This window comes from Streptomyces sp. NPDC091371 (assembly GCF_040684275.1).
Classification (GTDB): Bacteria; Actinomycetota; Actinomycetes; order Streptomycetales; family Streptomycetaceae; genus Streptomyces.
This window is the reverse complement of the sequence record NZ_JBFBFP010000014.1, coordinates 57,672-115,031: the sequence shown is the minus strand read 5'-3', so window position 1 is coordinate 115,031 and position 57,360 is coordinate 57,672. Positions and strand designations below refer to the sequence as shown.

Here is a 57,360-nt window from a genome sequence, read left to right as displayed (position 1 = left end):
AGGTTGTCGACCTCGTACGAGGTGACCTGCGCCTTGCCGCGCAGCTGCCGGTCGTACGTCCGCTCGATCCCGGAGCGGCCGACCTGGTCGGAGCGCAGGTGCGGCGAGTCGGTGTCCTTGGCCTTCTGGATCTCCTCGTCGGTGACCGGGGAGAGGTAGCCGAGCACCTGCGCGGTGCGGGCCCCGCCGGGGGCCGGGTAGCGGCGGACGGCGGTGGGCTCCGCCGTGATGCCGGGGAACTCCTCCGGGCGTTCGCGGAGCTGCAGCGCCTGCTGCGTGGTGGCTTCGAGGGTGATCGGGATCGGCTGGTAGGGCGAACCGTTCCAGCAGGGCGCGGGGGTCTCGGAGTCGCAGAGGCGGACCTTCTCCATGACCTGCTTGGGCGTCATGTCCAGGACGTCGGCGAGGCGGGTCATGACCCCCTTGCCCCGGTCCTTCATCTTCATCAGGGCCGTGCGGCTGGCGGAGACGACCAGGCGGGTCTCGTTGTCGGCGAGCGGCACCCCGCGGGCGTCGAGGACCGCCCCGCGCACCGCGGGCTGGACGACCCGCTGGACGTGGTTGCTCTTCGCCTCGTCGTAGTACTCCTGGCCGTTGCGGATCTGGAGGTACCAGAGGCGGCCGCCGAGGGTGATGAACATCGAGAGGACGAGCACCTGGATCATGATGAGCCGGATCTGCACCCGGGAGGTGCGGCCGGTCTCCGGAATGTTGGTCACGCCTGCTCCTCCCTACAGCTTTTTGATCTTCACACCCTTGACGGCCTTGACGCCCTTTATGCGGCCGGCCTTGTTGGCGCGGGAGCGTGCGGTCTTCAGGCGCAGGCCGCCGCGCTGGCTGCCGATGCGCAGGCCGGTGCCGCCGGCCAGCCAGCCGGCGGAGACGTCGGCGGCCTTGTTGGCGGGGCCGCCTCCGGCCTCGACGGCCATCGGGTCGTTCTCCGCGCGCCGGGCCAGCGCCATGACGAACGGCACGGTGAACGGCGCGAGCAGCAGGTCGTAGAGGGTCGCGGTGAACAGCAGCCCGGTCAGGCCCACGTGGCGGGCGGCGGTGTCGCCGACGAGGGCGCCCACGCCCGCGTAGAGCAGGGTGGAGCCGATCGCGGCGGCCACGACGGTGAGCATGGGGCCCCAGGCGGAACGGAACCGCCCGTTGTCGGGGCGGACCAGGCCGACCATGTAGCCGATGGCGCACAGGACGAGCGCGTACCGCCCGGCGGCGTGGTCGGCGGGCGGGGCGAGGTCGGCGAGGAGGCCGGCGGCGAAGCCGATGAGGGCGCCGCTGACGTGCCCGTACACGAGTGCGAGGGCGACGACGGTGAGCAGCACCAGGTCGGGTACGGCGCCGGGCAGTTGGAGCCGGCCCAGGACGGAGACCTGGACGACGAGGGCGACCACGATGAGCGTGGCCGCGAGCAGGATCCGGTTGAAGCGCATGGGCGGTCTGCTCCTACTCGTCTTCCGGCTTGGCGGGCACGGTGGCGGACGACGACGGGGTGACCGTGACGGTGACGGTCGGGGTGGGCTTGACTTCGGGCTTGGGCGGCAGGACGGCGTCGCGAGGGTCCTCGCGCGGCGGCATGACGACGACGCCGACGATGTCCAGGCGGGAGAAGCCGACGAAGGGACGCACCCAGACGGTGCGGGTCAGGTCGCCGCGGGAGGAGTCGACCTTGACGACCTCGCCGATCGGCACGCCCGGCACGAAGGGCTTGTTGCCGCGCGAGCCGAAGGTGACGAGCCGGTCGCCGGGGTTGACCTTGGCCTTGCCGTTGAGCATCTGCACGGACAGGGCGCGGTCGCCCTGTCCGGTGGCGAAGCCGAGCTCGCCGGTCTTCTCCAGGCGGGTGCCGACGGTGAAGTCGGGGTCGTTGGCGAGGACGACGGTGGCGGTGTCGGGGCCGACGGTGGTGACGCGGCCGACGAGGCCGTCCCCGTTGAGGACGGTCATGTCGCGCTCGATGCCGTCCCTGCTGCCGGCGTCGATGGTGACGGTCCAGGAGAAGCCCTGGGCCGCTCCTATGGCGATGACCTCGGCGCCCTTGATGCCGTACTGTCCGGCGCCCGCGCGCTTGAGCATCTCGTCGAGTTCGCGGATCCGGCTGCGGGTCTGGTCGTCGCTGCCGAGCTTGGCCTTCAGCGCCGCGTTCTCCCGCTCCAGCGTGGCGATGCGGTTGTGCCGGCTCCCGGAGTCCCGTACGGCCCCTATGGCGTTGGCGACCGGGTCGACGGCCGTCGCCACGCCCTTCTCGACGGGGCCGAAGACCGCTGCGGCGGCCTGCCGGGCACCGTCGACCGGCGACTCCTCGCCTGCCCTGATGTCCACCGTGATCAGTGCGAACGCGATGGCGATCAGAAGCACCAGGAGCAGCCGGCTTTCTCGTGTGTCCCTCACGTGCGGCGGCCGTGCCTTCCTCGTCGAAATTCTCTTTTGCCTGTATATCAACGATCCGCCGCACGGGCCCGGTAGCACCCGTACGGCGGATCCTTGTGTGTCCGCATGGCCCCTCCGGCTGGGGAGGGGTGTGTGTCAGCGACGGATCAGCGACGGGGCTGGGCGTCGAGGACCTGCTGGAGGGCCTCGAACTCCTCGACGCACTTGCCGGAGCCGAGCGCCACGGAGTCGAGCGGGTCCTCGGCGATGTGGATGGGCATGCCCGTCTCACGGCGCAGCCGCTCGTCGAGGCCGCGCAGCAGGGCGCCGCCGCCGGTCAGGACGATGCCGCGGTCCATGATGTCGCCGGACAGCTCCGGCGGGCACTTGTCGAGGGTGGTCTTGACGGCGTCGACGATGGCGTTGACGGGCTCCTCGATGGCCTTGCGCACCTCGGCGGCCGAGATGACGACCGTCTTGGGCAGGCCGGAGACCAGGTCGCGGCCGCGGATCTCGGTGTGCTCGTCCTTGTCGAGGTCGTACGCCGACCCGATGGTGATCTTGATCTGCTCGGCGGTCCGCTCACCGAGGAGGAGCGAGTACTCCTTCTTGATGTGCTGGATGATCGCGTTGTCGAGCTCGTCGCCGGCCACCCGGATGGACTGCGCCGTGACGATTCCGCCGAGGGAGATGACGGCGACCTCGGTGGTGCCGCCGCCGATGTCCACGACCATGTTGCCGGTGGCCTCGTGGACGGGCAGGCCCGAGCCGATGGCGGCGGCCATGGGCTCTTCGATGATGTGCACCTGGCGGGCGCCGGCCTGCGTGGACGCCTCGATGACGGCGCGCCGCTCGACTCCCGTGATGCCGGAGGGCACGCAGACCACGACGCGCGGGCGGGCCAGGTAGCGGCGCTTGTGGATCTTGAGGATGAAGTAGCGGAGCATGCGCTCCGTGATCTCGAAGTCGGCGATCACGCCGTCCTTGAGGGGCCTTACGGCGACGATGTTGCCGGGCGTGCGCCCGATCATCTTCTTCGCCTCGGAGCCGACCGCGAGGATTCCACCGGTGTTCGTGTTGATGGCGACCACGGACGGCTCGTTCAGGACGATCCCCCGGCCCCTCACGTACACCAGCGTGTTGGCGGTCCCGAGGTCGATCGCCATGTCACGGCCGATGAACGACATGTTGTTCCCCTTGTTCCCCATGAGGAGCGTCTGGCCTTCCAGTTGATAGCGGCTGCTGTCAGGTCGGCGAGTGGGTGTGTGGGTGGAGGCCCCATCGTAGTGCCGCGAGTACGGAGACCGCGCGACGGGACCCCGGCAATCCCGCCGGATCGGAAACCCGTCCCTTAGTGGTGACGACGGGTCTTGCCCACGCGTTCCCGCTCACGCCCCGAAATACCGAAGGGCGACCGAAATTACTTCGGTCGCCCCAGGTCATGAGCGCTATTTGGCTGATGTCTCGTCAGGAAAGAGTGCTCAGAGGGAGGGGAAGAAGAGCTTCAGTTCTCGCTCCGCGGACTCCTCGGAGTCCGAGGCGTGGATCAGGTTCTCCCGGACGATGGTGCCGAAGTCCCCCCGGATGGAGCCGGGCGCGGCGGCGATCGGGTCAGTGGGTCCGGCCAGCTGGCGGACACCCTCGATCGCGCGTTCCCCTTCGACCACCAGGACGACGACCGGGCCACTGGCCATGAAGCCCATCAGGGGCTCGTAGAACGGCTTGCCCTTGTGCTCGCCGTAGTGCGCCTCGAGGGTCTCCGTGTCCAGCGTGCGCAGCTCCAGGGCGGGGATGGTCCAGCCGGCCTTCCGCTCGATGCGGCCGATGATCTCGCCGATCAGGCCGCGCCGGACGGCGTCGGGCTTGAGGATGACGAGGGTGCGCTGGGTCATGTTGGGGCTCCTTGCGGCATACGGGTGCGGTAGGACGAATCTACAGGGCCATACGGGCCCGCCGGCCCGCCGAGGCCGCCCTTCGCAGGCCGAGCCGGGCCGGCTGGCCGGACAGGGCAACGAGCAGGCAGGACAAGGTGGCCGCCCTGGCCGGCGCGGGCCGGGCAGGGCGGGTGGGGCGAGTGGGCCGGGGTGGGGGTCCGCAGGAGGGTCCCCGCAGGACGAGCGCGCAACCGCCCTCGCGCATCTCGCGGTGCCCGCAGGCGCGAGGACGAGGAGACACTCCGGAGGGCCGCCGCCCCACCCGGCGGGCCCCGCCCCGGGCAGGCGTGCCCGGCCGGGCGGGCAGCCGGGTAGGCGCGGGGGTCCGGTGGTCGGCATCTTGCGCGGACCGCAGGTCACACCGCGGGGTCCTCCGCCATGGCCGCCCAGCGGGCCTTCGCCGCGTCGACCTTCCGGCCGTAGTGCACCGAGCACCACCACAGCCCCGCGAACACCGCGCCGAGGAAGAACATCGTCGGGACGACGAACCCGCTCGCGACGAGGCCGATCTGCAGCGCCCAGCCCAGCTGGACCGCCCCGGGACGCGACAGCATCCCGCACAGCAGTACCGAGAGCAGCATCGCGACCCCGCACACCGTCCAGACCGTGGCCTGCGTCAGGTCCGGGTCCTTCATCGCGACCAGCCCCAGGAAGCCGATCACGAAGAACTCGCCGATCAGCGTGCTCGCACACAGCGTGCGCATCCTCAGCCCCTCTTCAGCAGCAGGCGGGCCTCGCCCACCGTGATCACGGAACCGGTCACCAGGACCCCGGCCCCTCCGAACTCGGCCTCTTCCTCCGCCAGGGTGATCGCCGCCTCCAGGGCGTCGTCCAGCCGCGGCTCCACCTGCACCCGGTCCCCGCCGAAGACCTCGACCGCGACGGCGGCCAGCTCGTCCGCGTCCATCGACCGGTGGCTGGAGTTCTGCGTGACCACGACCTCCGCGAAGATCGGCTCGAAGGCCTCCAGCACCCCGCGCACGTCCTTGCCCTCGCTCGCGGCCACGACCCCGATCAGCCGGCTGAAGCCGAACGACTCGGTGACCGCCTCCGCGGTGGCCGCCGCGCCCGCCGGGTTGTGCGCCGCGTCCAGGACCACCGTGGGGCTGCGCCGCACGACCTCCATGCGGCCAGGCGAGGTGACCGAGGCGAAGGCGCGCTGCACGGTCTCCAGGTCCAGGACCCGCGCGCCCTCCTGGCCGACGCCGAAGAACGCCTCGACCGCGGCCAGCGCCACCGCCGCGTTGTGCGCCATGTGCGCGCCGTACAGCGGCAGGAAGATGCCGTCGTACTCGCCGCCCATGCCGCGCAGCGTCAGCTGCTGTCCGCCGACCGCGACCTCGCGCGAGACGACTCCGAACTCCATGCCCTCGCGGGCGACGGTCGCGTCGACCTCGACGGCCTTCTTCAGCAGCGCCTGCGCCGCGTCCACCGGCTGCTGCGCCAGGATCACGGTCGCGCCCTGCTTGATGACGCCGCCCTTCTCCAGGGCGATCTCGCCGGGCGTGGTGCCGAGCCGGTCGGTGTGGTCCAGGCTGATCGGGGTGACCACCGCGACCGCCGCGTCGATGACGTTGGTCGCGTCCCAGGTGCCGCCCATGCCGACCTCGATGACGGCGGCGTCGACGGGGGCGTCCGCGAAGGCCGCGTACGCCATCCCGGTCAGCACCTCGAAGAACGACAGCCGGAACTCCTCGTTGGAGTCGACCATCTCCACGTACGGCTTGATGTCGTAGTACGTCTCGACGAACCGCTCGGCGTCGATCGGCGCGCCGTCCAGGCTGATCCGCTCGGTGATCGACTGCACGTGCGGGCTGGTGTACCGGCCGGTGCGCAGCTCGAAGGCGTTCAGCAGGCACTCGATCATGCGGGCCGTGCTGGTCTTGCCGTTGGTCCCGGTCACGTGGATGGCCGGGTACGCGCGCTGCGGCTCGCCCAGTACGTCCATCAGTGCCGCGATCCGCGTCACCGACGGTTCCAGCTTGGTCTCGCCCCAGCGGGTGGACAGCTCCTGCTCCACCTCCAGCAGCGCCTTGGCGGTCTCCGGGTCGGTCGGCCGGGCGGGTACCGCGTCGCCCTGGGGCGGTCCGGCCTGGGTGCGCAGGGTGCGGCTGCCGGCCTCGATCACCGCCATGTCGGGGTCGCGGTCGGACTCTTCCGCCACGATCTGGTCGAACTCGTCGAACGCGTCGTGGTCGTGGCTCTCGGGCTGCTGCTCACTCACACGCCCAGTCTACGGACGCCGACCCCCTGGACTTTCGACCCGGGCGTTTCGGGACCTTCGGCGGCGAGAGCGACCTGATCGTTATGCAAACCTTGCGGACAGGAGATAGGGGAACAAATGCCGCAGGCCAGCAGCAACACGACAGGATCCAGCCGCGACATAGGGATAGACCTGGGGACCGCGAACACCCTGGTCTACGCACGGGGGCACGGGATCGTCCTCAACGAGCCGTCCGTGGTCGCCGTGAAGGCGGGCACCACCACCGCCCTGGCCGTCGGGACGGAGGCCAAGGAGACCATCGGCCGCACCCCCGGCTCCATCACCGCCATCCGCCCCCTCAAGGACGGGGTGATCTGCGACTACGAGGCCGCCGAGGAGATGATCCGGCACTTCGTCCGCAAGGCCGTCCCCGGCCGCCGGCCCCGCACCCGCATGGTGGTCTGCGTGCCGTCGGGCGTCACCCAGGTCGAGCGGCGGGCCATCATCCACGCCTCCACCCGGGCCGGCGCCAGGACCGTGCACCTGATCGAGGAGCCGATGGCCGCGGCGATCGGCGCCGGGCTTCCGGTGGCCGAACCGCGCGGCTCGATGGTCGTCGACATCGGCGGCGGCACCTCCGAGGTCGCCGTCATCTCGCTCGGCGGCATCGTCACCTCCCAGTCGCTGCGCGTCGGCGGGGACCGGCTCGACGCGGCGATCATGGACTACGTACGCAAGGAGCACGCGCTCCTGATCGGCGAGCGCACCGCCGAGGACGTCAAGGTGGCCATCGGCTCGGCCTGGCCCGTGCCCGACCAGCCCGAGCTGGAGACCCGCACCTTCACCGTGCGCGGCCGCGAGAAGGTCGGCGGCATGCCGCAGACCCTGGTCCTCGGCGCTGCGGACGTGCGGGCCGCGCTCGACGAGCCGGTCGAGGCGATCATCGCGGCGGTGCGCACCACCCTGGAGGAGTGCCCCCCGGAGCTCTCCGGCGACGTGATGGAACACGGCATCGTGCTGACGGGCGGCGGCGCGCTGCTGCCCGGCCTGGACCTGCGGATGGCCTCCGCGACGGGCATCCCGGTGTTCGTCGCCGACAACCCGCTGGACTGCGTGGCCCTCGGCTCGGGCCGCTGCGTGGAGGACCTGGACACGCTGAACGGCCTGCTGGCCCCGGCGAAGGTCTAACCGCGCGGGAGCGTCGCCACGACCTCGTACGCTCCCTGTGTGCGCGTCGCCGTGAGGGTCCCGCCCAGGCTGCGCACGCGCTCGGACATGCTCGCCGTCCCCGAGCCCGCCGAGACCGGGGCCCGGCTCGGGGTGCGGGCGGGCAGCGCGTTGCGGACGGCGATCCGCAGCTGCGGGCCGTCCGCCGCGATCGACACCTCGATGGTCTCCCCGCGCGCGTGCTTGGCCGCGTTGGTCAGGCACTCCTGCACCACGCGGTAGACCGCCGCCTGCCGCAGCGGCGACAGCCCGTGCGCGTCCGGATCCATGGCGAGGCGTACGGGCGAACCCGCCCGCCCGCTCTCCTCCGCGAGCGCCGCCAGCCCGTCCACCCCCGGGGTGGAGGCCCGTTCCCCGCGCTGCACGATGATCTCGTTGAGCACCAGGTGGGCCCGGCGCGCGGTGTCCGCGAGCTCCTCAAAGTCCTTCGCGTACGCCGTCTCGCGCGAGCGCACCGACAGCACCTCGGAGCGCACCGTCAGCAGGGTCAGCTCCCGCCCGACGAAGTCGTGGACGTCGCGGGCGACCGAGGTGCGCTCCTGCTGGACGGCCTGGAGCACGGCGGACTCGGCCCGGCGCGCGGTGAGCTCCGCCACCAGGTCGTGCCGGTAGGCGGCGATGCCGACGGCCGAGGCGAGCACCCCGATGGGCACGACCAGCCCGAGGAAGGAGGTGAGGGAGCCGTGCTTGGCCTCGGGCCAGCCCGGCACGCAGAAGAACAGGCACAGCGCGAAGGCGACGTACCCGAGGGTGGCGAGGACTCCGGCCCGGCGGCCCCTGTAGCGGCCGACCGAGTACAGCGCGAACTGGATCAGGGTCAGCTCGTGCAGCCAGCCGATGAAGAGCAGCGCGGCGAGGTACGAGACCCACGGCATCCGGCGCCGCACCAGCAGCGTGGAGCAGCCGAGCGCGAGGACGACGGCGGCGGCCGGCCCGCTCAGGGAGTTGTCCGCAGCCGCCAGGCCCGGCAGGTCGAGCGCCATCAGGCCCAGGCAGCCGAGGGCGGTGAGCACGTCCATCGCGCGCGGCGATCCGGCCCAGCCCTGCGCGAGCCGGCGGCCGGAGGCCTTGACCCGGTGGAGCGCCGAGGGGGCGGGCGTGACGTGCATGCCCTCCATCATCCGTGCTCGGCACCCTCGGATCCGGTCCCCTCGGGCCGGGCATGGAGTGATTTAGGGCACTTCGGACAGGTCGGAGGTCCCCCGCCGGGGAGGCCTTGCGCTCTACCGGGGGCCGCGCGGGCGGTCGTAGCGTCGGAGGAATGAGCACCGACGACCGCCGCCCCGTCCGGACCACCCGGGGCACCGCCCTGCTCCTCCTGGCCGGCGGCCTGATCGGCACGCTGGCCTCCGGCGTCCTCACGTACGACCGCATCCGCACCCTGGAGGACCCGCTCTTCACCCCGGGGTGCAATGTCAACGCGGTCCTCAGCTGCGGTGACGTCATGACCACCTGGCAGGGCAACCTGCTGGGCTTCCCCAACATGCTGCTCGGCATCGCCGGCTTCGCCGCGCTGGCGGGGCTGGGCGTGGCGCTGGTGGCCGGGGCGGTGTTCCCGCGCTGGCTGTGGCGCGGCCTGTGGGCCGGCCTCGCGGCGGGCTTCGCCTTCACGGTGTGGCTGATCAGCCAGTGCCTGTACGCGATCGGCGCGCTGTGCCCGTGGTGCATGGTGGTGTGGGCGGTGGTGATCCCGCTGTTCTGGTACGTCACCCGCCACCTGTCGGCGCCGGACTCCCGGCTGCGGGCACTCCCCCACTGGCTGGTCCCGCTGACCGCGTACGCGGTGGTGGCGGCGCTGATCCTGACGCGGTTCGGGCCGAGGCTGCTGTGACCCAACGGGAAGGGCCCCCGCACCGGAGTGCGGGGGCCCTTCCCGTTGCGCCGTACGGAGGATCAGGCGGCCGGCAGCCCGTCCAGCTGGGCCTGCAGCCGGGCGATGTCCGCCTCGGCCTTGGCCAGGCGGCCCTTGATCTTGTCCACGACGTTGTCGGGGGCCTTGGCGATGAACGCCTCGTTCCCCAGCTTCGCCTCGGCCTGCTGCTTCTCCTTCTCGGCAGCGGCCAGGTCCTTGGAGAGGCGCTTGCGCTCGGCCTCCACGTCGATGGTGCCCGACAGGTCGAGCGCGACCGTGGCGCCGGCGACCGGGAGGGTCGCGGTGGCGCTGAAGGAGTCGCCCTCCGGCTGCAGGCGCAGCAGCTGGCGGATGGCGCCCTCGTGCGCGGCCAGCGCCGTGCCCGACAGGTCCAGGCGGGCCGGGACCTTCTGGCCGTCCTGCAGGCCCTGCTCCTTGCGGAACCGGCGGACCTCGGTGACCACGGCCTGGACCTGCTCGATCTCGGCCTCGGCGGCCTCGTCGCGGAAGCCACTGTCCTTCGGCCAGTCGGCGATGACGAGGGACTCGCCGCCGGTCAGCGTGGTCCACAGGGTCTCGGTGACGAAGGGGACCACCGGGTGCAGCAGGCGCAGCATGACGTCGAGGACCTCGCCGAGGACCCGGCCGGAGACCTTGGCCTGCTCGCCGCCCGCGAAGAAGGTCGTCTTCGAGAGCTCGACGTACCAGCTGAAGACCTCGTCCCACGCGAAGTGGTAGAGGGAGTCCGACAGCTTCGAGAACTGGTAGTCCTCGTAGTACGCGTCGACCTCGGCCACGGTCTTGTTCAGGCGCGACAGGATCCAGCGGTCGGTCGCCGACATCTGCTCGGGGGCCGGCAGCTCGCCCTCGATCGTCGCGCCGTTCATCAGCGCGAAGCGCGTGGCGTTCCAGATCTTGTTGGCGAAGTTCCGGGAGGCCTGGACCCAGTCCTCGCCGATCGGGACGTCGACGCCCGGGTTGGCGCCGCGGGCCAGGGTGAAGCGGACCGCGTCGGAGCCGTAGGCGTCCATCCAGTCCAGCGGGTTGACCGCGTTGCCGAAGGACTTCGACATCTTCTTGCCGCGCTCGTCGCGGACCATGCCGTGCAGGGCGATGGTGTGGAACGGCGGGGTGCCGTCCATCGCGTACAGGCCGAACATCATCATCCGGGCGACCCAGAAGAAGAGGATGTCGTAGCCGGTGACCAGGACGGAGTTCGGGTAGAACTTCGCGAGGCTCTCGGTCTGCTTCGGCCAGCCCAGGGTGGAGAAGGGCCACAGGCCGGAGGAGAACCAGGTGTCCAGGACGTCCGTGTCCTGGGTCCAGCCCTCGCCGGTCGGCGGCTGCTCGTCCGGTCCGACGCAGACGACCTCGCCGTTCGGGCCGTACCAGACCGGGATGCGGTGGCCCCACCACAGCTGGCGCGAGATGCACCAGTCGTGCAGGTTGTCGACCCAGTCGAAGTACCGCTTCTCCATCTCCTGCGGGTGGATCTTGACCTTGCCGTCGCGGACCGCGTCACCGGCGGCCTTCGCGAGCGGGCCGACCTTGACCCACCACTGCATCGACAGGCGCGGCTCGATGGTGGTCTTGCAGCGCGAGCAGTGGCCGACGGAGTGGGAGTACGGACGCTTCTCGGCGACGATCCGGCCCTCGGCGCGCAGCGCGCCGACGATGGCGGAACGGGCCTCCAGCCGGTCCAGGCCCTGGAAGGGGCCGTGGGCGGTGATGATGGCGTGCTCGTCCATGACGGCGAGGTTCGGCAGGCCGTGGCGCTGGCCGATCTCGAAGTCGTTCGGGTCGTGCGCCGGGGTCACCTTGACGGCGCCGGTGCCGAACTCGGGGTCGACGTGCTCGTCGGCGACGATCGGGATGCGGCGGCCGGTGAGCGGCAGCTCGATCTCGGTGCCGACCATGTGCTTGTAGCGCTCGTCCTCGGGGTGGACGGCGACGGCGGTGTCGCCGAGCATCGTCTCCGCGCGGGTGGTCGCTACGACGATGGAGTTCTCGCCCTCGCCGTAGCGGATGGAGACCAGCTCGCCGTCGTCGTCCTGGTACTCGACCTCGATGTCGGAGATCGCGGTCAGGCAGCGCGGGCACCAGTTGATGATGCGCTCGGCGCGGTAGATGAGCTCGTCGTCGTAGAGCCGCTTGAAGATCGTCTGGACCGCTTCGGACAGGCCCTCGTCCATGGTGAAGCGCTCACGGGACCAGTCGACGCCGTCGCCGAGGCGACGCATCTGCCCGCTGATCTGGCCGCCGGACTCGCCCTTCCACTGCCAGACGCGCTCGACGAACGCCTCGCGGCCCAGGTCGTGGCGGGACTTGCCCTCCTTGGCGAGCTCGCGCTCGACGACGTTCTGGGTGGCGATGCCGGCGTGGTCCATGCCGGGCTGCCACAGCGTCTCGTAGCCCTGCATGCGCTTGCGGCGGGTGAGGGCATCGATCAGCGTGTGCTCGAAGGCGTGCCCCAGGTGGAGCGAGCCCGTGACGTTCGGCGGCGGGATGACGATGGTGTACGGCGGCTTGTCGCTCTTCGCGTCGGCCTCGAAATACCCACGCTCTACCCAGCGCTCGTAGAGCTTCCCCTCTACCTCGGCCGGCGCGTACGTGGTCGGCAGTTCGGAGTTGGGGGCGCTGGGTGTCTGCGTGTTCTCGGTCACGGGGCACAGGATACGGGCGGTCCCGCCTCCGTTACGAATCCATACCGCAGTGCGGCCGCCCATTGCCGGGGACGGTGCCGGACCCGTCTGATGCGCAGCATGAACGAGAACACTCCTCAGCCCGCATCCGCCCAGCCCGCACCCACGCCCCCCAAGAGCAAGCGCGCCCTCAAGAGCGTGGGGACGGTGCTGGCGTTCGCCGCGGGCGCCATCGCCGTCAAGCTCGCCCTGGGGGCGGCGCTCGGCGGCCCCGACGACGCCGGCAAGTACCAGCTCGTCCCCCCGGCCGCCTTCCAGGGCCTGACCCTGCAGGATTCCGGGCCGCGGGTCGACGCGATCAAGCAGGGCCAGGGTGCCGAGAAGCCGGGCACGAAGAGCGTGGCCGTGGTCTACGCCGACCAGGCGGGCACCGCGCAGCTGGTGGTCAGCGGCTCGGCGGCCGCCTTCGGGGACGAGGACCCGGGCGCGGAACTCACCAAGGGCCTCATATCCATGGGCATCAAGGAAGCGGACATCACGACGCACGAGGCCGGAAAGCCCGCGGGCGGGGCGATGCGCTGCGGCACGCTCACGATGGAGGGGGCGTCGCTCCCGCTGTGCATGTGGGGCGACCACAGCTCGCTGGTGACGGTCACCGTCCCGGTCGAGAACAAGCCGCCGACCATCGACGAGCTCGCCGAACGGGCCCGTGCGCTGCGGGGCGTGATGGAGGTCCCCGCGTCGTAGTTCCGTAACGCCTGGGCCCCCGGCACCCGAACCCTTTGGATCTTCCGCAAGGATGTGAGCAGCATAAGAAGTTCCTAAAGAAGTTCCTGAGGGGGACGCAGAGATGAGCTACAACCAGCCGGGGCCGTACGGCCAGCAGCCGCAGCAGCCCGGACCGTACGGGCAGCAGCCCCCGCCGCCGCCGGGCCCCTACGGCCAGCCCGCCCCGCAGCCGGGCTACGGCTACCCCCAGCAGCCGGGCGTCCCCCAGCAGGGCTACCCCCAGCAGCCGCCGACCCCGGCGTACGGCTACCCGCAGCAGCAGGCTCCGTATGGCGGGCAGCCCCCGAAGAAGTCCAAGGCGGGCGTCATCATCGGCGTGGTCGTCGCGGTCGCGGTCGTCGCGGGTGCCGGCTGGTACTTCACGCAGGGCGGAGCCGGGTCGGTGGCCGCCGATACCAAGGGCTACAAGCTGGCCTACCCCGCCTCGGTCGACAGCTACCAGAAGGCGCCGGACGCCGCCGGTGCCCCTGCCGCCGACGCCCCGGTTACCGGTGAGGGCAAGACCAAGGCCGAGGCGCTCGGCGTGCAGAACGCGCACAACGCGACCGCCAAGTACCAGATCGGTACGGACGGGAAGGGCAAGCAGCTCGCGGCCAACGGCCTCTGGGGCGAGATCGCCGACCCTGCGAAGACGGTCGACAACTACTACGCCGGCATCGGCCAGAACAACAAGGAGACCGAGAAGCTCGGCTTCAAGTACGAGCTGGTCGGCACTCCGAAGGAGTTCACCCCAGAGGGTTTCAAGGGCGCAGTGATGAAGTGCGCCAACATCAAGATGATCAGCACCAAGCCCACCGGAAAAGCGCCCAAGGACGCCGAGATCCCCTCGTGCGCATGGGCCGACCACTCGACCTTGGTCGGCGTCAACGCCGCTGACCCGGCAGCGCTCCTGATCGGTGGCAGCAGCGGCACCCTCGACGAGGTGGCCAGGGTGACGGCGAAGCTCTACAACACCAGCCGGACCAAGGCCTGATCACGCAGGCGGCCGACGTGAGCACGAACTTCCGTGCACGCCGGCCGCCGCGGGTTCGGACTTACGCCACGTTGCACGCCCCGGCCGCGTCCGTTTCGCGCACGCCAGCGGCGGTCAGACCCCAGTAACACTGGATCCAGCGGGCCGGGTTCCAGATGTAAGAAGCGGCCGCCAGGCCACGCGAATCGAACTTGTGGCCGATTGCGAGGCAAGGAAGCCTTGAACGCGAGGAGGGGTGCCCCGGATATCCGGGGCACCCCTCCTCGTACGCGCGTCGGGCTACGCCGACTTCTCGTGCGGCCCCTGGTCCTTCGGGACGATCCGCGGGACCAGCGTCGGGTTGACGTTGGAGCGGACGACCTCCGCCGTGATGACCACGCGGGCCACGTCCTTGCGGGACGGGACCTCGTACATCACCGACATCAGGACCTCTTCCATGATGGCGCGCAGGCCGCGCGCGCCGGTCTGGCGGAGGATCGCCTGGTCCGCGATGGCTTCGAGGGCCTCGCGCTCGAAGTCCAGCTCGACACCGTCGAGTTCGAACAGCCGCTGGTACTGCTTCACCAGCGCGTTGCGCGGCTCGATGAGGATCTGGAGCAGGGCCTCGCGGTCCAGGTTGTGCACGGAGGTCAGCACGGGGAGGCGGCCGATGAACTCGGGGATCATCCCGAACTTCACCAGGTCCTCCGGCATGACCTCCTGGAACTGGTCGCTCGCCTCGATCTCGCGCTTCGAGCGGATGGTCGCCCCGAAGCCGATGCCCTTGGCGCCCGCGCGCGACTCGATGATCTTCTCCAGGCCGGCGAAGGCGCCGCCCACGATGAAGAGCACGTTCGTCGTGTCGATCTGGATGAACTCCTGGTGCGGGTGCTTGCGGCCGCCCTGCGGCGGGACGGAAGCGGTCGTGCCTTCCAGGATCTTCAGCAGCGCCTGCTGGACGCCCTCGCCGCTCACATCGCGGGTGATCGACGGGTTCTCGCTCTTGCGCGCGACCTTGTCGATCTCGTCGATGTAGATGATCCCGGTCTCGGCCTTCTTGACGTCGTAGTCGGCGGCCTGGATCAGCTTCAGCAGGATGTTCTCGACGTCCTCGCCGACGTACCCGGCCTCCGTCAGCGCCGTCGCGTCCGCGATGGCGAACGGTACGTTCAGCATGCGGGCCAGCGTCTGCGCGAGGAGGGTCTTGCCGGAGCCCGTGGGGCCCAGCAGCAGGATGTTGGACTTCGCGAGCTCGATCGCGTCGTCCCGGCCCTGCGCGCCGCCGTTCTCGCCGGCCTGGACCCGCTTGTAGTGGTTGTACACCGCGACGGAGAGCGCCTTCTTCGCCGGCTCCTGGCCGACGACGTAGCTCTCCAGGAACTCGTAGATCTCGCGAGGCTTGGGGAGTTCCTCCCAGCGGACCTCGCTCGTCTCGGCGAGCTCTTCCTCGATGATCTCGTTGCAGAGGTCGATGCACTCGTCGCAGATGTACACACCGGGTCCTGCGATGAGCTTCTTCACCTGCTTCTGGCTCTTTCCGCAGAACGAGCACTTGAGCAGATCGCCGCCGTCACCGATGCGTGCCACGAGGTGCTTCCCCTTCGCCTGGGAGACGCTTGGTTCAGCGCTCCTGGTGCCTCATATCCGACGGTACCTTGCCGGGGGCCCCGAGCGGGGCCCCCTTGACGTGGTTCACATCGCCGAATCCGGCGGCGTGTCCACGCCAATTGTCGGCAAGGATCAGTGCGAGCTCTTGCGGGTGGAAATGATCTGGTCGATCAGGCCGTACGCGAGCGCGTCCTCGGCAGTGAGGATCTTGTCGCGCTCGATGTCGTCGCGGATCTTCTCGATCGGCGTCGTCGAGTGCTTGGCCAGCATGGTCTCCAGCTGGTCGCGCATGCGCAGGATCTCGTTGGCCGCGATCTCCAGGTCGGAGAGCTGCTCACGGCCGGTGCCGCCGGACGGCTGGTGGATCAGCACGCGGGCGTTCGGCAGGGCCATGCGCTTGCCGGGGGTACCGGCGGCCAGCAGGACCGCGGCGGCGGACGCCGCCTGGCCCATGCAGACCGTCTGGATGTCCGGCTTCACGAACTGCATCGTGTCGTAGATGGCCGTCAGCGCGGTGAAGGAGCCGCCGGGGCTGTTGATGTAGATCGAGATGTCGCGGTCCGGGTCCATCGACTCCAGGCACAGCAGCTGCGCCATGACGTCGTTGGCGGAGGCGTCGTCGATCTGCACGCCGAGGAAGATCACGCGCTCCTCGAAGAGCTTCGCGTACGGGTCGTACTCGCGCACGCCCTGCGAGGTGCGCTCGACGAAGCGCGGGATGACGTAGCGGTTGTCCACCTGCGGGCCGGTGTAGAGGCCGCTCGCGGAGAAGTTGTTCTGCATCTGGGTGTTCACCATCCTGGTGGCGTTCTGCGGGCTGTCGGCTGCTCGGTACTGGCGGTGGGAGCCTGGATCAGGCCCCGGTGCCGCCGCCGCCCGGTGCGCTGGACGCGGCCGAGATGATCTCGTCGATGAGGCCGTACTCCTTGGCCTCCTCGGCGGTGAACCAGCGGTCGCGGTCGCCGTCGCGGATGATCGCCTCGACGCTCTGGCCCGAGTGGAACGCGGTGATCTCGGCCATCCGCTGCTTGGTGCGCAGCAGGTACTGGGCCTGGATCTTGATGTCCGACGCGGTGCCGCCGATGCCGGCCGAGCCCTGGTGCATCAGGATGTCGGTGTTCGGCAGGGCGAAGCGCTTGCCCTTGGCGCCGCCGGTGAGCAGGAACTGGCCCATGGAGGCCGCCATGCCCATGCCGATGGTGACGACGTCGTTCGGGATGAACTGCATGGTGTCGTAGACCGCCATGCCCGCCGTCACGGAGCCGCCCGGGCTGTTGATGTAGAGGTAGATGTCCTTCTCCGGCTCGGCGGCCAGGAGGAGGAGCTGCGCCGTGATCTTGTTGGCGATCTCGTCGTCGACCTGCTGGCCGAGGAAGATGATGCGCTCGCCGAGCAGCCGGTTGTAGACATGGTCGCCGAGGCCGCCACCGATGGACGGCTCACCCGCGGCGTAAGGCATCAGATTCGTCACGTATCCACCTGCTCGTCTCCGACGGCCATGTGCCGTCTCAGCGTCTCGTTCTGGGGCGCGGCCCGGCCGGAGCGGAAAGGTCCGCCGGCGTCCGGGGGTCCGGGTACTCCCGTGCCCTCGTATTCATGGACCCTAACGCGCAGGTAGGACAACGCCATCCCGCTTCCCGAACTGTTCGCTCGGAGCGCAAGGTAAGCGCCCGGGTCCGGGGACCCCGCGGGGCCCATGCCGAAGGGCCCGTACGCGGCTGCGTACGGGCCCTTCGGGGCACTGCGTGGGGGTGCTACCGAGCTACCGGGCCTTACTTGGCCTCGTCGCCCTCGGCGACCTCGGTCTCGCCGGTGGCGGCCTCGACGGTCTCGGCGGCCTGCTCCTCGTCCTCGTCGGACAGGTCGACGACCTCACCGTTGGTGTCGGTGACCTTGGCGGCCTCGACGACGACCGCGAGGGCCTTGCCGCGGGCGACCTCGCCGACCAGCATCGGGACCTGGCCGCCCTCGACGACCGCCTGGGCGAACTGGTCGGGGGACATGCCGGAGGAAGCGGCGCGGCGCATGAGGTGCTCGGTGAGCTCCTCCTGGTTGACGCCCAGCTTCTCCTTGTTGACCAGCGCGTCGAGGACGAACTGGGTCTTGATGCCCTTGATCGCCTGCTCGGAGGTCTCGGCGTCGAACTCCTCGACCGTCTTGCCCTGGAACTCCAGGTACTTCTCGATGGTCAGGCCCATCTGGCCGAGCTGGTGGTGCTCCAGGTTGTGCTTGCGGGTCTGGACCTCGTCCGCGAGCAGCTTCTCGGGGATCGGGACCTCGACGAGCTCCAGCAGCTTCTCCAGGACGCGCTCCTGGGCCTGCGTGGCCTGGTCGTACTGCTTCATGTTCTCGAGGCGCTTGCGGCTGTCCGCGCGCAGGTCCTCGAGGGTGTCGAACTCGCTCGCCATCTGCGCGAACTCGTCGTCCAGCTCCGGGAGCTCCTTGGCGGAGACCTTGGTGACCTTGACGGTGACCTCGGCGTCCTTGCCCTCGGCGGAGCCGCCCTTGAGCTGGGAGGTGAAGGTGGCCTCGCCACCGGCCTCCAGGCCCTTCACGGCCTCGTCGATGCCCTCGAGGAGCTCGCCCGAGCCGATGGTGTACGAGACGTCGGAGGCGACGCCGTCGGGCAGCACCTCGCCGTCGACCTTGGCCTCCAGGTCGATGGTGACGACGTCACCGTCGGCGGCGGCGCGCTCGACGTCCTTGGTGGACGCGAAGCGGCCGCGCAGCTGCTCGACCGACTTCTCGACGTCCTCGTCCGAGACCTCGACCGCGTCGACCTCGACCTCGATGCCGGAGTAGTCCGGGATCTCGATCTCGGGGCGCACGTCGACCTCGGCGGTGAAGGCCAGCAGCTCGCCGTCCTTCAGCTCCGTGATGTCGACCTCGGGCTGGCCCAGCGGGTTCAGGTCGGCCTCGTTGACCGCCTCGGTGTAGAACTTCGGGAGGGCGTCGTTGACGGCCTCCTCCAGCACCGCACCGCGGCCGAAGCGCTGGTCGATGACCCGGTTCGGGATCTTGCCCTTGCGGAAGCCCTTCACCGTGACCTGCTGGTTGATCTTCTTGTACGCCGCGTCGAGGCTGTCCTTGAGCTCCTCGAAGGGCACCTCAACAGTGAGCCGAACCCGAGTCGGGTTCAGGGTCTCCACGGCGCTCTTCACGGTTTGGTCTCCTTGTGGCTGACTGCTGGGGTCTCTGCTGTCGCTGCGATTCAGCGGTTCAGCGGATCGGGCCCGGTACATCAGACACACGGGCACGCAGCTTGCATAGTAACCGCAAGCGGCAATCAGCCCACAACGCGATCTTGCAAACGCGATCTTGTGGTCGGGGTGGCCGGATTCGAACCGACGACCTTCCGCTCCCAAAGCGGACGCGCTACCAAGCTGCGCCACACCCCGTCGGTGCGACACGTAGGGTACATGCCCGGAGACGCTCCGACACACGGGGTTTCCCGACCGCATTTCGCAGGCTTCCCGCGACGGGCCCGAATGTGGTGTGCGCGCGGCCTTCACTACCCGCTAGGATGCTGTCCGTGCCGCGGTCCCCGGACCTGCGGCGCGCGCGTTGCGGGTGTAGCTCAATGGTAGAGCACTAGTCTTCCAAACTAGCTACGCGGGTTCGATTCCCGTCACCCGCTCTGAAACACAAAGGGCCAGGTCAGAGGATGTTTCCTCCGCCTGGCCCTTCGTCGTTCCCGGGGGGGGCCGGCCGGGTGGGCCGGAGGGGCGCTAGAGCTTGATGTTCGCGATCATCGTCGCGAGGGAGTTCAGGAAGCGGTTCACGTCGTCCGCGATCGAGCTGGACGCCAGGAAGAAGCCGAAGAGGGCCGCGACGATGGCGGGGCCCGTCTTGATGTGGTTGCCGCGGATCAGCACCACCAGGATGACCGCCAACAGAACCACCACTGACAGCGAAATGGCCACTACTGATCACACCTTCGGTCGTCCCCTGGTCGGCCCGGGGCGCACGGCCAAGCACACCCCCACATGGACCATCCTCCCACCAACCGGCCCCGGCTATCCGCCCGCTGACGAATCGCCATCGTTCCGTTTGTGCGCTCAGGGGGCGGTGAGGCCCAAGAGGGAGCGGACATACGCGTACTTCGCGGACAAGCGGTCGCGGGTGGGGCCGTCCAGGACGGCGAGGCGGGCGGGGTCGGCGTTGTGGGCGAGGTCGGCCTCCTTGACCAGGAGGGCGCCCGGGGTGGCGAGAATGCGGGCCGTGTACTCCTCGACCGGTTCGCCGGGGCGCTTGGTGACGGCCAGGACCATGTCCTTCACCGACTGCGGGAGGGCGGCGGAATCCAGCCAGGTGAGGCTGAGGGCCTCGTCCTCGATCGCGTCGTGGAGCCAGGCCGCCGCCTGCTGTTCGGAGCTGCCACCGCGCAGCCGGACTCCCTCGGCCACGGCCGCGAGGTGCTCCGCGTACGGCCGGCCCGCCTTGTCGGTCTGGCCCTCGTGGGCGGTGCGCGCGAGGGTCTCGATCTCGGGGAGGGTCAGGGGGCGGGCCGCCGTCATGTGAGGTCCTTCGCTGCCGTACGGAGGGCCTCGGCGGCCCGGCGTACATCCGCGTGCGTCGTACGCCAGTTGGAGAACGCGGCGCGCAGGGCGTGGGTTCCCGCGTAGACGGTCGGGGTGAGGAAGACCTCGGAGGAGATCGCTTCCCGGAGGGCGGTGAGGCGGGCTTGGGTGGGGGCTTCGGTGAGGGTGAAGCAGACCACGTTGAGGCGGACCGGGGCGAGGAGGCGGAAGGCCGGGTCCTGTTCCAGTGCGGCGCCCAGCGCGCGGGCGCAGGCGATGTCGCGTTCGACGATCTCGCGGTGGCCCCGGCGGCCGTAGGCGCGGAGGGTGAACCAGGCGGCGAGGGCGCGCAGTCGGCGGGAGTTCTCCGGGGTGAGGTGGACGAGGTCGGGGTGTTCGCCGAGGGGGCCGAGGTAGGCGGCGGAGTTCTGGTAGACGCGGGCCTGCAGGTCGCGGCGGCGGGTGAACTGGACGGCGCTGTCGTAGGGGACGTTGAGCCACTTGTGGAGGTCGACGCAGACGGAGTCGGAGGCGTCGAGGCCGTCGGTGAGGTGGGCGTGGTCCGGGGAGAGGGCGGCGAAGCCGCCGAAGGCGGCGTCGGTGTGGAGCCAGAAGTCGTGGCGTTCGCGGAGTGCGGCGATCGCGCGGAGGTCGTCGAAGTCGACGGTGTTGACGGTGCCGGCGTTGGCGACGACCACGGCCGGGCCGGGGGTGTCGGCGAGGGCCCGGTCGAGGGCGGCGGGGTCGACGGCCTCGCGGCCGGCGAGGGTGGGCACCGGGACGAGGGAGTTGCGGCCGAGGCCGAGGACCGAGAGGGCCTTGGCGATGGAGGAGTGGGGGGCGCCGGACAGCACCCGGACGGGTCCGAGGGCGGCGGCGCCGTCGTCGGCCGGGGACACCCCGAGGCGCTCCCCGAGCCATTCGCGGGCGATCGCGAGGCCGGTGGTGTTGGACTGGGTGGCGCCGCTGACGAAGGTGCCGGTGTGGGCTTCGGAGAGGCCGAAGAGCTCGCGGAGCCAGGTGATGGTTTCGCGTTCGAGGTCCTGGCCGCCGCCGTCGAGGGCGGAGTTGGAGTTCTGGTCGTGGACGGCGGTCAGCCAGTCCCCCGCGAGCGCGGCCGGGGTGGCGCCGCCGGTGACGAAGCCGAGGTAGCGGGGCCCGGCGGAGGCCGACAGCCGGGGCTCCCAGCGCTCGCGGAACGCGGCGAGCGCCTGCTCGGTGCCGCCGCCGTGCTCCGGGAGGGGCTCGGGGGCCGGCGCCTTGGCGGCGGGTGGTACGACGGCACGCTCGTCCAGGGTCGCGAGCGCGTCGGCGGCCGCGCGGCGGGTGGCTTCGAGCAGGCCGGGGAACCGGTCGAGGTCGGCGGCGAGGGAAGGGTGCATGGGCTCACGCTAGGCGGGGCGGAGCGGCGGGAACCGGGCCAATCCCGCGCGAGTGGCCCGGCATGCCGAAAGCCCCCGGCTCGGGGTGGGAGGACCCACCCCGAGCCGGGGGTCACGCGATCGAGCCGTCAGAGGCCGGGGCCTTCTGCCGGATCAGGTCGACTAGTCGTTGGAGTCGAACCAGCCGAGGCGCTCGCCGTTGGCGGCGTAGAGCACCAGGCTGGAGTCCGACGCCCCGTAGACGAGGTAGGCGCCGGGGGAGTTCCACGTCTCGGAGCTCCAGAGGGCGCCGCCCTTGCCTTCGCCGCCGCCCTTCTTGTACAGGACGAGGTTGCCGTCCTTCTGCATCCGGGTGTAGGCGCCGATGCTGTAGATGCCGATGCCGACCGGGTCCCGGTTCACCTCGGGGCGGTAGAAGACCGCGAAGTAACCACGGGCGTCCTGGACCAGGACGGAGTTGGCGGACGCCATCCAGGTGCCGCTGTCCAGGTTCTCCCCGCCGACCAGGCTGTTGTCACCCACCCGCCAGGTGCGGGTCGACCAGGCGGCGGAGTTGTCCTGGCGGTAGACGACGAGGTTCGCGTCGTCCTGGAAGTCCAGGCGGCCGTTCGGGTTGCCCCAGGTGCCGGAGCTCCAGAGGGCGCCGCCCTTGCCTTCGCCGCCGTCCTTCTTGTAGACGACGAAGTTGCCGTCGCCCTGGTACACGGCGTAGGCGCCGTTGTTGCCCCAGGTGCCCGTGGCCCACAGCTCGGCACCGTACTGGTGGTCGAGGACGAGGTTGCCGTCCGGCTGCATGTACAGGAAGCCGTTGGCGGTCTCGATGTACTCGTTGGACAGGAGCTTGTCGCCCGGCACCAGCGTGACGTTGCCGCTGGCCGCGGTGGCCGACGCGCGCTGCTCGGCCTTGGCCGGAACCCCCTGGTGCTTCTTGGCCGGGACGTCGCTCACGGCGAGCTTGGCCGGCTTGGAGTCGGCGGCCTGCGCGGCCGGAGCCGCGAGCACGCCCGCCGATACCGCGGCGGCGATGAGCGCGCCGGTCCAGGCGGCACGCTTGCGCTTGAAAGTCATGTCTACCCCCCACGAGTAGTGCTACGAGTTGAACGCGTTCGATTCAACGGCGCTCAGTCTGCACGGGCTTCGGCCCAAAAGCAAAGGGAATTTCGGGTCAGCGACCGGTGCCGCTCTGCCACAGCACGGTGTCGGTGCCGCTCCTGTAGAGGACGAGGTTGCCGTTGCTCTCGAAGATCAGCCGCGCGCCGGGGTTGCCCCAGGTGCCGGTGGACCACAGGGCACCGCCCTTGCCCTCGCCGCCGTCCTTCTTGTAGACGACGAAGTTCCCGTCCGCCTGCATCCGCGCGTACGCGCCCGGGCCCCAGGTGTCGGTGGTGAAGCGGACCCCGGGGGTCTCGCGGTCGCGGATGGTGAGCGCGCCGGTCTGCTCCATCGCGAGGATGGCGTTGTTGCTCCAGGTCCAGTTGCCCGAGCCGGCCTCCCAGCCGCCGTAGAGCTGCGTGTCGATCATCCACGTACGGGTGTCCCAGGCGGCCGAGCCGTTCTGCCGGTAGACCACGAGGTTGCCGTCGCTCTGCAGGTCCAGGGTGGCGCCGGGGTTGCCCCACGTGCCGGAGGACCACAGGGCCGCGCCGCCGCTGGCGTAGACCACCAGGTTGCCGTCCGGCTGGAAGTCGACCCTGGCGCCGGGGTTGCCGTACGTGCCGGAGGCCCACAGGACGCCGCCGGAGACGTGCGCGAGCACCAGGTTGCCGTCGGGCTGGAGCGTGAGGACGGCGTTCTTGCTGCGTATCACCTCGCCGGCACCCTGCGTGTGGCCCGGCTCGACGGCCTGGGCGGCCGCCGGGGCCCCCAGGATCCCGGCCGCCAGAGCTACGGCGACGATCGCGGCGCGCCATGCCGTACGGCGCTTGCGTGTCGTGGTCATTCTTCCCCCCACATGAGTGGTGCGTTCAAGTACACGATGAGAGTGCCAGTGGCCTCTGACAGCCGGACACCCGGGGGCCGGAGCCCCCGGGTGCACTGGCGCCGCGGCAACGGCCGCGGCCGCGACGGCGGTCAGGCGCCGGTACCGGCCCAGGGACCGACCCGGTCGCCGACCTGCCAGAGGATCTCGGACGAGTCCTTCTTGTAGAGCACGAGGTTGCCGTCGTCCTGGAGGACCAGCCGGGCGCCGGGGTTGCCCCACGTGCCGGTGGACCACAGGGCACCGCCCTTGCCCTCGCCGCCGTCCTTCTTGTAGACGACGAAGTTCCCGTCCGCCTGCATCCGCGCGTACGCACCGGGGCTGTACGCGGAGAAGCCGCTGACGTTCGCGCCCGTGGCGATGTCGCGGGTGCCCAGCGAACCGGTGTTGGTCATCACGAGGGTGGCGGTGGCGCTCGACGTCCACTGGCCGGAGCCGATGTTCTGGCCGCCGCGCAGTACGGGGGCCACCCGCCACGTGCCCGTGGACCAGGCGGCGGAGCCGTCCTGGCGGTAGACGACGAGGTTGCCGTCGTCCTGGAGGTCGAGGCGGGCCCCCGGGTTGCCCCAGGTGCCGCTGCTCCAGACCGCGGAGCCGTCCTGGCGGTAGAGGACGAGGTTGCCGTCCGGCTGGAACCGCAGCTGCGCACCGGGGGCGCCCCAGGTGCCGGACGCCCACAGCTCGCCGCTGGCCGCGTGCGTGAGCACCAGGTTGCCGTCGGCCTGCAGGGTCAGGACGGTGTTCTTGCCGCGGACCGTCTCCCCGGCGCGCAGGGTCTGGCCGGCGTCCAGACGGGGCAGCGACATCGCGGCGTGCATGGACGGGATCTCCCGCCAGCCGTTCACGATGGCCGCCTTGGAGCGGTTGTACGGCCCGCCTGCGCCGTGGCAGGAGTTGAGGTCGGTCTCGGTCACCACGCCCGCGAGCCGGTGACCGCCCTCCCGCGACGCCAGGATGTACGGAGCGCCGATGTCACCCTCGCAGACCGCTTGGACCGGGAGGCCCGGCTCCGGCCAGCCCGGCATGAGGCTCCAGTAGCCCTCGGAGTTGCCGGCCCAGAGGTCGGCCAGCCTCAGCTGGTCCCCGCCGAACCCGGTGACGCCGACGTTGCCGACCATGTCCTCGTCGACCTTGAACAGGCGGAGCGGCTCGACCCCGCGCGGCTCCTGCTTGAGGTGGACGAGCGCCACCTCGGGCCGGGCCGCGACCCGGTTGACCACGTCGATTTCGACCACCTGGGCGGTCGGGCCGCTCAGCGACCGGGTGCCGAGCGTGGCCTTCGCCGGGGCGGTGGGGTCGGCCGCGAAGCAGCTGTAGGCGGTGGCCATCCACTGGGGGGCGATGAGGGTGCCGGTGCAGTTCTGCTGCGCCGCTCCCGTCCCGATCTGGATCCTGGCCGTGTACTGGAAGGCCTTGTCCGCGGTGACCTCGCTGCCCTCCAGGGCGTGCGCCGCCGGGGCCGTCAGGAGTCCGGCTGCCGCGACCGCGGTGGCGGCGACGGCGAACCGGGTGAGGTGGGTACGTGTCTTCATCGTCCGGGTCCGCTCTGCCACAGGATGTCGTTCGAGTCGTTCTTGTAGAGGGTGAGGTTGCCGTAGCCCGCGACCAGCCGGGCGCCGGGGTTGCCCCAGGTGCCGGTGGACCACAGGGCACCGCCCTTGCCCTCGCCGCCGTCCTTCTTGTAGACGACGAAGTTGCCGTCCGCCTGGAGGACGGCGTACGCGCCCGGGTTCCAGCCGCCCGGGTAGGAGCCGAGCACCGCGTAGGTCTCGGGGTCGCGCACGGTGAGGGTGCCGCTCTGTTCCATCGCGACGAACGAGCCCATCAGCTGCCCCGCTGCCAGCTTCTGTCCGGCGGACAGCTGCGAGCCGTACGACCACGTGCCCGTGCTCCAGGCCGCGGAGCCGTCCTGCCGGTACACCACGAGGTTGTGGTCGTCCTGGAGCTTGAGGGCGCCGCCGGGGTTGCCCCAGGTGCCGGAGGACCACAGGGCGCCGCCCCGGCCCTCGCCGCCGTCCTTCTTGTAGACGACGAAGTTGCCGTCGCCCTGGAGGACGGCGTACGCGCCCGGGTTGCCGTACGTACCGGACGCCCACAGCACCGCACCGGACTCCGCGTACTGCACCAGGTTGCCGTCGGCCTGCATGATCAGAGAGGCCTTGCCCGTTGCGTAGAGCATGCTGCCGGCCTCCAGCCGGCCGCCCGCGGCGAGCGACGTGGAGCCGGCGTCGCCGTAGAACAGTCGGCTGCGGATCCAGGGCGCCGCGTTGTCGGTGCGCGTGACGACGACGTCGGTGGAGCCCGTCGAGGGGCCGCCGAGGCAGCCCGCCTGGCCGAAACCGCTGACGATGCCGGCCAGATGGGTGTGGCCGGGCTCCGACCAGGTCAGCGCGGCGCCCTTGTCACCGTCGCAGAGGGAGTCGCCCACGCCGTTGACGCGGGCGGTCATGTCGGTGGCCCCGATGCTCTTCAGCATGAGGCCGGTGTAGCGGGAACGGGTGGGTGCGGCCTCGGTGGCCGTACGGCCCCAGCCCGTGACGGTGCGCACGTCCTCGAACGCCGGCTTGCCGGCCCCCGCGTAGAGGGTGGACGCCCCCGTGACGGGGGCGTTGAGCCGGGCCAGGACCAGGTCCCGGCCGCCCGGGGCGGGCTCCAGGTGGACGATGGTCCGGGCCTGCGCCGTGGCCAGGTCGTTGGTACCGGCCCAGGCCTTCACGGGCATGGCCGGCGTGCCCCGCAGCAGCGGTGCGCCGGGCCGCTCGGTGAAACAGCTCGCGGCGGTGATGACGAGGTCCTCGAGGACGAGGGCACCGGTGCAGGCGCGCTGCCCGTCGGCTATGTCGATCTTGACGGCCGCGGCGCCACCGCCGACGTTGTTCGGGTTGGTGGCAATGGCCTGTGCCGGCGGCGCCGCCAGCAGGCCGGACACGGCAACGCCCGCCGCAGCCGCCGTGAGCGAAGCCGCGCGCGCGAAAGTTTTTCTCACTGACCCCCCAGGTCACATGTGAAGCGGCGATCAGTCTGCACGGGCTTCACAGATGGCGCAAAGCGATTGCGCGGGCGGCCAGTTCAGCGCTCAGGCGGAGCGGCGGATCAGCAGCAGGGCCCGGTCGTCGTTGACGTCCTTGGCCACCTTTTCGATCAGGTGCCAGGCCGCGCCCTCCCAGCCCGCCGCCACGTAGCGGTCGGCCTCGCCCGTGAGGCGGTCGATGCCCTCGCTGATGTCGCGGTCGGCCGTCTCGACGAGGCCGTCGGTGAACAGCATGAGGACGTCGCCGCGCCGGAGGTTGCCGCGGCTGGGGGTGAACTCCGCGCCGTCGTAGACCCCGAGGAGGGGGCCCTCGCCGGTCTTCTCCTGCCAGCGGCCCGTGCCCGCGGAGAGCTGGAGGGCGGGCAGGTGGCCTGCGGAGAGGAGCTCGTAGTCCCCGGTCTCCAGGTCCAGGACGAGGTGGATGGACGTGGCGAAGCCCTCGTCCCAGTCCTGGCGGAGCAGGTAGCCGTTGGCCGCGGGCAGGAAGCCGTGCGGCGGCAGGGCCCCGAGCAGGCCGCCGAAGGCGCCGGAGAGGAGGAGGGCCCGGGAGCCGGCTTCCATTCCCTTGCCGGAGACGTCGGTGAGGACGATCTCCAGGGTCCGGCCGCCGTTCGTGCGGGCCGCGACCACGAAGTCGCCGGAGAACGACTGGCCGCCGGCCGGGCGCAGCGCCATCTCGCGGTGCCAGCCGCGCGGCAGGGCGGGCAGTTTGCTCTGGACCCGGATCCGTTCGCGCAGGTCGAAGAGCATGGTGCCGCCCCGCCGCCACGGCACGCCGACGCGGCTGCGGAACTGGGCGATGACCAGCCCGAAGAACCCGCAGGCGGCGACGACCAGGACGGTGCCGGGGGTGACCCGGGCCGGACCCTGGGTGTACGGACCGAGCACGAGGGCCTCGACGATCAGCGCGGCGGCAGAGGCGGCGTAGAGGGCGAGCAGGCTCGCGGGGCGCAGCAGCAGGCCCCCGGCGACGATCGGCAGGACGAGCGCGGACGGCGAGAACCAGACGGGCAGCATCAGCGTGCCGCAGGCGATCGCGGGGACGGTGAGCAGCAGCCCGCCGAAGGCGAGCCAGTCGGATGCGTCGCCGCGGAAGTAGTCGACGGCGGATTTGCGCAGGGCGGTGCGCGCCCGGTGCGACAGCATGCGCGCCCGGGCCATGAGCGTCTCCACGCGTGCTCCGGCCATTGCTTCGGGACCCTATCCATCCCGGCTGTGCGTGCGCAGGGGTACCCCCGCTCCGGAAGCCCTCCCGCGCTCGAAAACATGTCGACTGGGTCGTAATGCCCTGCTAAGGATGGCCATATGGCTCTTGAGACGCGCGTTTTGCAGGCCGATGAGTGGGATGTCTGGTACGACCACCTTGAACTGGCGTTCGGCGGTGTGCCCGAATCCCCCGAGGAACGCAAGCTCTACCGTCAGCTGACGGAGACGGAGCGCTCGCTGGGCGTCTGGGACGGCGCCGCCTGCGTCGCCTCGGCCGGGGCCTTCACCTTCCGGCTCTCGGTCCCCGGCGGCACGCTCGTCCCGGCGGCGGGCGTCACGATGGTGGGCGTCTCCCCCACCCACCGCCGCCGCGGGGTGCTGACCTCCCTCATGCGCCGGCAATTGGACGACATCCGAGCGGGTGGCGAGGCGCTCGCCGTGCTGACGGCCTCGGATCCGGCGATCTACGGGCGTTTCGGGTACGGCACGGCGACATACGCCCTCGCCGTGGACATCGACGCGACCCGGGTACGGCTTTCCGTGCCGCCCGGCACCGACGACGTGACGGTGCGCCTCGCCGATCCGGAGGCGGTGCTGGCCGACTGCGAACGGGTGTACGCGCAGCTCGTCGCCGGCCGCCCGGGCATGCCGGCCCGGCAGCCGGGATGGGAGCAGCTCCCCCTGCTCGACGTGCCCGCGATGCGCGACGGCGGATCGCCGCTCAAGTGCGTGCTCGCCGAGCGGGCGGGTGAGGTGGTCGGGTACGCGCGCTACCGGGTGAAGCCGGAGTGGGACCTGACGGGTTCGGACGGCAGGGTCGAGGTGGCCGACCTCGACGCGCTCGACCCGGCGGCGACCGCCGCGCTGTGGCGCTACCTGTTCGGGATCGACCTGACGTGGACGGTACGGGCGAACCGGCGGCCGGTGGACGATCCGGTGCTGCACCTGGTCAGCGACGTCCGCCGCTCGCAGCCGCGGATGCGGGACTCGTTGCACGTACGCCTGGTGGACCTCCCGGCGGCGCTTGAAGCCCGGACGTACGGGGCCGCGCTGGATGTGGTGCTGGAGGTCGAGGACGCGTTCTGCCCCTGGAACGAGGGCCGCTGGCGGCTGGTCGCCGACGCCGGCGGAGCCGCCTCCTGCGCCCGGACCGAGGAGCCGGCGGACCTGGAGCTGTCGGTCCGTGAACTGGGCTCGGCCTACCTGGGCGGAATCGCCCTCACCTCCCTGGCCGCGGCCGGCCGAGTAGCCGAGCTGCGCCCGGGCGCCCTCTCCCAGGCCTCCCGCGGCTTCGCCGGGGACGTCGCCCCCTGGCTCCCCCACGGCTTCTAGCCGGCCGGCTCTGGGCGCCGCTGCGCGGAGCGGCCCCCTACCCGCCCTTCCACCGTTCCCCGGGCGCCGCCCGGCCCCCGCTCCTCAAACGCCGGAGGGGCTGGATTCGCGCTAGCGGCCCTGGCAGGCCGGGCACCAGAAGAGGTTGCGGGCGGCGAGATCGGCGGTGCGGATCTCGCCCCCGCAGATGTGGCAGGGCATGTTCGCCCTGCGGTAGACGTACACCTCGCCGCCGTGGTCGTCCACCCTCGGCGGGCGGCCCATCGCCTCGGGCAGGTGCTCGTCGCGGACGGTGTCGATGCGGTTGTTCCGCACGCCCTCGCGCATCAGCACCACCAGGTCGTCCCACATGGCGTCCCACTCCGCGCGGCGGAGGTCCTTGCCGAGCCGGTACGGGTCGATGCCGTGCCGGAAGAGGACCTCGGCGCGGTAGACGTTGCCGACTCCCGCGACCACCTTCTGGTCCATGAGCAGCGCGGCGACCGTGGTGCGGGAGCGGGAGATACGGGCCCAGGCACGGCCGGGGTCGTCGTCCGGCCGCAGCGGGTCCGGGCCGAGCCGGTCGTGTATCGCCTTCTTCTCGCCCTCGCCGATCAGCTCGCAGGCGGTGGGGCCGCGCAGGTCCGCGTAGTGCGCCTCGTTGAGCAGGCGCAGCCGGACCGTGTCGGTGGCCGGCGGCGCCGGGGCGGGGCCGAAGCCGAGTTTGCCGAAGAGGCCGAGGTGGATGTGGATCCAGGCGTCGCCGAGCTCCAGGAAGAGGTGCTTGCCGTGCGCCTCGGCGCTCTCCAGCTCGCGCCCGTCGAGCAGCGCGGCGCTCTCGGCGAAGCGGCCCTGCGGGCTGCTCACCCTGACTCCCCGCCCGGCGAACCGCTCGGCGTGGTCCTGGGCGAGGCGGTGGATCGTATGCCCCTCAGGCACGGCGGCACTCCTCGGAAGGTCGGAATCGGGAGGTCGGAATCGGGAGGTCGGAAAAGAAGAACCGGCCGCACCGCCCCCGCAGGGACGGCACGGCCGGAAGCGGAATCAGCCCTGCGGGTGGTGCGCCGGGATGGGCGGCAGCTCGCCGGTCTGCTCGTACGCCGAGAGCATGTCGATGCGGCGCGTGTGGCGCTCCTCGTCGGAGTACGGGGTGTTCAGGAAGGCCTCGATGAAGCTGACGGCCTCTTCCTGGGTGTGCATCCGGCCGCCGACGGAGATGACGTTGGCGTTGTTGTGCTCGCGGCCCAGCTGGGCGGTCTGGACGCTCCAGGCCAGGATGGCGCGGACGCCCTTGACCTTGTTCGCGGCGATCTGCTCGCCGTTGCCGGAGCCGCCGATCACGATGCCGAGGCTGTCGGCGTCCGCGGCGGTCTTCTCCGCGGCGCGGAGGCAGAACGGCGGGTAGTCGTCCACCGCGTCGTAGATGTGGGGCCCACAGTCGACGGGCTCGTGGCCGTTGTTCTTGAGCCAGTCCACGAGGTGGTTCTTGAGCTCAAAGCCGGCATGGTCGGATCCGAGGTACACGCGCATGGAACGAGTGTGGCACGAGCGGGCCCGGCGACTCGCGGCGGGTGTCGCGTAAGTCACTTCTAAAGCTCAAGTAAACCCAAAGAACGCAGATGGGACAGGGGGGACCAAGGTCCTGGACCTTCGCCCCTACGCAACGATCCGGATTGGGGTCTTCCGCCTACCGTTCATCTCAGGTTTGAATGCCGGGGCTCGCAACCCGAGAAACCTAAGGATCCGTCCATGAGCTCCACGACGACCCTTCAGAAGGCAGGCGACCCCACCGGCAACTCCGGTGACGCCCAGTCCTCCGACGGTCTGAAGGCCGGTCTCAAGAACCGCCACCTGTCCATGATCGCCATCGGCGGTGTCATCGGCGCCGGTCTCTTCGTCGGCTCCGGCGGCGGTATCGCCAAGGCCGGTCCCGCCATCCTGATCTCCTACGCGCTGGTCGGCGCGATGGTGGTCTTCGTGATGCGGATGCTGGGCGAGATGGCGGCCGCCAGCCCCAACTCCGGCTCCTTCTCCGCCTACGCCGACCGCGCGCTCGGCCGCTGGGCCGGCTTCTCCATCGGCTGGCTGTACTGGTTCTTCTGGGTCGTCGTGCTCGCCGTGGAGGCCACCGCCGGTGCCGCCATCCTGGAGAGCTGGATCCCCGCCGTCCCGCAGTGGGCCTGGGCCCTGATCGTGATGGCGGTCCTGACCGTCACCAACCTCGGCTCGGTCGCCTCCTACGGCGAGTTCGAGTTCTGGTTCGCGGGCATCAAGGTCGTCGCCATCGGCGCGTTCGTGATCATCGGCATGCTGGCCGTCTTCGGCGTGCTGCCGGGCTCCGACAACCCGGGCGCCGGCTTCGCGCACCTGACCGACGCGGGCGGCTTCTTCCCCAACGGCTACGGCGCGGTCCTCACCGGCGTGCTGATGGTCGTCTTCTCCTTCATGGGCAGCGAGATCGTCACCCTGGCGGCCGGCGAGTCGGAGAACCCGCGCAAGGCCGTCACCCAGGCCACCAACTCCGTCATCTGGCGGATCGGCGTCTTCTACCTCGGCTCGATCTTCATCGTGCTGACCCTGCTCCCGTGGAACGACAAGTCGATCACCGAGAAGGGCTCGTACGTCGCCGCCCTGGACTCGATCGGCATCGCGCACGCCGGCACGATCATGGAGGTCATCGTCCTGACCGCCGTGCTGTCCTGCCTGAACTCGGGCCTCTACACCGCCTCCCGCATGGCCTTCTCGCTCGGCGAGCGCGGCGACGCCCCGAAGGCGTTCGCCAAGGTCAACTCCCGGGGCGTTCCGGTGGCCGCGATCCTCGGCTCCACGGTCTTCGGCTTCGTCGCCGTCTACTTCAACTACGCCTTCAAGGACACGGTCTTCAACTTCCTGCTGAACTCCTCGGGTGCCATCGCGCTCTTCGTCTGGCTGGTGATCTGCTTCACCCAGCTGAGGATGCGCGGGATCCTGGTCCGCGAGGCCCCGGAGAAGCTGACCGTGAAGATGTGGCTCTTCCCGTGGCTGACCTGGGCCACCGCCGCACTGATCATGTTCGTGATCGGCTACATGTTCGTGGACGACGCCAACCGCGAGGTGGTCACCCTCTCCACCCTGGTCGCCGGCCTGGTCGTGCTCGTGGGCGTGGTGCTGGACTTCCGCCGGAAGCGGGCGCTCCAGAGCTGACCCCGGCCCCCGGCCGCGTACGTACGAAGGAGCCCGGCCCGCCTGTGAGGCGGGCCGGGCTCCTTCGGCGTTCGGGGCGGCTCAGCCGCGGCGGCCCGCCAGCTTCCAGGCGGCCGGCAGGGCGCCCATCGCGAGGGCGGCCTTGAGCGCGTCGCCGATCAGGAACGGGGTCAGGCCCGCCGCGACGGCGGCGCTCAGGGACATGCCGGTGGCGGCCATCAGGTACGGCACGCCCACCGCGTAGATCACGGCGGAGCCGAGCACCATCGTGCCCGCCGTACGCAGGACCGAGCGGTCGGCGCCGCGCCGTGCGAGGGCGCCGACGAGGGTGGCGGCCAGCAGCATGCCGAGTACGTAGCCGAAGGAGGCGCCGCCCGCCCCGGAGGTGCCGCCCGCGAACCACGGCACCCCGGCCATCCCGACGAGTGCGTACAGGGCCAGGGACAGGAAGCCGCGGCGGGCACCGAATGCCGTGCCGACGAGCAGGGCCGCGAAGGTCTGGCCGGTGACCGGGACCGGGGAGCCGGGGACGGGCACGGCGATCTGCGCGGCCAGCCCCGTGAGCGCGGCCCCGCCGGCGACGAGCGCGATGTCGCGGACCCGGCTCGCGGGCAGCAGGTCGGCGAGGACGGCGCCGGGCCGGAAGGAGGCGGCGGATGCGGAAGCGGCGGCGGAAGCGGTGCTCATCGTTGGCTCCGAGGGGTGAGGTGTGCCGGGTGAGGGGCAGGACGATCACCGACGCTATGGGGCGGCCGGGCTCAGCCCCACCGCCACCCAGCACAAAGCCGTACCGGCTGGTTTCGTGGGGATCACACAAAGATCGCGATCAACGCCCCGCCCGGCGTGATCCGTGTCACTGGGAAGATCTGTCAGCACGTCCGTTTTGCGCGGGACGCTTCCGCTCGGGGAGACTGTGGGATCCCGCCAATCCAGAAGCGGAGCCCCCACCGCCGCCGGGCCCAACGAGAGTACGAGCACCCCTCATGCGCGAGCGCCTGTCCGAAGTCCCCCTTCCCCCTCCCCCTCCCCCGACGTCCGAGCTGCCCCCGGAACCCCTCAGCCACAGCCTCAAGCAGCGCCACCTGACGATGCTGGGCCTCGGCGGCGTCATCGGCGCCGGGCTCTTCGTGGGCTCCGGGGCCGGCATCGGCATCGCCGGTCCCGCGATCATCTGCTCGTACCTGCTCGCCGGTGTCCTCGCGATGCTGGTCATGCGGGCGCTGGGCGAGATGTCGGCGGCGATGCCCGCCTCGGGCTCGTTCTCCGTGTACGCGGAGAAGGCGCTGGGGCGCTGGGCCGGCTTCTCGGCGGGCTGGCTGTACTGGTTCCTGCTGGTCGTGGTCCTGGCGGTGGAGGCCACCGGGGCCGCGGACATCGCGAACCGCTGGGTGCCCTCGGTCGACCAGTGGGTCTGGGTGCTGGTCTTCATGGTGGTCTTCACCGTGGCCAACCTGGCGGCCGTGCGGAACTTCGGCGAGTTCGAGTTCTGGTTCGCGGCGCTCAAGGTCGGCGCGATCGTGCTGTTCCTGATCCTCGGCACGCTCGCAATCTTCGGCCTGCTCCCCGACACGGAACCCGTCGGCCTCGCCAACCTCACCGGGCACGGCGGCTTCTTCCCGGCCGGCATCGGCGGGGTCGTCGCGGGCATGCTCGCCGTGGTCTTCGCCTTCGGCGGCCTGGAGGTCGTCACGATCGCGGCCGCCGAGTCCGACGACCCGGCCCGCTCGGTGTCCCGCGCGGTGCGCAGCGCGGTGTGGCGCATCCTCTTCTTCTACGTCGGCTCGATGCTGGTCATCGTCGCCCTGCTGCCCTGGGACTCGCTGAAGCCGGGCCAGAGCCCGTACGTCGCGGTCCTCGACTCCATCGGCATCCCGAAGGCCGGCACGATCATGGAGATCGTGGTGTTCGTGGCGCTGCTGTCGGCGCTGAACGCGAACCTGTACGGCTCCTCGCGCATCGTGTTCTCGCTGGCCGAGCGCGGCGAGGCGCCGAAGTCGCTGCTGAAGGTCTCGGGCGGCGGGGTGCCGCGCGTCGCGGTGTGCGCGTCGGCGGCGTTCGGTTTCGCGTCGGTGGTGCTGAACCTGCTGTGGCCGGACACGATCTTCCTGTACATGCTCAACGCGGTCGGCGCGGTGCTGCTGTTCGTGTGGGCGCTGATCGCCTTCTCGCAGCTGAAGCTGCGCCCCCGGATCGAGCGGGACATGCCGGAGCGGCTGACCCTGCCGATGTGGCTGTTCCCGTACGCGACCTGGTTCGCGCTGCTCGGCATGGGCGCGGTGCTGGTGCTGATGCTGTTCGACGACTCGGCGCGGCCGCAGCTGCTGTGGTCGGCGGGCGCCGCGTCGGTGGTGCTGGTGGTGGCGTGGGTGCGGGAGCTGCGGGACCGCCGGTCCTGAGCGGAGGAGGCCTTCGGCTGTACGGCCCGGGACGGGAGTCCCGGGCCGTAGTGGTTTCGGGGGCGGACGGTCACGTCACGTGAGGCGGGTGTCCGGATTTCGGACGCCGAGCATCCGGTTAACGGACGATGGGCAGACTGGCCGCATGATCCAGAGCACCATCACACCTCCCGAGCGGCAGGGTCCGGCGTCCGCGCCGGCCGAGCCCGGATCCCCCCTCGGCAACGGCCTCAAGCAGCGCCACCTCTCGATGATCGCCCTCGGCGGCGTCATCGGCGCCGGGCTCTTCGTCGGCTCCGGGGCCGGCATCGCGGCCGCCGGGCCCTCGATCGTGCTCGCGTACGCCGCGTCCGGGCTGCTGGTGATGTTCGTGATGCGGATGCTCGGCGAGATGTCCGCCGCCCATCCCGTCTCCGGCTCCTTCTCGGTGCACGCGGAGCGGGCGATCGGCCCCTGGGCGGGCTTCACCGCGGGCTGGATGTTCTGGACCCTGCTGTGCGTGGGCGTGGCCATCGAGGCCATCGGCGCGGCGCACATCGTGACGGGCTGGCTCCCCGGCACCCCCTCCTGGATGTGGGTGCTGATCTTCATGGCGGTGTTCTGCGGGTCGAACCTGGCGGCCGTCTCCCACTTCGGCGAGTTCGAGTTCTGGTTCGCCGCCCTCAAGATCGGCGCGATCGGGCTGTTCCTGGGCCTGGGCGTGCTGGCCGTCCTCGGCGTGCTGCCCGGCACCGCCTCCCCCGGGGCCGCCAACCTGCTGCACGACGGCGGCTTCCTGCCCACGGGGGTGGACGGCCTGCTGGTCGGGCTGCTGGCCTCGGTCGTCGCGTACGGCGGGCTCGAGACGGTGACCATCGCGGCCGCCGAGTCCGAGAACCCGGTCAAGGGCGTGGCCAAGGCCGTGCGGACCACCATGTGGCGGATCGCGATCGTCTACGTCGGCTCGATGCTGGTCATCGTGACCCTGCTGCCGTGGAACGATCCGGCGGTGACCGAACAGGGCCCGTACGCGGCCACCCTGGACCACCTGGGCATCCCGGCCGCCGGCCAGATCATGAACGTGGTCATCCTGATCGCCCTGCTGTCCGCGATGAACGCCAACATCTACGGCTCCTCGCGCATGGCCTACTCCCTGGTCTCCCGCGGCCAGGGCCCGAAGGCGCTCGGCAAGGTCGAGGGCCGGGTGCCGCGCCGGGCGGTGCTCGCCTCCTCGGGCTTCGGGTTCGTCACCGTGCTGCTGTCCTACTGGTACCCGGACACCCTCTTCGCGTGGCTGCTGAACATGGTCGGCGGGGTCATCCTCGTCGTCTGGGGGTTCATCGCGGTCTCCCAGTTCGTGCTGCGCCGCCGGCTGGAGCGCGAGGCCCCCGAGAAGCTCGTCGTGAGGATGTGGGGCTTCCCGTACCTGACCTGGGTGGCGCTGGCCGGGGTGGTCGGGGTGCTGGTGCTGATGGCCGCGGGCGAGGACACCCGGGGGCAGGTGGTGTTCACCGGCGGGCTGACCGTGGCCCTGGCGGTGGCCGGCTACGTGATGCAGCGCCGGGCGGCTGCCGCCGCTGCCTGATCGTCCGCCAGAAGGCCGGGCCGGTGTGCGACACCGGCCCGGCCTTCGGCGTTTGGAATAGATACTGCTAGCGTGCAGTTGCGCATCAGTTGCAATAACAAGCTGGGCAATAAGCAGTTGGCACGCCGAGGGGACCGGATAACACGCATGGCCATCTACACACTTCCCGAGCTTCCGTACGACTACGCGGCGCTCGAGCCCGTGATCAACCCGCAGATCATCGAGCTGCACCACGACAAGCACCACGCGGCCTACGTCACGGGCGCCAACAACACCCTCGAACAGCTGGCGGAGGCGCGCGAGAAGGAGAACTGGGGCGCCCTGAACGGCCTGGAGAAGAACCTCGCGTTCCACCTCTCCGGCCACATCCTGCACAGCATCTACTGGCACAACATGGCCAGCCCGAAGACCGGCGAGGGCGGCGGCGAGCCCACGGCGGCCGACGGCCTGGGCGACCTGGCCGACGCGATCACCGAGTCCTTCGGGTCCTTCGCGAAGTTCAAGAAGCAGCTGACCTTCGCGTCCTCCGCCACCCAGGGCTCCGGCTGGGGCGTGCTCGCCTACGAGCCCGTCAGCGGCCGCCTGGTCGTCGAGCAGGTCTACGACCACCAGGGCAACGTGGGCGTGGCCAGCACCCCGATCCTGGTCTTCGACGCCTGGGAGCACGCCTTCTACCTGCAGTACAAGAACCAGAAGGTGGACTTCATCGAGGCGATGTGGAACGTCGTCAACTGGCAGGACGTGGCCGGGCGCTACGCCGACGCCAAGGCGAACACCCCGCTGCTGATCCCCGCCAAGGGCTGATCGGCACCCCGCAAACCCGTCCGCCTCGTGATCGTCTTCTCAACCTTCACCGGCGGGCGTGTCCACCGGAAGGCCCCCGCGAGGACGTGACTCGCGGGGGCCTTCTGCGCCTTCTGCGCCTTCGGTGTCCACCAGGCCGTCCACCTCGCCGACGGCCGTGAACTCGCGGGCCAGGCCCGTCTCGTGGAGCCGGGCGAAGGGCGTGAAGGGGATGCCGAACTCGGACTCCCCGCGGTCGAAGTTCCAGGTCTTGTGGACCTGGAAGCGGTAGTCGGTCACCACCGACCCGTCCTCGTGGACCCGGACCGTGCCGCTGATCCGGTACTGCGCCCCGCGCAGCGCCAGCCACCAGTCCACGTCACCGCCCTCGCCGGCCCGCCGGGTGATGCGCACCCCGCGCCAGCCGCTGTCGGCCGCGTACGCCCCCGGTTCACCCAGGGCCCGGGCCGCGTCCCGCCATTCGGCCAGCCGCCGGTCGACCTCCGCCCGTACGGCGTCCACCGCGAGCAGCGCGCGGGCGTCCACCCGGTACGGGCGGCCCGTACCGCGCAGGTAGTGGCGCAGGGCGCCCGCCGCGTGGGGTATCCCGAGGGCCGTCCACAGCGGCGGCACCGCAACGCAAGCCGCCCGCAGCACCCGGTCTCGGGGGCGTGCGGGCAGCGTCGCGTGCGGTGCGTTGCCGTTCGGTATCGCGGGCTGCGCCCGGCCGCCCTCGCGGCCGAGCGGAACCCGCGTGTCATCGGGACCCATACCGGGACGTTAAGGGAGGAACCCCATGCGGGCTACTCGAAGGAGGGGCCCTTGGTACGGGTGCGCTTGATCTCGTAGAAGCCGGGCGTGGAGGCGACCAGCAGGGTGCCGTCCCACAGCCGGGCGGCGGCCTCGCCGCGCGGGGTCGGGGTGACGACCGGGCCGAAGAAGGCCACCTCGTCGCCCTCGGCGCCGGGCACCGAGATCACCGGGGTGCCGACCTCCTGGCCGACCCGGTCGATGCCGTCGTTGTGGGAGGCGCGCAGCACCTCGTCGTACTCGTCGGAATCGGCGTACGCGATCAGCTCGGCCGGCAGGCCGACCTCGGCCAGCGCCTCGGCGATGACCTCGCGGGTCGCCCCCTTGTCCTCATTGTGGATCTTGGTGCCGAGGGCGGTGTACAGCTTGCCGGTGACCTCGTCGCCGTGCTTCTGCTGGGCGGCTATCACCACGCGCACCGGGGCCCAGCCCTTGGGGCCGAGCAGCTCTCGGTAGCGCTCGGGCAGCTCGTCGAGGCGGTTCTCGTTCAGCACGGCGAGGCTCATCACGTGCCAGCGGACCTCTACGTCGCGGACCTTCTCGACCTCCAGCATCCAACGGGAGGTCATCCAGGCCCAGGGGCAGAGCGGGTCGAACCAGAAGTCGACCGGGGTCTTCTCGCGCACCTGGGTGTCGGTCATGTCTCTCCTTGAGTCTGCGTCTTGAAAAGCTCATCACTGGCCGGTGTTCCGTCTCGCCAACCAGGACGCAGCCGGACGCATTCCCCCCGTGCGAGGATTTCGCCACAAGAACACGATCACGCACGAAGGAGTGCACGTGCCCGCAGAGAACCTGTCCCGCGAAGAGGCCCGTGGACGGGCGGAGCTGCTGTCCGTCGACGGGTACGAGGTGGTCCTCGACATCAGGTCGGCGGTGGAGGAGGCCGAGCCCGCGGAGGGCCCCCGCACCTTCCGCTCGGTGACGACGATCCGCTTCCGGGCCGCGGCCTCCGGCACCTCCACGTTCGTGGACCTGATCGCCCCCTCGGTGAACTCCGTGACCCTGAACGGACGGGCGCTCGACGCGGCCGCCGTGTTCGACGGCGCGCGGATCGCCGTGGACGGCCTGGCCTCCGAGAACGTCCTGGTCGTCGACGCCAACTGCGCGTACAGCCGCACGGGCGAGGGCCTGCACCGCTTCGTCGACCCCGAGGACGGCGAGGTCTACCTCTACACCCAGTACGAGCCGGCGGACGCGCGGCGGGTGTACGCCAACTTCGAGCAGCCGGACCTGAAGGCGCCCTACCGCTTCGAGGTGACCGCGCCCGAGGGCTGGCAGGTGTGGAGCAACGGCGCGGAGGAGTCGCGCGAGGGAGGGGTGTGGCGGTTCGCCGAGACCCAGCCGATCTCCACGTACATCACGTGCGTCGTCGCCGGGCCCTACCACTACGTGACGGACTCCTACACGCGCGGGGACCTGACGATCCCGCTGGGCGCGATGTGCCGCAAGGGGCTGGCGAAGCACTTCGACGCGGACGACGTCTTCCTCGTCACCAAGCAGGGCTTCGACCTGTTCCACGAGATCTTCGACTACCCGTACCCCTTCGGGAAGTACGACCAGGCCTTCGTGCCGGAGTACAACCTGGGCGCCATGGAGAACCCGGGGATGGTCACCTTCCGCGAGGAGTACATCTTCCGCGGGAAGGTCACGCAGGCCTCCTACGAGCGGCGCGCGAACGTCATCCTGCACGAGATGGCGCACATGTGGTTCGGCGACCTGGTCACCATGAAGTGGTGGGACGACCTGTGGCTGAAGGAGTCCTTCGCGGACTTCATGGGCTCCTTCGGGCTGGTCGAGGCCACCCGCTTCGACCAGGCGTGGGTCACCTTCGCCAACAGCCGCAAGGCGTGGGCGTACCGCGCCGACCAGCTGCCGTCCACGCACCCGATCACGGCCGACATCCGTGACCTGGAGGACGCGAAGCTGAACTTCGACGGGATCACGTACGCCAAGGGCGCGGCGGTCCTGAAGCAGCTCGTGGCGTACGTGGGCCGGGACGCCTTCCTGGAGGGCGCGCGGCGCTACTTCAAGGCCAACGCGTACGGGAACACCACCCTGGACGACCTGCTGTCGGTGCTCGCCGAGGTCTCCGGCCGGGACATGGCCGCATGGTCGCGGGCCTGGCTCCAGACGGCCGGCGTGAACGCGCTGACCCCGGTGCTGACGTACGACGCGGGCGGGCGGGTGACGGAGCTGGCGGTGGTCCAGGAGGGCGAGGAGCTCCGCCCGCACCGGGTGGCGGTCGGCCTGTACCGGCTGGAGTCCGACGGCAGCCTGGTCCGCTACGCGCGGGCCGGGGTCGACGTGTCGGGCGCGCGGACGGTCGTCGCGGAGCTGGCGGGCCGGGAGCGGCCCGACCTGGTCCTGGTCAACGACGAGGACCTCACCTACTGCAAGATCCGCTTCGACGAGGGCTCGCTGGCCACGCTGCGCGGACACCTCGGCGACCTGACCGATCCCCTCGCGCGGGCGCTGAGCTGGTCGGCGCTGTGGAACCTGACGCGCGACGGGCTGATGCCCGCCCGCGACTTCCTCACGCTGGTACTGGCCCACGCGGGCCGCGAGACGGACGTCGGCGTGCTCCAGATGCTGCACGCCCAGGCGCTGACCGCCGTCACCCACTACTCGGCCCCCGACCGGCGCGAACAGGGCGGCCGGGAGCTTGCGGCGGGCGCGCTGCACGAGCTGCGGCTGGCCGAGCCGGGGTCGGAGCACCAGCTGACGTGGGCCCGCTTCTTCGCGGCGAGTGCGGCGACCGAGGGCGACTTCCAGCTGCTGCTGGGGCTGCTGGACGGCTCCGCCCGGATCGACGGGCTGGAGGTGGACCAGGAGCTGCGCTGGGACTTCCTGCTGCCGCTGGCCGCGCACGGGGCGGTGGACGAGGGCGTACTGGCGGCGGAGCTGTCGCGGGACGACACGGCGTCGGGCAAGAGGCACCAGGTGCGGTGCCTGGCGGCGCGGCCGTCCGCGGCGGTGAAGGACCAGGCGTGGGCGGCGGTGGTCGAGTCGGACGCGCTGTCGAACGCGCTGGTGGAGGCGACGATCGCGGGCATGCAGCAGGCTTCCCAGCGGGGGCTGCTGGCGGTGTACGCGGAGCCGTACTTCTCGGTGCTGGAGCGGATCTGGTCGGACCGGTCGATCCAGATCGGCATCGACGTGGTGAAGGGCCTCTACCCGGCCCTCCAGGACCCGGAGCCCACGATCGCGTCGACGGACGCGTGGCTGTCCTCGCACCCGGACGCGGCCCCTGCGCTCCGCCGCCTGGTCCTGGAGTCCCGGGACGACCTGGCCCGTGCCCTGCGCGCGCAGCACTGCGACGCGGCGGCCGGCTGACCCCGCCGGGGGTTCGGGGCTCCGCCCCGGACCCCCGCGCCTCAAACGCCGGCGAGGCTGGGGGTTCCAGCCCCGCCGGCGTTTGAGGCGCGGGGTCTGGGGCGGAGCCCCAGGGCACGGCGGGGCAGCCTATCGGCCATCGAACGCCCGTACTTTAGCCCCGGGTTGTCCGGGTTTGTCGACGGGCGTGTAACACCGGTTAGCAAGGCCATGGCCTGAGGGAATCACCGCGTCATGAACCAGAACGCACCCCTCCCCCTCGCCCACCTCACCGCCAGCCGCCCCCGCGTGCTCACCCTCGCCCAGCTGCGCGAGCACGGCGTCACCGCCTCCGACGCCGCCGAGCGGCCCTGGCAGCAGATCCTGCCCGGGGTGTTCCTGCTCCACTCGGGCCCCGCGACCAGCGAGGAGCGGCTGCACGCCGCGCTGCTGTACGCCGGCCGGCGCGGGCACGGCGAGGCCATGATCACCGGGCTGGCGGCGCTCGCCCTGTACCGGTTCGCCTCCGCCCCCGCGCTGCTCGCGCTCTCGCACATCGACGTGCTCGTGCCCGGCACCCGCCGCCTGCGCTCCACCGGGGACGTGCGGATCGTGCGCGCCCACACCCCGCCCCGGGCCCAGGAGGTGACCGGGCTGCCGGTGGCGCCGGTCGCGCGGGCCGTCGCCGACGCCGTCGCGCAGCTCGACGACGCCGGCACCGTACGCCGCCTGCTCAGCGAGGCCGTCCGCGCCGGGCACTGCGAACCGGCCGCCGTCGTACGGGAGCTGACGGTGGCCCGGCTGCTCAACCGCCCGCACGTGGTGGACGCCGTCGAGTCCCTCCTCGCCGAGGGCCGCGCCATCGCCGAGGACCGGCTGTACCACCTCGTACGCGGCTACGACCTCCCCGAGCCGGTCTGGAACGTGGACCTGCGCATCCCCGGCGGCCCGCACCTCGGCGGGGTCGACGCCTTCTGGCCCGAGCACTCCGTGGCCGTGGAGATCGACACCCGCGCCCCGCGCCAGGGCGAGGACGAGGAGTGGTCGGAGTCCGTCCGCAAGCGCGAGACGCTGGAGCGGCTCGGCGTGACCGTCATCCACATCACCCCGCGCAAGCTCCGCGACTGGCCCGAGCAGCAGGCCGCGGTCGTCCGGACCGCCCTGACGGCGTCCGGCGACCGTGAGCCCGCCGCCTATCTGGTGGTGCTGCCGAGGTGAGGCGAGTACTCCGGGGCGCTCCAGCGCAGCCGCCCCGGGTGGACGGCCTCGACCACCGATTCCACGCGGAAGCGGGTGGCGCGGCTTCCGTCGGGCCCGAACTCGACCCCGGCCCGGCCGCTGAGCTGGAGTACGGCCCCGGTCTCCCAGTCCGGGAAGATCAGTCCGGCCCGCGGGTCGGCCGTCAGGTTCCCCAGGGTGAGGAACATGGCGTTGCCCGCGTAGTCCGGCCAGGTCAGCTCGGTCGGCGAGAGCACCTCCACGAAGCCGGGCAGCCCGCCGCGGTGACTGGCGTCGACCCCGTCCGCCTCCGCCGTGGTGGCGACGAAGAAGGTGTCGGCGGCGCGGACGGCCCGCTCCTGGTCGGGGGTGAGCGCGTCACCGCGCCGCACGACACCGGCTCCTTCGGCCGCCAGGTCCAGCGGCTGGCGTTTCTGCAGGTACTTGGGGCAGTTGGCGAAGACCTGCTCGGCCCGCACAGCGAACCCCCGGCCGGTCACCTCGACCGTCCCGTTCAGCCGCATCCGGCGCCGGGTGCGCGGGTCGAGCGCGATGGTGCCGACCCTCGTCCCGGCCGTGGCCAGCGCCCCGGTGAGCGGATCGCCCGGCGGTAGTCCCCCGGCGACCGTGATCCGGTCCGGCCCGGTGGCCCGTACGAAACCGGGCGCGCCGGTGAGCAGGGAGGCCCACAGCCGGCCCTCGCCGTCGGCGGCGCCGACGACCAGGTGCGGCTGGAGTTCCAGGAAGGCCGCGGCGACGTCCCGGATGCCCGTGCCGATCGAGCGGCCGACGTGTTCGGCGAGCTCGCGCACGCCGACCCGTTCCTGTACGGCCAGTGAGCCCCAGTGGTAGGCCCCGGACATGAGCGCCTCCGTCCTTAGAAGAAACCGCAGGTGGGAGCCCCCGCGACGGGGGCCGGGGAACCTTCGGCGCCGGTCGGGACGGAGATCTCCAGGCGGATCCCGTCCGGGTCGTGGAAGAAGATGCCGCCGGAGGCCGCGCCCTCGCCGTGGGCGACGACGCCGTCGTAGGCGAACTCGACCCCGAGGTCGCGCAGCCGCGTCTCGTACGACCGCACCTCGTCGATGTCGGAGGCCGCGAGCGCCAGGTGGTGGAGCCCGGCCGCGGCCGGGGCGAACCGGCCCTCGGCCTGCTCCCAGAGGGCGAGCACGAGCTCGCCGTCGTGTCCGATGAGGGCGAACCGGCGCCCTTCCTCCTTGCCCTCGACGAGGACCGTGAAGTCCAGGACGTCGCGGTAGAAGCCGGTCGAGCGCTCCAGATCGGTGACGTTCAGGCCCACGTGCCCGGTGCGGAGCCTGCTGATGGCAGTCGTCATGACGGGTCCTTCCCCAGAGGATTTCCAAGGTTCTAACCTTCTAAATCGAGATTAACGGTTAGGCATGCGGGCGTCAACCGTTCACGTACCCTTGAGGGGTTAGCTGCCCAGCCCAGGAGACGAGACGGACATGACGGCGACGGACCCGCGCCCCCTGACCGGGGAGCCGATCGCGCTCGACCTGCTGAACACCCGCTGGGTCATGGACGGCGAACCGCTCGACCTCTTCGCCGGGGCCGCGGGCCTGACCCGGGTGCAGGGGCTCGCGGTCTGGCTGGAGTCCGCCGGGCTGGCCGGCCGCTTCCGGGCCGACGCCGCGACCCTCGTGCACCTGATGACCGCCCGCGAGGCGCTGGCCCGCGCGGTGGCGGACCCGGCGGACGAGAGCGCCCGCGAACTGGTCGACGCCGTACTGGAACACGGCCGCATCCGCGCCACCCTGACGGCCGAAGGCCCGGGCGAGCGCGCCGAGTTCGACGATCCGACCTGGGGTCCGGCCTGGACGGCCGCCCGGAACTACCTGGAGCTGCTGAGCACCGCGCCCGACCGGATCCGCAAGTGCGCCTCCGAAACCTGCGTCCTGCACTTCCTCGACATCTCGCGCAACGGCACCCGGCGCTGGCACTCGATGGCCGTCTGCGGAAACCGGGCGAAGGCCTCCCGGCACTACGCGCGCACGCGCGAGCGCTGAACGGTCCGAAACTGTCACACCCGCACCGGGGCGCGATCGCGTCCCGGTGCCGCCGCGTGGTCGCCAAGTCGACAAATCAGCTCCGCGGCCCCAGCGGTTCACCCCGCCCTGTCCCGGTAAGTCCCCGCTGGCGCATCCGCCGCAGTGGCGAATGCCCGCCATGGCGGGTATCGGTCAATGACAACTCTCCCCAAACGGCTGTCGTTTGCGCAAAGCTGACCGGTCATCCGGCACCGAAATCCGGACCGTATCTTTCACTTACCAGGGATGCTGATGACCCTCGAATCCCCCAGCTCCATACCCGGGGCCAGACGCGTCGCGCGCGTCGCGGCCGCGGCCGGTCTGGTGGCCGCCCTCGCGGCCACCGGCTCGGCGCCCGTCTTCGCGGCGAACGGAGCCGACGCCCCGGGCTCCAGCCCGGCCGTCAAGTCCGCGGACCAGAAGCTCGGTTCGGCAGACGCCGAGCTCCTCCAGCAGGCCAAGGCCAAGGGCGACGCGAACGTCACCGTCATGGTCGCGACCGCTCCCGGCGAGACCAAGCAGGTGGCGGACCAGCTCGACGCCGTACCCGGCGCCTCGGTGGGCCAGACGTACGACAAGCTCGGATACGTACGCGCCACCCTGCCCACCGGCAAGGCGGAGGCCGCGCTGAAGGCGGCCGCCAAGCTGTCCTCGGTGCACGGCATCGACCTGCGGCACGAGATCCAGCTGCCGGACCCGCGCCCCGACGCCGGCCAGGACGCGGGCGCGGCCGCGAAGCCGCAGCCCGGCTCGTACCCGGCGCCGGACAAGAACACCCCGGCGAAGAACCCGTACAACCCGTCCTTCGAGACCGGCGCGGTGGACTTCGTCGCGAAGAACCCGCAGGCCGACGGCCGCGGCGTGACCATCGGCATCATGGACTCGGGCGTCGACCTCGGCCACCCGGCCCTGCAGAAGACCACCACCGGCGAGCGCAAGATCGTCGACTGGGTCACCGCGACCGACCCGATCACCGACGGCGACGCCACCTGGCGCGCCCAGATCACCCCGGTCACCACCGCCGGCGGCACCTTCACGGCGGGCGGCGCGAGCTGGAAGGCCCCCGAGGGCAGCTTCCAGTGGAGCCGCTTCACCGAGTCGATCACCGCCAACGGCGACATGAAGGGCGACGTCAACCGGGACGGGGACACCACCGACCGGTTCGGCATGCTCTACGACGCCGCCGCCGGCACCGTCCGCGTCGACACCGACCAGGACAACGACTTCACGAACAACGAGCCGATGAAGCCGTACAAGGACGGCTACCAGATCGGCTACTTCGGCACGGACAACCCGGCGACCGACGTCGCCGAGCGCATCCCGTTCGTGATCGAGATCCGCAAGGACGTCCCGATGGACCCGCTCGGCGGGGACTGGGTCGGCAAGAAGGCCGACTTCGTCAACATCGGCATCATCGAGTCCGAGCACGGCACGCACGTCGCCGGCATCACCGCCGCCAACAGCCTCTTCGGCGGCAAGATGAACGGCGAGGCGCCCGGCGCCAAGCTCGTCTCCTCGCGCGCCTGCACCTGGTCCGGCGGCTGCACCAACATCGCGCTGACCGAGGGCATGATCGACCTCGTCGTCAACCGCGGCGTGGACATCGTCAACATGTCCATCGGCGGCCTGCCGGCGCTGAACGACGGCAACAACGCCCGCTCCGAGCTCTACAAGAACCTCATCGACACCTACGGTGTCCAGCTCGTCATCTCGGCGGGCAACGAGGGCCCCGGCATCAACACCATCGGCGACCCCGGTCTCGCGGACAAGGTCATCTCCGTGGGCGCCGCGGTCTCCAAGGAGACCTGGGCCGCCAACTACGGCTCCGGCGTGACCAAGAAGTACAACATGTTCCCCTTCTCCTCGCGCGGTCCGCGTGAGGACGGCGGGTTCACGCCGACCATCACCGCCCCCGGCGCGTCCATCAACACCATCCAGACCTGGCTGCCCGGCGCGCCCGTGAAGGAGGCCGGCTACACCCTCCCGGCCGGTTACGGCATGCTCCAGGGCACCTCGATGTCCTCGCCGCAGGCCGCGGGCGCCAGCGCCCTGCTGATCTCGGCCGCCAAGCAGAAGAACATCGCGCTGACCCCGGCTGCCCTGCGCACGGCGCTGACCAGCACCGCCAAGAAGATCGACGACGTCCCGGCGCACGCGCAGGGCTCGGGCCTGATCAACGTTCCCGGCGCGTGGGAGTCCATCCAGCGCGGCGCGAAGGCCAACGAGTTCACCGTCAAGGCTCCGGTCGACACCGCGATCGACCAGTTCCTGAAGACCCCGGGCTTCGGCACCGGCCTCTACGACCGCGAGGGCGGCCTGAAGGTCGGCCAGAAGAAGGTCTACGACGTCGTCGTCACCCGCACCACGGGCGTCAAGTACGGCACCCGGCACAACCTGAGCTGGCGCAACAACGACGGCACGTTCAAGATCCTGGGCGACTACGACTACGTCACCCTGCCCCTGAACAAGCCCGTCACCATCAAGGTCGAGGCCAAGCCCAAGACGGCCGGCGTGCACAGCGGCATCCTGCAGCTGGACGACGAGACCACCGAGGGCATCGACAAGCAGATCCTGACGACGGTCGTCTCCTCGACCCCGCTGGCGAAGCCGTCGTTCAGCTTCTCGAACACCTCGTCCGTGCAGCGCAACAGCCACAAGTCGTACTTCGTCACCGTGCCGCAGGGCGCGAAGACCCTCGAGGTCGCCCTCGGCAGCCTCGCGGCGGGCAGCCAGACGCGCTTCATCTCGATCCACCCCTACGGTGTGGGCGTCGAGGACAGCGCGACCACCCAGTGCTACCCGAACTACGACAACCCGGCGAACAAGTGCCGCCCCGACCTGCGGTCGTACGCCGACCCGCAGCCGGGCGTCTGGGAGATCGAGGTCGAGTCGCGCCGTACGTCGCCGCTCCTCGACAACCCGTTCAAGCTGGACGTCTCCGTGCTCGGCGCGGCCTTCGACCCCGCGGTCAAGGTCCTGCCGGAGGTCAAGCAGGGCACCCCGGCGCCGGTCCAGTGGACCGTGAAGAACGACGGTGCGGCCATCGCCGGCGGCAAGCTCCAGGGCGGCCCGCTCGGCTCCGCGAAGGTCGCCACGCCGACCATCGCCAACGGTGAGACCCACACCACCGAGGTCACGATCGGCGAGGGCGTCTCCCGCCTCGACATCGCGATCGGCAAGGTGTCCGACACCGCCGCCGACCTCGACCTCGACGTGTTCAAGGACGGCGTCAAGGTCGGCTCCTCCGCCGACGGCGACTCCGAGGAGTCCGTGAGCCTGGTCAACCCGGCCGCCGGCACCTACACGATCAAGGTGTTCGGCTACGCGGTCCCGTCCGGCTCCACCACGTACGACTACCGCGACGTGTACTTCTCGGCCGCCCTGGGCTCCGTCCAGGTCGACGAGGCCGCCGCGGTGAACCTCGCCAACGGCGCCTCCACGGCCGTCTCGGCGAACGTCCTGGTCAACGCCGCCGCCCCCGAGGGCCGGCAGTTCTTCGGCCAGGTCCAGCTGCTCAACGCCCGCGGCACCGCCGCGGGCACCGGCAGCGTGCAGATCGAGAAGGTCCTGCCGTAGCGCGTACGCGCGTGACGGTGTGACCGCATGACGGAGGGGCCGGTGCCGATGGCGAGCACCGGCCCTTCTCGCTGCCCCGGGCCGATGACAGGATGCCGGGATGACGATCACCGAAAGAGGGGCCAACACCCCGCTGGCCTGCGGGCCGTTCCGCGTCACCGTGGGGCGCACGGCCCGGCCGGGGACTGTGGCGGTGGCCGCCGCGGCAGTGCTGCTGGACGCCGTCGGCCGGGTCCGCGATGACGCCGACGTGGTCCTGGCCGACGGGCCCCGGCACCCGTCCGGAGCGGTCCGGCACCTGGGCGGGGCCGAGGAGGGCGGACAGCTCGTCCAGCGGCTGGAGGTGGACCCGGACGACGTGGAGCCGGCCGTGCAGCGGGTCCTGATCGCCGCCTTCGCCGCCGGCGGGCCGTTCGGCGCGGTCGACGGGCTGTACGTGGAGGTGGCCGCGGGCGACGGAACGCCGGTGGCCCGGTACGAGGCGGCGGACGCCGCCATGGACACCGCGCTGGTGCTCGGCGAGTGCTACCGCCGCGACGGCGCCTGGCGCTTCCGTGCGGTGGGCCAGGGCTACACCGCCGGTCCGGCCGCGCTCGCCGCCGACTTCGGCATACGGCCCGAGGCGCTCCCGGCCGCCCCGGTGACCGGCCCCGCGATGACCGAGGTGGACAAGGTCGACGCGGCGCCGCCGCCCGTCGGACCGCGGGACTCCGGAGCGCCCGCCGGCCCGGTCCCGTACGACTGCGTGTACGAGGGGACCGGCGACCAGGAGATCACCGTGCCGAACCCGCACCCCGGGGAAGAGTCGGTACTGGATTACGAGGTGCTCGGCGCGACGGACTCGGGCACCCGGTTCAGCGTGTACCGGATCGACGACCAGAACGAGCCGGTCCTCGCGATCAACCGCCGTGAGCACGGCCTGCGGGGCCGGCGGCTGGCGTTCGGCAGCGGCGGCTCCGCGATGCGGCTGCGCATCGAGGCGAACTGCGACTGGCGGCTGCGGCTGCGCCCGGCCGATACGGTCGAAGCCCTCGGGACCGGCGGATCGGGCCGGGGGACGACCGTGCTGTGGTACGGCGGCCCGCCCGCCCTGATCAGGCTGGAGCGCGAGGGCCCCGGCGACGACTGGGTGCAGCTGAGCACCTTCCAGCCGGACGGCCCGGGCCTCTTCGTCACCCACACCAAGGACCGCCACCCGGTGACCGGCCCGCTCGCCGTCGGCCCCGAGGGCTGGGCCCACGTCGTGGTGGTGACTCCCGAGACGGTCCCGTGGAAGCTGACGGTGCTGCCCCTGCACAGCGCCCCGGTGCTGGAGGGGAAGCTGGCCGGCCGGGGTGCGCAGGTGGTGCGCGTACCGGCCAACGGGGCGAAGGCGGAGGTCCGGCACGGCTCGCGGAGGGCTCCCTCGCTGACCGTGATGTTCGCGCTGGACGAGGATCTGACCCCCCTGGAGCGGCTCTGCACCGAGCCGGGGGTGTACGACCTGCCGCCCGGCCTGGTCAGCCTCCGCGCGCTGGAAAAATGGAGCCTCCGGGTCCGCGACTGAGGCTCCGCGGACCCGCTGCGCGCGGCAGATCGTCCGTACTGCGGACAATGGATTGGACAAGGCTCGTGGGGTCGCACGCATGATGGCTCCACGCGCGCCCGCGTCGTACGGAGCAGAAGGAGTCACCGTGAGGGTCGGAATCGTCGGAGCCACCGGACAGGTCGGCGGAGTCATGCGCGGCATCCTCGCCGAGCGGAAGTTCCCGGTGGACGAGCTGCGCCTGTTCGCCTCGGCCCGTTCGGCCGGCTCGACCCTGGAGTGGGAGGGCCGGGAGATCACCATCGAGGACGCCTCGACGGCCGACTACTCCGGCCTGGACATCGTGCTCTTCTCCGCGGGCGGCGCCACCTCCAAGGCCCTCGCCGAGAAGGTCGCCTCGCAGGGCGCCGTCGTGATCGACAACTCCTCCGCCTGGCGCAAGGACCCCGAGGTCCCCCTCGTCGTCTCCGAGGTCAACCCGCACGCGATCAAGAACCGCCCCAAGGGCATCATCGCGAACCCGAACTGCACCACCATGGCCGCGATGCCCGTGCTGCGCCCGCTGCACGACGAGGCCGGCCTGTCCGCGCTGATCGCCACCACCTACCAGGCCGTCTCCGGCTCGGGCCTGGCCGGTGTCGCCGAGCTCGACGGCCAGGTCAAGGCCGTGGCCGCCGACGCGACCAAGCTGGTCCACGACGGCGAGGCCGTCGAGTTCCCCGAGCCGGGCGTCTACAAGCGCTCCATCGCCTTCAACGTGCTGCCGCTCGCGGGCTCGATCGTGGACGACGGCTCCTTCGAGACCGACGAGGAGCAGAAGCTCCGCAACGAGTCCCGCAAGATCCTCGAGATCCCGGGCCTCAAGGTCTCCGGCACCTGCGTGCGCGTGCCGGTCTTCTCCGGCCACTCGCTCCAGATCAACGCCCGCTTCGACCGCCCGATCAGCGTCGAGCGCGCGTACGAGCTGCTGAAGGACGCCCCGGGCGTCGAGCTCTCGGAGATCCCGAACCCGCTCCAGGCGGCCGGCAAGGACGCCTCGTACGTGGGCCGCATCCGCGTCGACGAGACGGTGGACAACGGCCTCGCCCTGTTCCTGTCGAACGACAACCTCCGCAAGGGCGCCGCGCTGAACGCGGTCCAGATCGCGGAGCTGGTGGCCGAGGAGCTGCGCCAGGCCTGAGTCCGGCCGGGCGCGATCAGCAACGAAGGGGGCGGGTGCCGTACGGCACCCGCCCCCTTCGCATGTCAGGATCGCCGGCCGACCCGCTCGGGTCTGGAATGGGTCCGGCAGCCCGCGGCCCGGCTTCCCGGGGCTCCGCCCCGGACCCCGCTCCTCAAACGCCGGAGGGGCTGAAGGCAGGCCGGCGGACCTCGAAGTGGAAGCAGCCGAACTCCGCGGCCCGCAGGTGGACGAGGGCGACCCGCGGGTCGGCGAAGGCCTCGTCGAGGGCCCGGTCGATCACCCCGTCGGGATCCTCGCCCAGGTCGAGGACCCGCCCCCCGACGATGTGCCCGCGGGCGTCGTACCGCCGGGCGGTGCGCTGCACGCCCGGGCGGGCGAAGGGGTGTCCGCCGTCCTCCGCGGGCCCCGCGCACGCCTCGGCGTGGACGAAGACGGGCCCCTGCTCGTCGTAGGCGCCGGGATCGGCGCCCGTGCGGGCCGCCCAGCGGCGCAGCGGCGCGTACGAGACGAGCGCGATCCGCTCGCCGGCCTCGCTCGCCCGCAGGCAGCAGCGCAGCGGCGCCCCGCCCTCCTCGTCCCGGTAGGGGACGCACTCCCGTCCCGCGTCGTCCCGTACCCGGAGCTCTTTGAGCGCCGTCTCCTCGATGGGCCTCGCCCGGTAGCTGATCGTCATGCCCTCCAGCGTGGCGCGCCCGCCCGCCGGAGTCCGGCGGGAATCCGACCTCGCGTTCGCCCGTGGATTACTCCGGCGCGGTGGCCCCCGCCCCATGGAAGGATGGCGGGGCAACGTCACCATCGAAGGAGATGAACGCGTGCCAGGCACGAATCTCACCCGTGAAGAGGCCCAGCAGCGGGCAAGGCTGCTCACCGTCGACTCGTACGAGATCGAACTCGATCTCAGCGGCGCGCAGGAGGGCGGCACGTACCCGTCCGTGACCACCGTGCGCTTCCAGTCGGCCGAGGCCGGGGCCGAGACCTTCATCGACCTGGTCGCCCCGGCCGTGCACGAGGTCGTGCTGAACGGCAAGTCGCTGGACGTGGCCGCGGTCTTCCGGGACTCGCGCATCGCCCTGGCGCACCTGGCGGCCGGGGACAACGAGCTCCGCGTCGTCGCGGACTGCGCGTACACCAACACCGGTGAGGGCCTGCACCGCTTCGTCGACCCGGTCGACCAGCAGGCGTACCTCTACACCCAGTTCGAGGTGCCGGACGCGCGCCGCGTGTTCGCCAGCTTCGAGCAGCCCGACCTGAAGGCCACGTTCCGGTTCACCGTGACGGCCCCCGAGGGCTGGACGGTCATCTCGAACTCCCCGACGCCTGAGCCCAAGGACCGGGTGTGGGCCTTCGAGCCGACCCCGCGCATCTCCTCGTACATCACGGCCCTGATCGTCGGCCCGTACCACGCGGTGCACAGCTCGTACGAGGGCAAGGACGGGCAGTCCGTGCCGCTCGGCATCTACTGCCGTCCCTCGCTCGCGGAGTTCCTCGACGCGGACGCGATCTTCGAGGTCACGCGGCAGGGCTTCGACTGGTTCCAGGAGAAGTTCGCCTACGACTACCCGTTCGCCAAGTACGACCAGCTCTTCGTCCCGGAGTTCAACGCGGGCGCGATGGAGAACGCGGGCGCGGTCACCATCCGCGACCAGTACGTCTTCCGCTCGAAGGTGACGGACGCGGCGTACGAGACGCGCGCCGAGACGATCCTGCACGAGCTCGCCCACATGTGGTTCGGCGACCTCGTGACCATGGAGTGGTGGAACGACCTGTGGCTCAACGAGTCCTTCGCCACCTACACCTCGATCGCATGCCAGGCCTACGCGGAGGGCTCGAAGTGGCCGCACGCGTGGACCACGTTCGCCAACTCCATGAAGACCTGGGCGTACCGGCAGGACCAGCTGCCGTCCACGCACCCGATCATGGCGGACATCCGTGACCTCGACGACGTCATGGTCAACTTCGACGGCATCACGTACGCCAAGGGCGCCTCGGTGCTCAAGCAGCTCGTGGCCTACGTCGGAATGGACGCCTTCTTCAAGGGCGTGCAGGCGTACTTCAAGGCGCACGCCTTCGGGAACACCCGCCTGTCCGACCTGCTGGGCGCGCTGGAGGAGACCTCGGGCCGCGACCTGACCGCGTGGTCGAAGGCGTGGCTGGAGACGGCCGGCATCAACATCCTGCGGCCGGAGGTCACCACCGGCGCGGACGGGGTCATCACCGCGTTCGGCATCCGCCAGGAGGCGCCCGCGCTGCCCGCCGGCGCCAAGGGCGAGCCTACGCTGCGCCCGCACCGCATCGCGGTCGGCCTGTACGACCTCGAGGGCGGCAAGCTGGTCCGCACGGACCGGATCGAGCTGGACATCGACGGCGACCTGACGGAGGTGCCGGAGCTCGTGGGCCGCGCCCGCCCGGCGGTGTTCCTGCTCAACGACGACGACCTGTCGTACGCCAAGGTCCGCCTGGACGAGCAGTCCCTCGCGACGGTCACCGCGCACCTGGGCGACTTCACCGAGCCGCTGCCGCGCGCGCTGTGCTGGGCCTCGGCGTGGGACATGACCCGCGACGGCGAACTGGCCACCCGTGACTACCTGGCCCTCGTCCTGTCGGGCATCGGCAAGGAGTCGGACATCGGCGTGGTCCAGTCCCTGCACCGCCAGGTGAAGCTGGCCGTCGACCTGTACGCCGACCCGGCGTGGCGCGCGGAGGGCCTGGCGGCCTGGACCGGGGCCACGCTGGAGCACCTGCGCGCGGCCGAGCCGGGCAGCGACCACCAGCTGGCGTGGGCGCGCGCGTTCGCGGCCACCGCCCGTACGGAGGACCAGCTGGCCTACCTGTCGGCGCTGCTGGACGGCTCGGCCGTGGTCGAGGGCCTGGCCGTCGACACCGAGCTGCGCTGGGCCTTCCTGGAGCGGCTGGCGGCCACGGGTGTCGCCGACGAGGCGGCCATCGCGGCGGAGCTGGAGCGGGACGCCACGGCGGCCGGCGAGCGGCACGCGGCGACGGCGCGGGCGGCGCGCCCGACGGCCGAGGCCAAGGCCGCCGCGTGGGCGTCGGTGGTGGAGTCCTCGGACCTCCCGAACGCGGTGCAGGAGGCCGTGATCGGCGGCTTCGTCCAGACCGACCAGCGCGAGCTGCTGGCCCCGTACACCGCGAAGTACTTCGCGGCGCTCAAGGAGGTCTGGGACACCCGCAGCCACGAGATCGCGCAGCAGATCGCGGTGGGCCTGTACCCGTCGCTCCAGGTCTCCGAGGCCACGCTGGCCACGACGGACGCCTGGCTGGCCTCGGCCGAGCCGAACGCGGCCCTGCGCCGGCTGGTGTCGGAGTCCCGCGCGGGCGTCGAGCGCGCGCTGAAGGCCCAGGCGGCGGACGCGGCCGCCGGTTCCTGACCCGTCTGGAACAGCACGGAGGCGCCCCCGGAGCAGGTTGCTCCGGGGGCGCCTCCGTCAGTTCAGGACCCGGGTCAGCGGATGGACTGGATCCAGCTCCAGCCGCCCTCGCCGATGCGGACGGGCTGGCCGAAGCCGCTGCCCGTTCCGCCGAGGAACATCAGGTCGCCGGTGCCCGGGGCCACCGGAGGGGTGGTGAGCAGCAGGTCGGCCTGCCCGTTCCCGTCGAGGTCGCCGACCGTGCCGGCCAGCGGGTACGAGGCGGTGGGCGCGGTGTGGAGCACGGAAGGGTCGGCGGGCAGGGCCGCGGCGCCCGCGGAGAGGAACTGCCGCAGCTGCCCGTCGGGGCCGCGGGCCCAGAGGTCGTCGCGGCCGTCCTTGTTCACGTCGCCGGGGGCGAGGATCTCGTAGTCCTTCCACTCCGGTCCGCCCAGCGTTACCGCGTTCTGCGGAAGGGCGGGCAGGAGGCCGACCGAACCCCGGTGCAGCCACAGGCCGTTGACGCTGCGTGCGACCACGTCCGGCTGGCCGTCGCCGTCGACGTCTCCGACCGCCAGCAGCGTGGCGTGGCTCCATCCGGTGGCGCGTTCGCGCATGGGAAGGCGCTCGCCGAGGCGCCCCTGGCCGAGGTTGGGGTAGACCCACAGGTCGGCGCCGATGCGGGCGATGACGTCCTCGCTGCCGTCGCCGGTCCAGTCACCGCGGTGACTGACGTCGGCGCCGGCGAAGCCGCTCGCGCCGATCACCGTGTAGGGGCCGAAGCTGCCGCCGGCGAGGCCGGGGTAGAGGCGCAGCGAGCCGTCGGCCTGAACCGCCAGCAGGTCGGCCACGCCGTCCCCGGTGAGGTCGCCGTCGGTCCTCTCGCGCTCGTGGAAGCTCGCGGCCGCCTTCACGAGGAGGTGGTCGTCGACCTTGGTGTAGCCGGTCCTCAGCGTCTCGCTCTGCAGGTCGCCGAAGTCCTGCCTGCTGAAGAAGGTGGAGTCGAACTTCGGGCCGTACTTCCCCGCGTTGGTGTCCCACGTCGTGGGCCCGCCGGTCCGGCACCACGCGGCGGTGTCGGGGCAGGTGCCGGAAAAGTACTGCTTGTCGGTTCCGTCGGCCTCGGCGAGGGCCAGGGTGCCCGGCCTGCCCGCGAAGACCGGGTCCATGATCGCGTGGCGCGGCACGGCGTTGAAGTCGCCGGCCAGGATGACGGGCAGGCCGCCCGCCCAGCCCTCGATCCGCTCCATCAGAGCGGGCGTGTCGTTCTGGGCGTCCAGGTCCTGCCGCAGGTGCGTACCGCAGGCCAGGACGGGGTGGCCGTCGACCGGGGCCTTGGCGCAGACGACCCAGCGCTTCTCCCCGGCGAAGCCGGGCGGGGTCACCTCCGCCGACATGGGGGTGACCTCGCTCTGGATGCCCTTGACCAGGAGCGCCTGGCCGAAGGTCTTGTCCCCGCCCCACTTGCCGCAGCCGTCGTAGGTCTTCGAGCCGGTCCACACCGGCACGTAGCCGGGCAGCCGGCCGCGCAGCGCGTCCAGCTGGCCCTTGCACATCTCCTGGAGCATCACCACATCGGCGTCCCAGTCGGTGATGTGCCCCTGCAGGCCGTCGGCCCAGGCATCGACCGACATGGTGCTCTGGCAGACCGAGCTCTGCCCGCACACGTTGTACGAGATCGTCCGCACCGGTGGCGTGCCCTCGGGCGCTCCGACGGACACCGCCGCCGGAGCCGGCGCGATCGCGAACAGCCCTGCCACCAGGGCCAGTCCGGCGGCCATTCGGCCTCCCCGCCCCTGGCGTTTCCTCGTCGTGGTCCTTCTCACGGCTCCCACCCCTCATGAGTCACAAAGGGGAAGAGCCTAGATCATCCGGCGGCGACGGAGCGCAGGGCCGTCAGAACGTGGGACACGGCGGGCGCGGCCTCGGCACCCCGGCGGACGGCGGCGATGACGTGGCGGGTGGGCCGGTCGTGGGTGAGGACCCGGACCGCCACTCCCGAGGCCCGGCTCGACACCATGCGCGGGACCAGTGCGACCCCCATGCCGGCTTCGACCATGGCCAGGATCGCCGTCCATCCGGACGCCGAGTGCGCCTGTTCCGGGACGAACCCCGCCGCCTCGCACGCGCCGACGGCGATCTCCGACCAGGGCCCGCTGCCGCCGTAGATCCACGGGTCCCCGGACAGGTCGGCCAGCCGCACGTCGGCCGCGTCGGCCAGCGGGTGGCCCGGCGGGAGCGCCACGTCGAGGGGGTCCTCCATCAGCACCACCCGGGTGAACCGGGGATCGCGCGCGGTCGGCGCGTGCGCGGCCAGCGACAGCGCCAGGTCCACGCCCCCGGCGGCGAGGAGCTCGTACGACTCCGCGGCCTCCGTCTCCCGCACCCGGACCTCCACCCCCGGGTGGCTCGCCCGGAGCGCCGCCACCGCGGGGACGACGAGGGCCGGCACGGCGGTGGAGAAGGCGCCCACCCGCACCTCCCCCGCGTCCCCGGCGAGGTACCCGGCGAGCTCGGCGTCGGCCCGTTCCAGCTGCGCGAACACCGCCTCCGCGTGCCGTAGTACGAGGTGCGCCGCGTCCGTGAGGCGGACCCGCCGGCCCTGGGCCTCCAGCAGCACCACGCCCAGCTGCCGGGCGAGGTTGGTCAGCTGCTGCGAAACGGCCGAGGGCGTCATGTGCAGCGCCTCGGCCGTGGCGGTCACGGTCCCCTGTTCGGCGAGGGTCCGCAGGATCCGCAGCTTCTTGATGTCCCACTCGGTCATGTCCCGAACCTACCGGCGGGTGCTCCCCAGCATGACTCCGCCGAGGATCAGCGCCATGCACAGCAGCTGCACGGGGCCGGTCTGCTCGCCGAGCAGGAGGAAGCCGAGTCCGGCCACGCAGACCGGCTGGAGGTAGTAGACGACTCCGGCACGGGCCGCCCCCATGATCGAGATGGCCTTGTTCCAGGCGAAGAAGGCGACGGCCGAGGAGAACACCCCGACGTACAGCAGCGATCCGACCGATCCCGCGGTGACCTCGAAGGCGCCCTGGACGGAGACGGAGACCGCGTAGGCAGGTGCGAGCATCAGCGCGCCGAGCGCGAAGGTGGTCATCAGGAAGGCCAGTCCGCCCAGTTCGGCGGGCTTGCGCTTGAGCAGGGCGCTGTACGTGGCGAAGGAGAGGGCGGCCGCGAACATCCACAGGTCGCCGGCGCCGAAGTCGAAGCCGATCGAGCCGTCCCCGACGAGGAGCAGCACGCCGAGGGCCGCGACGAGCATCCCGACGGTGCGCCGGGCGCCGAGGCGTTCCCCGCCGAGGCGGGCGTACAGGGCCATGATGACCGGCGAGGCCGCCATGATCATGCCCATGTTGGAGGCGGAGGTGGTCAGTCCGGCCTGGTGGACG

The 57,360-nt window shown here is 71.3% G+C and carries 48 protein-coding genes and 2 tRNA genes (2 of these 50 running past the window's edge); 17 read left to right on the top strand and 33 right to left on the bottom strand.

The features are described 5' to 3' along the window. The 7 genes from mrdA to AB0O21_RS18080 form a co-directional block, all read right to left on the bottom strand. Positions 1-719: the 5' portion of a penicillin-binding protein 2 gene (mrdA, locus tag AB0O21_RS18110; RefSeq protein ID WP_365172121.1), read on the bottom strand. It extends 1,462 nt beyond the left edge of the window; only the first 719 of its 2,181 coding nucleotides appear in the window; it begins with the start codon at positions 717-719; its stop codon lies beyond the left edge, outside the window. A gap of 12 nt (positions 720-731) precedes the next feature. Then, positions 732-1,436: a rod shape-determining protein MreD gene (gene mreD / locus AB0O21_RS18105; protein WP_365172120.1), complete on the bottom strand. Its 705-nt coding sequence runs from the start codon at positions 1,434-1,436 to the stop codon at positions 732-734. A 13-nt stretch (positions 1,437-1,449) separates the two neighbouring features. Beyond that, positions 1,450-2,394, bottom strand: a complete 945-nt coding sequence (gene mreC, locus AB0O21_RS18100; RefSeq protein WP_365172119.1) for a rod shape-determining protein MreC — start codon at positions 2,392-2,394, stop codon at positions 1,450-1,452. Positions 2,395-2,540: 146 nt separating this feature from the next. Then, positions 2,541-3,560, bottom strand: coding sequence for a rod shape-determining protein (locus AB0O21_RS18095; RefSeq protein ID WP_008738981.1), 1,020 nt, complete (start codon positions 3,558-3,560; stop codon positions 2,541-2,543). A gap of 294 nt (positions 3,561-3,854) precedes the next feature. Continuing rightward, positions 3,855-4,265 (bottom strand): nucleoside-diphosphate kinase, encoded by a 411-nt coding sequence (gene ndk / locus AB0O21_RS18090; protein ID WP_365172118.1) that lies wholly within the window; start codon positions 4,263-4,265, stop codon positions 3,855-3,857. Positions 4,266-4,663: 398 nt separating this feature from the next. Next, positions 4,664-5,011 carry a DUF4233 domain-containing protein gene (locus tag AB0O21_RS18085; protein WP_365172117.1) on the bottom strand — a complete coding sequence of 116 codons (348 nt, stop codon included), beginning with the start codon at positions 5,009-5,011 and terminating at the stop codon, positions 4,664-4,666. Between the two features lie 2 nt (positions 5,012-5,013). Then, a complete protein-coding gene (locus AB0O21_RS18080) occupies positions 5,014-6,531 on the bottom strand; it encodes a folylpolyglutamate synthase/dihydrofolate synthase family protein (RefSeq protein WP_365172116.1) in 1,518 nt (505 codons plus the stop codon). A gap of 117 nt (positions 6,532-6,648) precedes the next feature. Between AB0O21_RS18080 and AB0O21_RS18075 the strand changes: the two genes are divergently transcribed. Next, the gene (locus AB0O21_RS18075) at positions 6,649-7,698 is read left to right on the top strand and encodes a rod shape-determining protein (protein WP_365172115.1); all 1,050 of its coding nucleotides are present in this window, start codon (positions 6,649-6,651) and stop codon (positions 7,696-7,698) included. Here AB0O21_RS18075 and AB0O21_RS18070 read toward each other — a convergent pair. After that, entirely contained in the window at positions 7,695-8,846 is a 1,152-nt protein-coding gene (locus AB0O21_RS18070) for an ATP-binding protein (RefSeq protein ID WP_365172114.1), read from the bottom strand. The genes AB0O21_RS18075 and AB0O21_RS18070 overlap by 4 nt on opposite strands. 152 nt (positions 8,847-8,998) lie before the next feature. Here AB0O21_RS18070 and AB0O21_RS18065 point away from each other — a divergent pair, with 152 nt between their 5' ends. Next, positions 8,999-9,568: a vitamin K epoxide reductase family protein gene (locus AB0O21_RS18065; protein ID WP_365172113.1), complete on the top strand. Its 570-nt coding sequence runs from the start codon at positions 8,999-9,001 to the stop codon at positions 9,566-9,568. 62 nt (positions 9,569-9,630) lie between these two features. On the opposite strand, the gene AB0O21_RS18060 is transcribed toward AB0O21_RS18065, so the two are convergent. Beyond that, complete coding sequence (locus AB0O21_RS18060) at positions 9,631-12,252, bottom strand: valine--tRNA ligase (RefSeq protein WP_365172112.1); 2,622 nt, start codon at positions 12,250-12,252, stop codon at positions 9,631-9,633. 99 nt (positions 12,253-12,351) lie between these two features. Between AB0O21_RS18060 and AB0O21_RS18055 the strand changes: the two genes are divergently transcribed. Both AB0O21_RS18055 and AB0O21_RS18050 read left to right on the top strand, forming a co-directional pair. Next, entirely contained in the window at positions 12,352-12,978 is a 627-nt protein-coding gene (locus AB0O21_RS18055) for a hypothetical protein (protein ID WP_365172111.1), read from the top strand. 103 nt (positions 12,979-13,081) lie between these two features. Further along, on the top strand, positions 13,082-13,993 hold the full coding sequence (locus tag AB0O21_RS18050) for a hypothetical protein (protein WP_365172110.1): 912 nt from the start codon (positions 13,082-13,084) through the stop codon (positions 13,991-13,993). A 279-nt stretch (positions 13,994-14,272) separates the two neighbouring features. On the opposite strand, the gene clpX is transcribed toward AB0O21_RS18050, so the two are convergent. The 5 genes from clpX to AB0O21_RS18025 all read right to left on the bottom strand — a co-directional run bounded on the left by clpX (position 14,273) and on the right by AB0O21_RS18025 (position 18,978). After that, positions 14,273-15,559 carry an ATP-dependent Clp protease ATP-binding subunit ClpX gene (clpX, locus tag AB0O21_RS18045; RefSeq protein ID WP_365172109.1) on the bottom strand — a complete coding sequence of 429 codons (1,287 nt, stop codon included), beginning with the start codon at positions 15,557-15,559 and terminating at the stop codon, positions 14,273-14,275. A 153-nt stretch (positions 15,560-15,712) separates the two neighbouring features. Beyond that, positions 15,713-16,378: an ATP-dependent Clp protease proteolytic subunit gene (locus AB0O21_RS18040; protein ID WP_030710839.1), complete on the bottom strand. Its 666-nt coding sequence runs from the start codon at positions 16,376-16,378 to the stop codon at positions 15,713-15,715. A gap of 55 nt (positions 16,379-16,433) precedes the next feature. Continuing rightward, complete coding sequence (locus tag AB0O21_RS18035; RefSeq protein WP_365172108.1) at positions 16,434-17,051, bottom strand: ATP-dependent Clp protease proteolytic subunit; 618 nt, start codon at positions 17,049-17,051, stop codon at positions 16,434-16,436. Positions 17,052-17,352: 301 nt separating this feature from the next. Continuing rightward, positions 17,353-18,741 carry a trigger factor gene (tig, locus tag AB0O21_RS18030; protein ID WP_365172107.1) on the bottom strand — a complete coding sequence of 463 codons (1,389 nt, stop codon included), beginning with the start codon at positions 18,739-18,741 and terminating at the stop codon, positions 17,353-17,355. Positions 18,742-18,901: 160 nt separating this feature from the next. Next, positions 18,902-18,978: transfer RNA gene (locus AB0O21_RS18025), tRNA-Pro, on the bottom strand. Positions 18,979-19,146: 168 nt separating this feature from the next. Between AB0O21_RS18025 and AB0O21_RS18020 the strand changes: the two genes are divergently transcribed. Further along, positions 19,147-19,217 (top strand) — tRNA-Gly (locus tag AB0O21_RS18020). 91 nt (positions 19,218-19,308) lie between these two features. Here the strand turns inward: AB0O21_RS18020 and AB0O21_RS18015 are convergent. The 8 genes from AB0O21_RS18015 to AB0O21_RS17980 all read right to left on the bottom strand — a co-directional run bounded on the left by AB0O21_RS18015 (position 19,309) and on the right by AB0O21_RS17980 (position 27,679). After that, positions 19,309-19,503, bottom strand: coding sequence for a membrane protein (locus AB0O21_RS18015; protein ID WP_030008564.1), 195 nt, complete (start codon positions 19,501-19,503; stop codon positions 19,309-19,311). Positions 19,504-19,638: 135 nt separating this feature from the next. Next, entirely contained in the window at positions 19,639-20,097 is a 459-nt protein-coding gene (locus tag AB0O21_RS18010; protein ID WP_365172106.1) for an HD domain-containing protein, read from the bottom strand. Then, positions 20,094-21,482 (bottom strand): pyridoxal-dependent decarboxylase, encoded by a 1,389-nt coding sequence (locus AB0O21_RS18005; protein WP_365172105.1) that lies wholly within the window; start codon positions 21,480-21,482, stop codon positions 20,094-20,096. Before AB0O21_RS18005 ends, AB0O21_RS18010 begins: the two co-directional genes overlap by 4 nt. A gap of 162 nt (positions 21,483-21,644) precedes the next feature. Next, positions 21,645-22,550, bottom strand: coding sequence for a hypothetical protein (locus AB0O21_RS18000; protein ID WP_365172104.1), 906 nt, complete (start codon positions 22,548-22,550; stop codon positions 21,645-21,647). 97 nt (positions 22,551-22,647) lie between these two features. After that, a complete protein-coding gene (locus AB0O21_RS17995; RefSeq protein ID WP_365172103.1) occupies positions 22,648-23,421 on the bottom strand; it encodes a hypothetical protein in 774 nt (257 codons plus the stop codon). 131 nt (positions 23,422-23,552) lie between these two features. Next, on the bottom strand, positions 23,553-24,992 hold the full coding sequence (locus tag AB0O21_RS17990; protein WP_365172102.1) for a trypsin-like serine protease: 1,440 nt from the start codon (positions 24,990-24,992) through the stop codon (positions 23,553-23,555). Beyond that, entirely contained in the window at positions 24,989-26,389 is a 1,401-nt protein-coding gene (locus AB0O21_RS17985) for a trypsin-like serine protease (protein ID WP_365172101.1), read from the bottom strand. Before AB0O21_RS17985 ends, AB0O21_RS17990 begins: the two co-directional genes overlap by 4 nt. 147 nt (positions 26,390-26,536) lie before the next feature. Then, positions 26,537-27,679: a PP2C family protein-serine/threonine phosphatase gene (locus AB0O21_RS17980; protein WP_365172100.1), complete on the bottom strand. Its 1,143-nt coding sequence runs from the start codon at positions 27,677-27,679 to the stop codon at positions 26,537-26,539. Between the two features lie 117 nt (positions 27,680-27,796). Here AB0O21_RS17980 and AB0O21_RS17975 point away from each other — a divergent pair, with 117 nt between their 5' ends. Further along, positions 27,797-29,029 carry a GNAT family N-acetyltransferase gene (locus tag AB0O21_RS17975; protein WP_365172099.1) on the top strand — a complete coding sequence of 411 codons (1,233 nt, stop codon included), beginning with the start codon at positions 27,797-27,799 and terminating at the stop codon, positions 29,027-29,029. A gap of 111 nt (positions 29,030-29,140) precedes the next feature. Here the strand turns inward: AB0O21_RS17975 and AB0O21_RS17970 are convergent, their stop codons facing one another. Both AB0O21_RS17970 and AB0O21_RS17965 read right to left on the bottom strand, forming a co-directional pair. Further along, positions 29,141-29,947, bottom strand: coding sequence for a DNA-formamidopyrimidine glycosylase family protein (locus AB0O21_RS17970; protein WP_365172098.1), 807 nt, complete (start codon positions 29,945-29,947; stop codon positions 29,141-29,143). Between the two features lie 105 nt (positions 29,948-30,052). Then, positions 30,053-30,538 carry a ribose-5-phosphate isomerase gene (locus tag AB0O21_RS17965; RefSeq protein ID WP_365172097.1) on the bottom strand — a complete coding sequence of 162 codons (486 nt, stop codon included), beginning with the start codon at positions 30,536-30,538 and terminating at the stop codon, positions 30,053-30,055. Between the two features lie 219 nt (positions 30,539-30,757). On the opposite strand from AB0O21_RS17965, the gene AB0O21_RS17960 reads away from it, so the two are divergent. Further along, positions 30,758-32,191: an amino acid permease gene (locus tag AB0O21_RS17960; RefSeq protein WP_365172096.1), complete on the top strand. Its 1,434-nt coding sequence runs from the start codon at positions 30,758-30,760 to the stop codon at positions 32,189-32,191. Between the two features lie 81 nt (positions 32,192-32,272). On the opposite strand, the gene AB0O21_RS17955 is transcribed toward AB0O21_RS17960, so the two are convergent. Beyond that, positions 32,273-32,878: a biotin transporter BioY gene (locus AB0O21_RS17955; RefSeq protein WP_365172095.1), complete on the bottom strand. Its 606-nt coding sequence runs from the start codon at positions 32,876-32,878 to the stop codon at positions 32,273-32,275. A gap of 401 nt (positions 32,879-33,279) precedes the next feature. On the opposite strand from AB0O21_RS17955, the gene AB0O21_RS17950 reads away from it, so the two are divergent. The 3 genes from AB0O21_RS17950 (at position 33,280) to AB0O21_RS17940 (ending at position 36,955) form a co-directional block, all read left to right on the top strand. After that, a complete protein-coding gene (locus AB0O21_RS17950; RefSeq protein ID WP_365172160.1) occupies positions 33,280-34,587 on the top strand; it encodes an amino acid permease in 1,308 nt (435 codons plus the stop codon). A 145-nt stretch (positions 34,588-34,732) separates the two neighbouring features. Further along, on the top strand, positions 34,733-36,151 hold the full coding sequence (locus AB0O21_RS17945) for an amino acid permease (protein ID WP_365172094.1): 1,419 nt from the start codon (positions 34,733-34,735) through the stop codon (positions 36,149-36,151). A gap of 147 nt (positions 36,152-36,298) precedes the next feature. Further along, entirely contained in the window at positions 36,299-36,955 is a 657-nt protein-coding gene (locus tag AB0O21_RS17940; RefSeq protein WP_365172093.1) for a superoxide dismutase, read from the top strand. A 39-nt stretch (positions 36,956-36,994) separates the two neighbouring features. Here AB0O21_RS17940 and AB0O21_RS17935 read toward each other — a convergent pair whose 3' ends face one another. Then, positions 36,995-37,705: a hypothetical protein gene (locus AB0O21_RS17935; RefSeq protein ID WP_365172092.1), complete on the bottom strand. Its 711-nt coding sequence runs from the start codon at positions 37,703-37,705 to the stop codon at positions 36,995-36,997. Between the two features lie 32 nt (positions 37,706-37,737). Beyond that, complete coding sequence (locus AB0O21_RS17930; RefSeq protein WP_365172091.1) at positions 37,738-38,385, bottom strand: DsbA family protein; 648 nt, start codon at positions 38,383-38,385, stop codon at positions 37,738-37,740. Between the two features lie 136 nt (positions 38,386-38,521). On the opposite strand from AB0O21_RS17930, the gene pepN (AB0O21_RS17925) reads away from it, so the two are divergent. Both pepN (AB0O21_RS17925) and AB0O21_RS17920 read left to right on the top strand, forming a co-directional pair. Beyond that, complete coding sequence (pepN, locus tag AB0O21_RS17925; RefSeq protein ID WP_365172090.1) at positions 38,522-41,077, top strand: aminopeptidase N; 2,556 nt, start codon at positions 38,522-38,524, stop codon at positions 41,075-41,077. A 234-nt stretch (positions 41,078-41,311) separates the two neighbouring features. Then, positions 41,312-42,274, top strand: a complete 963-nt coding sequence (locus AB0O21_RS17920; protein WP_365172089.1) for a hypothetical protein — start codon at positions 41,312-41,314, stop codon at positions 42,272-42,274. Here AB0O21_RS17920 and AB0O21_RS17915 read toward each other — a convergent pair. Continuing rightward, on the bottom strand, positions 42,250-43,137 hold the full coding sequence (locus AB0O21_RS17915) for a pyridoxamine 5'-phosphate oxidase family protein (protein WP_365172088.1): 888 nt from the start codon (positions 43,135-43,137) through the stop codon (positions 42,250-42,252). The two genes, AB0O21_RS17920 and AB0O21_RS17915, sit on opposite strands and share 25 nt — an antisense overlap. 14 nt (positions 43,138-43,151) lie before the next feature. After that, entirely contained in the window at positions 43,152-43,610 is a 459-nt protein-coding gene (locus AB0O21_RS17910) for a VOC family protein (protein ID WP_365172087.1), read from the bottom strand. Positions 43,611-43,740: 130 nt separating this feature from the next. Here AB0O21_RS17910 and AB0O21_RS17905 point away from each other — a divergent pair, with 130 nt between their 5' ends. The 4 genes from AB0O21_RS17905 to AB0O21_RS17890 all read left to right on the top strand — a co-directional run bounded on the left by AB0O21_RS17905 (position 43,741) and on the right by AB0O21_RS17890 (position 50,603). Beyond that, on the top strand, positions 43,741-44,301 hold the full coding sequence (locus tag AB0O21_RS17905) for a CGNR zinc finger domain-containing protein (protein WP_365172086.1): 561 nt from the start codon (positions 43,741-43,743) through the stop codon (positions 44,299-44,301). Between the two features lie 273 nt (positions 44,302-44,574). After that, a complete protein-coding gene (locus AB0O21_RS17900) occupies positions 44,575-47,898 on the top strand; it encodes a S8 family serine peptidase (protein ID WP_365172085.1) in 3,324 nt (1,107 codons plus the stop codon). Between the two features lie 100 nt (positions 47,899-47,998). Continuing rightward, the gene (locus AB0O21_RS17895) at positions 47,999-49,444 is read left to right on the top strand and encodes a TerD family protein (protein ID WP_365172084.1); all 1,446 of its coding nucleotides are present in this window, start codon (positions 47,999-48,001) and stop codon (positions 49,442-49,444) included. A 127-nt stretch (positions 49,445-49,571) separates the two neighbouring features. Next, positions 49,572-50,603: an aspartate-semialdehyde dehydrogenase gene (locus AB0O21_RS17890; RefSeq protein WP_365172083.1), complete on the top strand. Its 1,032-nt coding sequence runs from the start codon at positions 49,572-49,574 to the stop codon at positions 50,601-50,603. 154 nt (positions 50,604-50,757) lie between these two features. Here AB0O21_RS17890 and AB0O21_RS17885 read toward each other — a convergent pair whose 3' ends face one another. Further along, complete coding sequence (locus AB0O21_RS17885; RefSeq protein WP_365172082.1) at positions 50,758-51,279, bottom strand: DUF1203 domain-containing protein; 522 nt, start codon at positions 51,277-51,279, stop codon at positions 50,758-50,760. Positions 51,280-51,418: 139 nt separating this feature from the next. Between AB0O21_RS17885 and pepN (AB0O21_RS17880) the strand changes: the two genes are divergently transcribed. Continuing rightward, complete coding sequence (pepN, locus tag AB0O21_RS17880) at positions 51,419-53,992, top strand: aminopeptidase N (RefSeq protein WP_365172081.1); 2,574 nt, start codon at positions 51,419-51,421, stop codon at positions 53,990-53,992. A gap of 74 nt (positions 53,993-54,066) precedes the next feature. Here the strand turns inward: pepN (AB0O21_RS17880) and AB0O21_RS17875 are convergent, their stop codons facing one another. The 3 genes from AB0O21_RS17875 to AB0O21_RS17865 all read right to left on the bottom strand — a co-directional run. Beyond that, positions 54,067-55,752, bottom strand: coding sequence for an FG-GAP-like repeat-containing protein (locus AB0O21_RS17875; protein ID WP_365172080.1), 1,686 nt, complete (start codon positions 55,750-55,752; stop codon positions 54,067-54,069). A gap of 86 nt (positions 55,753-55,838) precedes the next feature. Then, on the bottom strand, positions 55,839-56,735 hold the full coding sequence (locus AB0O21_RS17870; protein ID WP_365172079.1) for a LysR family transcriptional regulator: 897 nt from the start codon (positions 56,733-56,735) through the stop codon (positions 55,839-55,841). Between the two features lie 9 nt (positions 56,736-56,744). Further along, on the bottom strand, positions 56,745-57,360 hold the 3' portion of the coding sequence (locus AB0O21_RS17865; RefSeq protein ID WP_365172078.1) for an EamA family transporter. The gene runs 311 nt beyond the window's last position; 616 of the gene's 927 nt are visible here — the last part of the coding sequence; the start codon falls outside the window, past its right edge — the gene reads right to left on this strand; its stop codon occupies positions 56,745-56,747.

Coding starts and splice junctions, on each gene's coding strand:
- AB0O21_RS17900 (WP_365172085.1), top strand. CDS start 44,575: ATGACCCTCGAATCCCCCAGCTCCATACCCGGGGCCAGACGCGTCGCG.
- AB0O21_RS17965 (WP_365172097.1), bottom strand. CDS start 30,538: ATGCGCGTGTACCTCGGATCCGACCATGCCGGCTTTGAGCTCAAGAAC.
- AB0O21_RS18055 (WP_365172111.1), top strand. CDS start 12,352: ATGAACGAGAACACTCCTCAGCCCGCATCCGCCCAGCCCGCACCCACG.
- ndk (WP_365172118.1), bottom strand. CDS start 4,265: ATGACCCAGCGCACCCTCGTCATCCTCAAGCCCGACGCCGTCCGGCGC.
- AB0O21_RS17910 (WP_365172087.1), bottom strand. CDS start 43,610: ATGACGACTGCCATCAGCAGGCTCCGCACCGGGCACGTGGGCCTGAAC.
- AB0O21_RS17975 (WP_365172099.1), top strand. CDS start 27,797: ATGGCTCTTGAGACGCGCGTTTTGCAGGCCGATGAGTGGGATGTCTGG.
- AB0O21_RS17905 (WP_365172086.1), top strand. CDS start 43,741: ATGACGGCGACGGACCCGCGCCCCCTGACCGGGGAGCCGATCGCGCTC.
- AB0O21_RS18075 (WP_365172115.1), top strand. CDS start 6,649: ATGCCGCAGGCCAGCAGCAACACGACAGGATCCAGCCGCGACATAGGG.
- AB0O21_RS18065 (WP_365172113.1), top strand. CDS start 8,999: ATGAGCACCGACGACCGCCGCCCCGTCCGGACCACCCGGGGCACCGCC.
- AB0O21_RS17980 (WP_365172100.1), bottom strand. CDS start 27,679: ATGGCCGGAGCACGCGTGGAGACGCTCATGGCCCGGGCGCGCATGCTG.
- AB0O21_RS17920 (WP_365172089.1), top strand. CDS start 41,312: ATGAACCAGAACGCACCCCTCCCCCTCGCCCACCTCACCGCCAGCCGC.
- AB0O21_RS18010 (WP_365172106.1), bottom strand. CDS start 20,097: ATGACGGCGGCCCGCCCCCTGACCCTCCCCGAGATCGAGACCCTCGCG.
- AB0O21_RS18000 (WP_365172104.1), bottom strand. CDS start 22,550: ATGACTTTCAAGCGCAAGCGTGCCGCCTGGACCGGCGCGCTCATCGCC.
- AB0O21_RS17915 (WP_365172088.1), bottom strand. CDS start 43,137: ATGTCCGGGGCCTACCACTGGGGCTCACTGGCCGTACAGGAACGGGTC.
- AB0O21_RS17950 (WP_365172160.1), top strand. CDS start 33,280: ATGCTGGGCCTCGGCGGCGTCATCGGCGCCGGGCTCTTCGTGGGCTCC.
- AB0O21_RS18050 (WP_365172110.1), top strand. CDS start 13,082: ATGAGCTACAACCAGCCGGGGCCGTACGGCCAGCAGCCGCAGCAGCCC.
- AB0O21_RS17945 (WP_365172094.1), top strand. CDS start 34,733: ATGATCCAGAGCACCATCACACCTCCCGAGCGGCAGGGTCCGGCGTCC.
- AB0O21_RS18070 (WP_365172114.1), bottom strand. CDS start 8,846: ATGCACGTCACGCCCGCCCCCTCGGCGCTCCACCGGGTCAAGGCCTCC.
- AB0O21_RS18095 (WP_008738981.1), bottom strand. CDS start 3,560: ATGTCGTTCATCGGCCGTGACATGGCGATCGACCTCGGGACCGCCAAC.
- AB0O21_RS18085 (WP_365172117.1), bottom strand. CDS start 5,011: ATGCGCACGCTGTGTGCGAGCACGCTGATCGGCGAGTTCTTCGTGATC.
- mreD (WP_365172120.1), bottom strand. CDS start 1,436: ATGCGCTTCAACCGGATCCTGCTCGCGGCCACGCTCATCGTGGTCGCC.
- AB0O21_RS17930 (WP_365172091.1), bottom strand. CDS start 38,385: ATGACCGACACCCAGGTGCGCGAGAAGACCCCGGTCGACTTCTGGTTC.
- AB0O21_RS17955 (WP_365172095.1), bottom strand. CDS start 32,878: ATGAGCACCGCTTCCGCCGCCGCTTCCGCATCCGCCGCCTCCTTCCGG.
- AB0O21_RS17940 (WP_365172093.1), top strand. CDS start 36,299: ATGGCCATCTACACACTTCCCGAGCTTCCGTACGACTACGCGGCGCTC.
- AB0O21_RS17875 (WP_365172080.1), bottom strand. CDS start 55,752: ATGGCCGCCGGACTGGCCCTGGTGGCAGGGCTGTTCGCGATCGCGCCG.
- AB0O21_RS18005 (WP_365172105.1), bottom strand. CDS start 21,482: ATGCACCCTTCCCTCGCCGCCGACCTCGACCGGTTCCCCGGCCTGCTC.
- AB0O21_RS17995 (WP_365172103.1), bottom strand. CDS start 23,421: ATGACCACGACACGCAAGCGCCGTACGGCATGGCGCGCCGCGATCGTC.
- AB0O21_RS17870 (WP_365172079.1), bottom strand. CDS start 56,735: ATGACCGAGTGGGACATCAAGAAGCTGCGGATCCTGCGGACCCTCGCC.
- AB0O21_RS17960 (WP_365172096.1), top strand. CDS start 30,758: ATGAGCTCCACGACGACCCTTCAGAAGGCAGGCGACCCCACCGGCAAC.
- AB0O21_RS18040 (WP_030710839.1), bottom strand. CDS start 16,378: ATGGTGAACACCCAGATGCAGAACAACTTCTCCGCGAGCGGCCTCTAC.
- AB0O21_RS17935 (WP_365172092.1), bottom strand. CDS start 37,705: ATGGGTCCCGATGACACGCGGGTTCCGCTCGGCCGCGAGGGCGGCCGG.
- AB0O21_RS17990 (WP_365172102.1), bottom strand. CDS start 24,992: ATGAAGACACGTACCCACCTCACCCGGTTCGCCGTCGCCGCCACCGCG.
- AB0O21_RS17885 (WP_365172082.1), bottom strand. CDS start 51,279: ATGACGATCAGCTACCGGGCGAGGCCCATCGAGGAGACGGCGCTCAAA.
- AB0O21_RS17895 (WP_365172084.1), top strand. CDS start 47,999: ATGACGATCACCGAAAGAGGGGCCAACACCCCGCTGGCCTGCGGGCCG.